This window comes from Streptomyces sp. NPDC005784, from assembly GCF_042871525.1.
In the GTDB taxonomy this organism is placed as follows: domain Bacteria; phylum Actinomycetota; class Actinomycetes; order Streptomycetales; family Streptomycetaceae; genus Streptomyces.
In genome coordinates this window covers 1-56,651 of the sequence record NZ_JBIAIQ010000034.1, presented here as the reverse complement: position 1 = coordinate 56,651, position 56,651 = coordinate 1, and the positions used below count along the sequence as shown (strand labels likewise).

Below are 56,651 nucleotides of genomic sequence, written 5' to 3'. Positions count from 1 at the left end.
CTGTGGTGTCACTCGGTACCGGCGGCGAAGTGGTCGGTGCCCAGCACGGTGAGCAGGGCGAGTTTCTCGTGGCTTTCCGTACCCGGGGTGGCCGTGAATATGAGAAGCGACTGGCCCTGGTCCGGCTCGAGCAGGAGCTGGCAGTAGAGGTCCAGCCGTCCGACCTGGGGATGGACGAATCGTTTCGTCTCGCTCCACCGCAGGCCCACCTCGTGGCGCTCCCACAATCGGGCGAACTCGTCGCTGGTGCGCAGCAGGACGTCCGCCAGGTCCGCCGCGAAGGAGCCGGGCCCGTCGCGGGTGACAGCCGCGCGCAGCTGCGCGACGTTGATCCGGCCGTTGTCGTCGTGCTCCTCGGGGTGGTAACGCTCACGGGCGGCCGGATCGGTGAACCATCGGTACGTCGCGCTGCGGGCGTTGCCGGTGTACTGGGTCTGGTCGCCGAGCAGTGCCACCGCGGACGGCGTCTGCAGCAGCGTCTCGCCCAGCGGGCCCATGACCTGCGCGGTGGCGTCGGCCAAGCCGTCCATGACCCGCATCAGCCCGGGGCTTACATGCTGAAGCCGCAGGTCGCGGCGGGCGGTGCGGTAGCCGGCGAGCAGGAACAGGTGATCGCGTTCGTCCGGGGTCAGCCGCAGGCCGCGGGCGATGGCCGCGATCATCTGCTCCGACGGTTGCGGCCCGTCGCCGCGTTCGAGCCGGGCGAAGTAGTCGGCGGACATGGTGCAAAGCTCCGCCACCTCCTCGCGGCGCAGGCCCGGAGCGCGCCGCCGCTGCCCGCGGCGCAACCCGACGTCCTCCGGTTGCAGTGCCGCACGCCGGGTGCGCAGGAAGGCGCCCAGGGACGAGCGGTCGAACGTACGGTCCATGGTCCCCATCGTTGGCCATCCGGCGCGGCTTAGCCACGACCTGCCAGTCAGTGGTTCCGTGTGTCCTTCCAGCACCCGTGGTGCTGCGAGTTCACTGGCGATGCGATGACCGATCGCCCCGAACCGCGAACCACGAACCACGGAGCCAAGGCCCATGACCAGTTGGACAGCGCGTGACCTCCCGAACCTGACCGGCCGTACGGTGGTGATAACCGGTGCCGGCCGTGGCCTCGGCCTGATCACGGCACGTGAGCTCGCTCGTGCCGGTGCCCGCGTCGTGCTGGGGGTACGCGACACCGGCAAGGCCCGCCTCGCCGTCGCCGGTCTGCCCGGCACCTTCGACGTCCGCCCCCTCGACGTGTCGGACCTGACCTCGGTGCGAGCCTTCGCCGACTCCTGGTCCGGGGACATCGACATCCTGATCAACAACGCCGGCGTGATGGACATCCCCGCCGCGCGTACCGCCGACGGCCTCGATCTGCAGACCGCCACCAACTACACCGGTCCCTTTCTGCTGACCACCTCGCTGCTTGAGCACATCACCGACCGCGTGGTGCACGTCACCAGCGAGCTGCACCGGCAGGGCCGGATCGAGCTGGACGACCTCGACTGGCGAACGCGCAGGCATCACGGGATGCGTGCCTACCAGGCGTCGAAGCTCGCCGTCGTCCTGTTCTCGCTGGAGCTCCAGCGCCGACTGACCGCCGACGGCAGCCCCGTACGCTCGGTACTCGCGAGCCCGGGCATCGCCCGCACCACGCTGGCGGCCCACTCCCGGTCGAACGTCGTCAACCGGCTCACGTTCCTCACGAACGACCCGGAGCGCGGAGCGCTGTCACTGCTCTACGCCGCGACCCAAGACCTCCCCGGCAACTCCTACATCGGGCCGGACGGCCCGGGCGGCCTCCGGGGCTCCCCCGCCGTCCGCCGACAGGGCAAGGCCGGCCTCGACTCCGTCATGGCCGGTCGGCTGTGGGACGCGACCAACGACGTCATCGGGTCGGTCGCCCGATGAGCTGCCTGGAGATCGCCCCATCCTCCCGCGTGGTGCTTCGCCGCCGTCGTCACCAGCGGCTTCAGGAAGCGTCGTTGCCCTGTTGCCCGATTCGACCCTGAAGGAGAAGCCGGCGACTCCGCCCGTTCCGGAGTACCGGCCAGGACATCGCCGGTCGGTACGGCGCCGGAGCCGGTCAGGCACCCGCGCCGCCGCGTTTGGCGACGCGGCCGACGACGGCCGTCTCGACACGGGTGATCCCCAGGCCGACCAAGTCGCGGGAGAGAAAGTCGTAGAGGGCTGTCAGGTCACAAAAGTACGCGGCCGCGTGAAGGTTCGAGGGTCCCGTGGTCGCGAACGCCCCGTGCACCGAAGGATGGTCGGCCAGCGCCTTCCCGGCGGCGGCCAGATGGTCGGGGGCCACGTGCAACAGGAGTTTGGCCTCGATGGGCAGCCCGAGAAGGCGCGTATCCACCTGAACCTGGGTGATCAGGCGGCCCTGTGCGGCCAGTTGGGCGATGCGTCGGCGGACGGTGGTCTCCGCGTGTCCGGTGCGCACGGCCAGCTCCGCAGCGGAGAGGCGCGCGTCGGGGGTGAGCGCGTCGATGAGGGACTGCTCCAGGGGATCGGTGTCGACGCCGTACGGGCCCGGGGATCCGGACGATGTCTGCACGGGGACCGGTTCGGCCGGGCTCAGGGCCGCGCGTTCAGGTGCCGTCAGGACGTTGTGACGCCATTCGGAGGTGAGCCGGAAGACGTGCAGCACCGTGGCGCTCTCCAAGGACGTGACCGCCTGGGTGGAGGGCAGTTGGCGGAAGACCAACGGATCGCGCGAACCCGGCTCGGTACGGGCGACCGCGAAGATCTCGTCACCCGAGGTACTGACGTCGATGAACGGGATGTCGTCGCGCGCGGCGAGCGCGGCCACGATCGTGTCCAGTCTTCCGCGCAGGACCCGGATGCGCAGGAACAGTGCCCCGGCTGAGCTTCCGTTGCGCGGCCGGGCGACAGGTGAGATCACCACACGCACGGTGCCGTCGGCCCTCAGCGCGTGCAGACGGCGGCGCACGGTGGCGGGGCTGAGACCCAGTACCTGGGCCGCCCGTTCCGCGGTGACACGGCCGTCGCACTGAAGAGCGGCCACCAGCCGCTGGTCCGTGAGGCTCAGTACGGAATCCGCCGATACGAGTGCCATGGAGACAAGTTTCGCTCATTCCGCCGCGCTGCGACGCCTGTCTCGGTAACCACGCCCGAGGATGGATGACATCCGCGCCACTCCTTTCCCGGACGCCGGCCGACGGACCCAAGCACAGGAACGCCGTCAAAGGAACGATCGAATCCACCACGGAGGCCGATATGCCCGCCCTCAAAGAACGGAAGAAACTGCGCTTCGCCAGCAGCGACACCACGTGCGCCGCCTGGCACTATCCAGGGACCAACGGCGGCTGCGTGATCATGGCCGGAGGAACCGCGGTGACGAAGGAGCCGGCCTCGGACCGCTTCGCACAGCGGTTCAACGACGCCGGCTTCGCCGTCCTGGCCTTCGACCACCGACGGTTCGGGGAGAGCGGGGGCATGCCGCGCCAGGTCGTCAGCTTCGAAGAACAACGCGCAGACTGGCAGGCCGCGATCGACTGCGCGGCGGAACTGCCCGACGTGGATCCGGACAAGATCTCGCTCTGGGGTTTCTCACTCGCCGGCGGCCACATCTTCCAAGTCGCGGCCGACAATCCGCGACTGGCCTCCGCCATCGCCCAGACACCGCTGGTCGACGGCCGCGCACTCGCCCCTCACGCGCTGCGCTCCATGACCCCGCTCGCCTTCCTACGGCTCTTTGGCCGAGGCATCGCGGACGCGCTCGGCAGCCTCCTCGGGCGGCCGCCGTTGCTCGTCCCCACCGCCGGAGTACGCGGCGCCGTCGCCTCGCTCACCACGCCCGACGCGATGGACGGGGACCGGGCCCTGGATCCCGACCACCGCTACGCGGACTGGGAGCAGACGGTCGCCGCGCGGATCGTGCTGCAGCTCGGCGGGTACCGGCCCGGCCGCCACGCCTCTCATATCCGGTGTCCCCTGCTGGTGGTCGTGTGCGACCAGGACCAGAGCACGCTTCCCGGCCCCGCCGTCCGTGCGGCCAACAACGCACCGGACGCCGAGGTACTCCACCTCACAGGCCGTCATTACGCCCCGTTCCTCGAGGCACACGAACAAGCCGTCGAGGCGGAGATCGCGTTCCTTGAGAAGCACCTGCGCTGACTGATCCCGGCGCGCGGCCGGCCCCGCCCGCACCACCGATCGTCAGGCTTGCTGACGGGCCCCTGGTGCGGGATTGCAGTTCCTCCCACGCCTCCTCACGCGCACGGGGAGGATCGCACGGCGAGCCTCGCCTCCCCTACCGATGCGCTACGACTCATCGTGCGAGGTCTCCGGTGGGCCAGACGATCTCAACCGAGATCCGCAGCCGTGCTCCTCAGCGGCATGACTGGCGACGTTCACCTGTACGAGGCTGGGGAGCTCGGGTCGTACGCCGGCACCCAGCGAACGCCGTCACACAATCCGGCACTTCGCTCGGTGACGGGACGTGAGCCGGCTGACCTGTCCGTAGTCCTGTGGATCACCTGCCTACGGTGTGGGCCGATCCTCGTTCGGGCCCACCCGCAAGCGTGAGTCCGTTGACCGCGGGTAGCGACCTGCGTCGGATGGATCGTCCGGGGTGCGTGGCGGTCCGGCTCGGGAGAGTCTGATGATCATGCGGCGCAAGGGTGATCGGGGCGAGGATCGGGACGACGTGGAGGCTGTTCTCGACGAGCTGTACACCACGGCGCCGCCCGACTTCGTGGGCCGTCGCGAGGAGTTGGCCGCGGCGGCCAGGACTGCCGGTCGCATGGAGGATGCCCGCCTCATCCGTGCCGCCCGTCGCCCCACGCTCGCGGCCTGGGCGTCGAATGTGCTGCTGCGCTCAGAGCCGGAGGAAGGCCGGCGCTTCCTGGAACTGGGGCAGGCACTGCGAGAGGCCTACAAAAGCCTCGACACCGACGCCGTCAAGACGTTGTCCGAGCAACGACGCCGGATCGTGGCCGCGATGTCCCGGCAGGCCGCACAGCTGGCTCGGACCGCCGGCCACCAGCTGTCGAACTCGGCGCAGAAGGAAGTCGAATCCACACTGCAGGCCGTACTCACCGACGAGACCGCAGCAGGCCAGTGGGGTGGCGGCCGTCTGAAGTCAGCCCTCAGCCCGCCGTCCGTCCTCCCGGGCGCCTCTCCCCCGGCGCCTGGCACAGGGCTCAAGCCTCCCCGGACGACACCTGAGTCAGCGTCATCGCAGACAGCGGTGAGGGAGGAACGTGCCGGTCGGCGTCGCCAGGAGCAGGAGCTCGCCCGGGCCCGGAAGGCGGCCGAGTCAGCCGGGCGGCGCCTGCGCGAGCAGCAGAGGGCGCAAACGGCCGCCGACACGGTGTTGCGGCGTGCCCGTGACCGGTATGGCAGAGCCCGGGATCAGTTGTATGCCGCCGAGCAGAAACTGAAGCAGGCACGGGAGCGACTGCACCGGGCCGACCTGGACCGGCAGGACGCCGAGGCGCGGCATGCGGCGGTCGCGGATGCCGTTGCCGCGGCCGAACGGTCTGCGCACGAGGCCGAACAGGAGGTGGAACTCCTCGGCGGATCCGCCGAATAGCAGGCCGTGACGGACGAGCGTCCGGGCGGATCTTCGCAACCGTCCCGGCATTTACAGAGCCCTCCTCCATGAGGCCGTGCCATCACCCCGGCGCAGACCGGGGTGACGACCGTCATACCCATGAGCTCTGCTGGGGCGATCCCGTCGGGGCCATGCGCAGAAGCCCTCCCCCGAGTCGGGCCGGACTCCCCGCCGATGCGACATGGTGCCGCCGCATCCGCGGGGACTCTGGTGATCTTCAGCCGCTCATGTGCGCCGCCGAGACGGCCTGCGCGGCGGACGCACGCCATCGGCACCGTCAGACGGTGGATTGAGCGCCGGGGAGTGCTTGGCCGAAGTCGATGTCGGAGTATCGGCGCTTGAGACCGGCGCCGGTTCCGCTGATCGTCGTCGATCCGCTGGTCACCGGTCCGGCCGCAGACCCTCGGGCCGTCCACAGCAGGCCATCGGAGTTCTCGCCGGGGGTGCCCACCATCACCTCCGCCTTGCCGTCCTTCGTGACGTCGACCAGATGCGTCGACGTGCCGAACAGGTCTCCGGTCTCGGCCGTTCCGGGCACGCCGCTGCTGTTCTGCGAATACGCGAGCGAGCCGACCGTGGTGAGGCCGGCGGCCGATCCTCGCAGCAGCGTCGCCTGTCCCGCGCCCTCGGTGGATCCCAGGGCCTCCCAGGGAGAGCCGACCAGGACGTCGGCGTACTTGTCGCCGTTGGTGTCACCGACGCTGAGTGACACCCCGAACTGGTCGCCGTCCTCACCGCTTCCGGGCACGCCCGCGGTGTCCTGGTGGATGATCTGCGGCTTCTGGTCGGCGGTGATGCCCTGGGGGCTTCCGTAGAGAACCTGGATCTCGCCGCCGCGGTGCGCGGGCGTGGCACCGGATGACAGTGACGCGTCGTACGGTGATCCGGTGACCAGGTCCCCGTAGCCGTCGCCATTGATGTCACCGATCTGGCCGGACAAGCCGTCAGCGAGCGGCAGTTCGGTGTAGGCGCCGCCGTGCCCCTCGGCGTAGACCGGTCCGCTCACGTCTCCGTCGGTCGGACCCGGCAACCAGAAACGTTCGGCCCTTCCATCTCCGTCGACATCCCCCATGACCACACCACGGTTGGTCCCGATCGCGTTCACGAAGGTCCTGCGGGCCGGGGCACCGGCGCGGGTGAACGGCCCTGTGTAGGAGGTGGCACCGCAGTCGCCGGTGACTCCGATGTCGGGAGCCCCGTCACCTGTGACGTCCCCGACGGCGAGGCCGGCCGCGAAGCCGCATCCTTCGTCGAGACCGGTCGGCGGTGAGATGGCCGCCCCGCTCTTGAGGCCGGTCGAGCTTCCCCACACCACGGTGAGTGAGCCGACGCCCCCCATGGTGCCCACGGACTCGTCCGGAGTCCCGATCAGCAGGTCGGCGTAGCCGTCGCGGTCGAGGTCCGCGGATGCGACGGCCGTGCCGAACCCGTCCCATTCCTCCGGTGCACCGGGTATGCCGGAGGTGGCTTGCGTGATGACCGTACGGCGGGAGGCCGACACCCCGTTGGCCGAGCCGTACAGCACGACGACCGCGCCCGCCGCGTCGACCGTGCCGTCGGCGGCTCCGGGAGCGCCGACGGCCACGTCCCGGTAGCCGTCACCGTTGAAGTCGTCCTGAACCGCGGCGGTGTTGGCGCCCCGGTAGGGCGCGGCCGCCGCTGCGGCCGTGGCCGGCAGCACGACGGCGGTCAGCGTGGCTGCCGTGCTGACGGCGATGGCGGAGGCCAGGAATCGAGAGGCGAAGCGGCCCGGGGTGCGGACGCAGGGGCGGGAGGACATGACGGCTCCGGGTTCAAGGAAGGGCGGGATGGAGTGGGGAAGCGTCACGGGCCGGTCACCACGTTTCCGAAGCCGGCGGCGCCGGCCGAGCCGAGACCCGCGCCGCCGGTGCCGACCGTGACGGAGCCGGCTGCGGTGATGGACGAGGCCGAGCCGCGCAGCGTCCACACGACGCCCACACCGCCGTTCTCACCGGGGGCGCCCACGACGAGGTCCGCGTAGCCGTCCTTGTTGAGGTCGAGGACACGCACGGCCGCGCCAAAGGCGTCGCCGGCCTCCGAACTGCCCGACACACCGGGGCTGTTCTGCGACCAGGTGCGGGCGTGGGCGGTGTCGAGCTGTCCGGTCGTACCGCGTACGACAGTGACGGCGCCGCTGCCGCCGTCCTCGCCCGGGGCGCCGATCACGAGGTCGGCGCGGCCGTCCTTGTCGGTGTCACCGATCGCGACCGAGGCACCGAAGCGGTCCTTCGCTTCGCCGGAACCGGGTACGCCCGCGGTGTCCTGCGTGATGGTCTGGACTCGGCTCGGGGAGCCCGAGTATCCGGCGTCGTAGTAGATGGTGATCTGACCGCCGAGGGAGGTCCCCGGGCTCTGCGACGGGTCTTCGGGGTTGCCGATGACGAGGTCGGGGGAACCGTTGCCGTTCAGGTCGCCCACTGCGGACGTGGTGCCGGCGGGCAGGTCGGCGCCCTCGAAGCCGGCCGGGTCGGCGAAGTACGTGTGCGGGTCGTCGCCGGTCCCGTCGTATCCCCAGCCTCCGTCCGACACGCCTCGGCCGTGGACTATCAGGCGGTCGTCGTCGGTGTTCGGCAGGTCGATCGGGGTCAGGGCGACGATGCCGTGAGCCGGGTTGAACCCGTAGCCATTGCCGGAGGTGCCGGACTGCGCTGACAGGTCGGCAGGCATCAAGGTGACCTCGGCGTCGTTGGCGCCGACCACGATCGACAGTTTGCCGTCGCTGACGGGGTTCAGACCGTTGTAGGTGCCCACGGCCAACGTCCGTCCGTACGCGTCGTGCGAGCCCGGCCACGGGTCGTCGACCGGTTTCGCCTTCGTCAGGCCGGAAGCGGTGCCGTAGACGACCGTGACCGAGCCACCCCCGACGTCCCCGTCGACCTCCTCGCCGGGAGAACCCACGACCAGATCGCTGTACCCGTCACGGTTGAGGTCGTGGACGACGACAGCCGCGCCGAAGCGGTCGCCCGCTTCGGCCGTTCCCGGGACGCCGGTGGAGTTCTGTGTCAGCACGGTGCGTCTGGTGGGATCGATACCGTGCGAGGTGCCGTACATGACGACCACTGCACCGGCCTTGGCATGGCCCGCCACTGTGGCGTCCGGGGCAGACAGGACGATGTCGCGGTAACCGTCCTTGTTCACATCGCCCGGCGTACCGACGGCGGCCTCGGCGCTCGCCGCGACGAGCGGGGTGAGCCCCGAGGCGAGCAGCGTTGCGGACATCAGCAGGGTGCGTTTGCGCACGAGCTTCTCCAGAGAGGGGATTTCGGGGTAAGAGGAGGCGTACCGAACCACTCGAGACCAATCCGGCATGGCCGCGTCAAGTTCGGCTCACACAAGACTCCTGAAGGGGCAGGAGGGTTGCACAGCGTCGGAGAGTTTCTGCGCAGAGGGGGGAGGCACCCTCATCGCGCTCGCCGGCAGACGACAACTGCGGGAGCCCGTCCTGCATGACGCGTCCGTCACGGCTGTACCCGGCACGAACGACGGGCGTGGGCGGTAACCGGTGGGTGTCGGCCGCCGCCCGGTCCGGTCAGTGCTTGTGGTGGGGCTGGTCGACTCGGCTCTTGGTGGAGATGACCGTCGGGTCGAGGTCCTTGAACTGCCTGGTGTAGGAGCTCACCGAGATTCCCCTCACGTTCTGGGATCTGGCCAACTGCTGGAACGAGGAGGTCCTGGACGCGGTGGTGAGGATCCGGATCGCGCTGCGCTGCAGGTCGCCCAGGCGCATCGTGTAGGCCTTGGCGGCGGGGTAGTTGCCGGTGAGGGTGACGGTGTAGGAGGTGACGGGGCTCGTGGTGTCTCCGGCGGTGGCGTGCTGCACGTTCGAGACCGTGATCGCAGCCTTCTGGGCGGCGGTCAGGGCGGTGGAGGCGAGGAGGTCCTGGACGGCCTGGTAGGCGTCGTCGACCGAGGCGTACTTCGGGTAGGTGGTGTAGGTCTGGTTGTTGATCGCGTCGATGGTGGTGGTGCCGGACAGCGGAGCCTTCGAGAGGTCGGTCGAGGAGTCCACGGTGGAGGTGATGCCGGCCTGGCCGCCGGCGGCCGGGGTGAGTCCGCCGAACTGGAAGGAGTAGCTGGTGACGCCGGTGCTTCTGACGGTCTTGGTGTAAGCGGGCAGGCCGTTGATGTCGACGGTCGGCGTGGCCTTGATGATCGCGTTGACGATGTCGGAGGGCCTGCCGCCGGGCTCGATGAGGTCATTGCCGGAGTACATGGTGTTGGTGGCGCCGTGAGCCCCGCCCCAGTCGGTCATCACGGTGCCCTTGAACCCCCACTCGCCGCGCAGCACATCGGTGAGCAGGTCGTAGTTGCCGGAGGCGTAGGTCCCGTTGACCTTGTTGTACGAGCTCATGACGGACATCGGCTGGGCGGCCTTGACGGCGATCTCGAAGCCCTTGAGCTCGATCTCGCGCAGGGCCCGCTCGCCTGCGACGTCGTTGCCGGAGTTGCGTGCGGTTTCCTGGTTGTTGCCGGCGAGGTGCTTGATGGTCACGCCGACGCCGGGGTTGCTCTGGACGCCCAGGGTGGTGGCGGCCGCGGTGAGTCCGGAGACGAGCGGGTCCTCCGAGTAGTACTCGAAGTTGCGGCCGTTGAGCGGGTCGCGGTGGATGTTCATGCCGGGTGCCAGCCACAGGGAGACACCGTAGACGTTCATCTCCTTGCCGACGGCGGTGCCGACCTGATCGACCAGGTCACGGTCCCAGGTCTGGGCCAGGAGGGTGCCGATGGGCCAGGCGGTGGCGTACTGGTATGTGGTGGGGGTGGTGGCAAGCTGCTGGGTCAGGCGTAGTCCCGCGGGCCCGTCGGACAGGGTCATGCTCGGGATGCCGAGGTCTTCGTGGGCGCCGGTCGTGTACCCGGCGGCACCGACAGCTGACGGGGTGGTGCCTGGCACGCTGGAGCCTTCCACGAGGTCGGCCAGCTGCCTCACCGAGAGTCCGGCGACGAACTGCTCGATCGAGGTCTTCTCTCTGGCGACGTCGTACAGCGTGCTGCCGGAGCTGGTGTGGACGTACGCGACCCTCTCGCCCGTCTTCGGCGTGTAGGGGGCGCCGGTGCCTTCCCAGTCGTTCTCATCGCGGTCGAGGTAGACGGCGGTGGAGGAGACCGTGTCCCCGTCGAGGGCGTGGTAGGGCGAGGAGGAGTCGGCGGTGACGTCCTGCTCGTAGGCGGAGGCCTTGTTCTGGGTGTGGAACGAGCTGGGGTCGAGGGTGATGCGCCGGGCGGCGGCGATCTCCCTCGTCTCGTCGGCGTAGGTGTAGAAGTCGGCCGGTGCGCTGGAGAGTTCGGTCGCGGGCTTCTGGTCGGCCAGTTCGTTGTGGTCCTGCTCGGTCACCACGTCCGTCGCCAGGTTCAGCTTGGCGGCGACATGGGTGTTGCGGGAGGAGTCGCCGACGCGGACCACGTAGTCGCCGGCGTCGAGGACCCACGCGGCCCGGGATTCACTGTAGGAGGCCAGGGAGGAGGTGTCGAAGCTGATCGTGACGGTCTGCGAGGCGCCGGGGGCAAGGTTGTCGGTCTTCGCGTAGCCGGCCAGCTGCTGGTAGGCCTTGTCGGCGCCGGTCTGCGGGGCGGAGACGTAGACCTGCACGGTCTCCTTGCCGCTGTAGCGGTGTCCGGTGTTGGTGACCTCGGCGGTGACCGTCACGTGCTGGGCGCTCGCGGTGACCTTCTGGGCCTGAATGCTGAAAGCGGTGTAGGAACCGCCGTAGCCGAAGGGGTAGTTGACGACGGATGCGGGGTCGTTCCTGTTGATCGAGCGGTAGAAGGAATCGAAGTAGCGGTAGCCGACGTAGATGCCCTCGCTGTATTCCTCGGTCGCCGAGTTGCCGTCGTTGTTCGCGAAGGTCGCGGAGGCCGGGTAGGCCGAATAGCTGGATGCCCAGGTGTCGGTGAGCTTCCCGGAGGGGGTGGCGGTGCCGTTGAGGACGTGGGCCAGGGCGTTGCCGCTCTCCTGACCGGCCTGGCTCATCAGCAGCATCGAGTCGAGAGCCCGGCCGCCGGAGGAGTCCCGCTCGGCGGCGTTGATCTGCTGGTAGAAGCCGGTGTCGATGATGCCGCCGGAGTTGATGACCACGACCACGCGCTGGTAGGTGCGGCCCAGCAGTTCGAGGTTGGCCCGCTCGGTGTCACCGAGGAGGTAGTCGCCCTTGCCGGAGGAACGGTCCGCGCCCTCACCGGAGTTGCGGGCAATGACGTAGATTGCGATGCCGGTCTTGGCGGTCGGCTTCACCGTGTCCGCGGTCAGCGGCTGTTCCACGGAGGCGTAGTCGATCGCCGGGCCGAAGAGGCTGCCCGAGGGGGTGCCGTACTTGGTGTCGTAGGCCCTCGTCATGGCGGACCAGTAGGCGTTGCCGGTGGTCACGCTGTAGCCGGCGTTCTCCAGGCCCTGGCGGGCGGTGATGGTGTACCGGTTGTTCACGTTGCCCGAGCCGGTGCCGCCCTTGACGGTCCGGTAGGCGCCGACGCCGTAGAGGGCGATGTTGCCGGAAGGCGCGATGGGGAGTGCCTGCTCGTGGTTCTCCAGCAGGACCATGCCCTGCTCGGCCGCCTTGCGGGACAGCGCGGCGTCGGCCTGCTCCAGCTCCACGGGCTGGGGGTCGGTGGCCTCCGCCTCAGCGGGAATCCACCCACCGAACATCAGCGTGGACGCCACGACCGAGGCTGCGGCGGCCACGATCACCGGTCTGGTCCGGGGGTGTCGCGGAAGGAAGGTCATCGACAGCGTCCTCTCTGGCCCAGTCCGGCTGAGAGCCGGACGCAAGAGGAGGTTATGGAGCACTTTTCAGTCCGTCAATGACTGAAAACCACTGCGATTCCTGGGTTTTGTTTCAAACCATCAAAACAATCCGCCAATGATTGGCGTAATGGAGGACGGTCACTATCATCGGCGCATGGATGTGACCTCCGATCGCTCCTCGCCACGCAACAGGACCCGAGAGGAGATCTTCCGCATCATGCAGGGCGGCGGGGCCCTCACCCGCGCGCACCTCGTCGAGGCCACCGGTCTGTCCCGCAGCACGGTCAACCACGCCGTCTCGCGGCTGATAGCCGAAGGGCGTGTGACGGAGGGCGATCCCGCGGCCAAGGGACCGGGCAGCGGCAGCGGGCGCCCCGCAGGCGTACTGCGATGCGTCCCCCGCCGAAGCAGTTCCGCCGCGCTCGACTTCGGACACAACCACATCAACGTCGCCGTCGTCGACGGCTCCGGCCACATGATCGCCCAGCGACGCGCCGACCTGGACGTCGACCTGTGTGCGGCCGAAGCCATGGACGCCGCCGCGGAGATGCTGGGGGCCCTTCGCAAGGACCATGACGTCGACGACCTCTCCACCGTCGTAGTCGGCATCCCCGGCCCGCTGGACTCCGCCTCCGGCCTGGTCCGTTCACCCACCATCCTCTCCGGCTGGGTCGGCCTCGATCCCCGACAAGAACTGGAACACCGGCTGGGCCTGCGGGTCCACGTCGAGAACGACGCCGTACTGGGCGCCTACGGCGAACTGCGGCGGGGCGCCGGCCGGGGCTACACGGACTTCCTGTATGTGAAGGTGTCCCACGGCATCGGCGCGGGCATCGTGCTCAACGGCGAGCCCTACCGGGGATCGCTCGGCTTCGCCGGGGAGATCGGCCACACACCACTGCCCGGATACACGGAACTGTGCCGGTGCGGCAGACGCGGCTGTCTGGAGGCGGTTGTCTCCGTGTCTTCGGTCATGGCGCAGGTCGCCCACACCCATCCCAACGTGGATCCCGACGCCTCGCTCCCGGACCAGCCGGACGACCCCACAACCCGGCGCATCCTGAACGACGCGGGCCGCATGCTCGGAGGGGTCCTGTCCGTCCTGAGCAACCTCCTCAACCCGGCCGCACTCATCATCGGAGGCGAACTCGGCGCCATGGGCAGCCCACTGCTGGAAGGCGTCGCCTCGGCAATACAGCGCAACGCCCAGCCCGCGATCGCCGCGTCCCTCGACATCCTGCCCGCCCAACTCGGCGAGAACGCGGAACTCGTCGGCGCGGCCGCGCTCGCCGGCGCGCTGGCCCGTAGCTGACCCGGAACCGGGGACCGGGCCGTTCCCCCGCGGAGGGACGGCGACGGCTCTGGCCGAGCCGTCGAGACCGCCGATTTCGTCATTCGGGACCGCAGCCGAGAAGTGGACCGCACCTTCGCGGTCGGCCCACCCGGCCGGACCGACGGGCGCCCAAGGGCTTCTGCGCGCAAGGTCCCATCAGCGGCTGACGTCCGAACAGGGGCGCGAGCGCTGTGCGCAGATCGTCGATCCGGCGGTAGTGGAGACCGGCCATCCCGGCCTCACGGGCCGCCGTGACGTTCACTGCGATCTCGTCGACGAACAAGCAGCGTTCAGCGGTGACCCGACGCGTTCGGCAGCGATGGGGCCGGACGGCTCCCCGACCGGCGGGTTGAACGCATCATGCCCTCGGTTCAGAGGGCCCCTGCCGAGGCTTTGCGGGCGAGCAGTTGAATCTCCTGGAACTGCCGCCGGTCGGCGGGCTGAGGCTCGCGAACCATCCGGGCCACCTCGGCCAACCCGGACTTGAGCAACATCGCGGAGAGGTGATCAGGCGACCACCGATACGCCGGGGCGACCGTGTGATCGAAGACCTGCGTCGGGTGCGACGGGTCGTCGCTGGCCCAGAAGCCGAGCAGAAGGTGGCCGCCAGGTGCCAGCACACGGTGGAACTCGGCCAGGATGACGGGGAGTTCTTGCGGCGGAGTGTGGATGACGGACCAACGTGAGAGTACGCCGCCCAGCACGCCGTCAGCGATGTCCAACGCGGCCATCGAGCCCATGTCGAACCGCAGGCCCGGATAGGCCTGTCGAGCCAACTCGATCATCGCGGATGAGGCGTCAACACCGAACGCCGCCAGCCCCAACTCGTCCAGATGAGCGGTGATATGGCCAGGGCCACACCCCAGATCCGCGACCTGACCGTCCCCACCGGCGCCTACGACCTCGGCGAAGACACTCAAGATCGCACGGTCCAAGGGCCTTTCACGCAGCTCGTCCCGGAACCGCTGCGCATACAGGGGGGCAACAGCGTCGTAGGCCTCGCGGGTGACACTGAGGACATCGTGTTCGACCATGCTCGCGACAGTAGTTCCTGACGCTGAGCCGAGCCCAGAGAATCACGATCTACCAAGCCCGCACCACCCCGCTGGCACCAGTGACATAACACAGTCCGCCACCGTTCGAGTCGATGACCAACCCGCCGGCCTCCTGGCCCGCTCCGATACCAACAGCGCCGTACTCCTTCAGCCGCAGGAGGACATCACGTACGGGGTCGACGAAGTAGCCGTTGCCGACGTCCGCCCAAGCGACGGCACCGATGCTGTCGTAGAAGGTGACCAAGTCAGCAGGAACGAGGTCCACTTGCGCCAACACGCACGTCGCCGCCCGATCTTCAGGGTCGGCCGGCCGGACCTGATTGGTGCCCGCAGGGAACCTCGTCAGTCATCGTCTTCAGGGGACCTGAGACCCTGCTTACCCAGGATGCCAGCCAGGCAGGCGACAGCGAACGTTCACTCATGAAACCGGATCATGGCACGCACCGCAGACATGAACGGGGAGACCATCAACCTTTGCTCCCCAGGGTCGGAGCAACGACCTGAGTCGTCGGTGGGTGATCACGACACAGGCGAGTTCGCGGGACGCTTCGTGGATGTCGGCTCGCCGTTCCCGGCGGACGCGCAGGCGACACACGACCCGCCAGCAGGAACCCGCGCCGCCGCCCCGTCCACGGATGGCATGGCCGTGCAGCCGCACGGCCGCAGCCATGAGACACGTAACGCACCGCGGGTCAGGGAGCGGGCGACGAGGACCTGCGGACGACAATCGGTTGTCCGGCCTCGGCGCGGGCGCGGGCGGCAGCGGCCTCGACCTCCTCGCGGGTGATTTCCTTGTAGATGCGTTTCCCGTGGGCGTCGGTGATGTCGATGACGATGCCGGTCCACTCCTCGGCGGGCTCCTCAGGCACCTGCCCGAGCTGGTACTCGGCATTCCGGAGCAGTTCCTCCGTGACCCGGACCCCGGTCAGCCGTTCGGCCAGGGCGAGGGAGGCCGCCTTGGTGTCGACACGCCCGCTCGCCTCGCCCTCGTCGTCCGACAGATCGAAACCGACCTCACGCATCACCGAGTTGAGGGCGTCGGGAGTGCTGCCGCTTCTGGCCGTGGGCCATTCGAAGGTGGTCCGAAGTTCCCCGTCCTCGTACCAGTGGAAGAAGTCCATGGGCTTGCCTCCGTTGCTGGAGTGCACCACAGCGCACCCGCCCGCCGACAATGCCTCCAGGAAGCGCACCTGCATCCCCGTGCCCCCGTCTCCGACGAACAGGACGAGCGTCCAGTCGACGCCTTCGCCTGGCACGGAGAACGCGCCCGCGACGAAGGACTCGGCCCAGTAGTCCGTCGGGTCGAGCAGTTCGTCCTGCCGCTCGATCAGCGCGCCCGCCCCCGTGCACGTGCCCTGCGGCTCCGCCTCCATCACCCGCAGCACCTCTCCTGGGACGACGCCCCGCACCAGGGCCAGGGTGTACCCGACATCCAGCGCGTGGCCGAACAACGGGGAGGAACGTATCCAGGCATAGTCATGTGCGGTCACCGAAGTCATGGAGCAGAGTCTGCCTGCTGCCACTGACAAGGCCCGTGAAACAGACTGGGCGCGCGTCCCAACCGGTGCACACACCGCGTCGACCCAGCCGGTCACCGATACGGCTGACACGCTGGCGCAGTTCGCCGACGCGGCCATTGCGGGCACACGCCACACAGGAGGGACGCCCATTCGCCTGGGACCTGCCCCAGCCGGGCGCGACAGGCTCGACGACTCCGGCTCAGCACCGAGAGCACCCTGCTCATGTGCTGTCGCACCGTTGTCCGGGGGACGTCCCCCGTAAAGGCCCTCGCCGGCCTGATCGCCTTGGCCGTGACGAGAACCACGAGTCTCCCGCCGACGTCGTAGTGCAGTGTGCCGACTGCTTGAACTGTGGGGGGACCACGTGAACGGCGAGATCTACTTCAGCAACAACTACCGTGACTTGTGTGAGCGCAACGGCACAGGAGCCGGCTTCCAGTTCGAGTTCTCGTGCTCGCGGTGCTACGACACCTGGCGTTCACCGTTCGAGGCGTACAGCGGTGAACGGGCCGCCACCTGGCTCAGGAAAGGGACAGACGTGGCCTGGAACCTGCTCGGCAATACGGGCCGCGGGGTCACGTCCGCGGCCGACGGGCTGGCCGGGGCCGGCTGGGGGCGAGCCCGTGACCAGGCCTTCGAGCGGGCGATCAGCAACGCGCAAGGGCATTTCAATCGCTGTGCACGTTGCACCGACTACGTCTGTGGACGCTGCTGGAACGCGGCGCAGGGGCAGTGTCTGCGTTGCGCCCCCGACACCGCCGCAGAGGCCACGGCAGCCCAGCAGCGTGGCCTGAACGACATGGCGGCGCAACAGGCGTACGCGGCAGGCCGACAAGCCGGACAGAGCTACGACCCCGCCACGCCCCGACAACTGGTCTGCCCCCGGTGCCGTACCGAGACCCACGGAGCCGCCTACTGTTCCGGCTGCGGCCATCACCTTGCCCAAACCACGCAATGCGCCTCCTGCTCCACCGTCGTGCCGGACAGCGCGGCCTTCTGTCCGGGGTGCGGAGCGCGGAGGTAGACCCACCTGGCACGACACCGCCGTGGCCGGCCGGCCTGCCGAGGTACGCCTTACGAGCCCTGGGCTACGAGCCCTGGCCGACGACGGTCAGCCGCTTCACTCGTCGGAGTCCGGCTTGTTCCGCGCCGCCGCGTACGCCTGGGCCGGTGTCATGGGGACGCCATTGAGACTGACCGTCTTGTAGGGGCTGACCTCGGCGCATTTCTTGGCCTCGTCTGCGGTGGAGGCGTGGGCGTTGGAAACCGCGGTCTTCGTGTCGGCCGGTGCGGACGACGATGAGCCACCGGGGTAGGTGGTGCCGCTGGGCCAGTCGCTGCCGACCACCAGGATCAGTCCCCTGCTTGGGCCCTGCTTCAGATGCGAGGCGGACAGACCCAGGACCTTGGCGGCCGTCTGGGCCTCGCCCTTCTGTCCGCTGGCGTAGGTGAGGGTCGTGGTGGCGGCGGGGCTCGGGGCGTTGGCCGTGGCCGTACCGGAGTTGAAGCCCTTGTCGATGAGCGCGGTCGCGACGGCGGAGGCGCGGCCGGTGATCTCCGTGCCGTTCTCCACCGTCACAGCGACCTCGGAAGCAGGTACGGCCGAGGCGGTGGCCGTGGGTTTCGTGGTCGCGGATGCCGCCGAGGACTTCTTGCCCGACCCGGTGGTCAGTGACTGGTCGTCGGAGATCGTCGCAAACAGGCTCTTGGCGCCCGCTCCCACCACGACACGGTTGCTGTCGGCCGAGTCAGGGGCCGTCTGCATCGTCGTGAACGTCATCCGCTTCGTCGGCACCTTGTTCAGGTCGGACGCGAGCCCGATCAGCTTCTTCACGGTGCCCAGGCCGTCGTCCACGGTCAGCGCCTTGGTGGCGGCGTCCGCGAGGTCGTAGACCGCCGTGGGGTCGGTGAGCGTGCCCGCGCTCTTGAACTTACGGATCATCGCGCTCAGGAAGATGTGCTGGGAGACGGTACGGCCCAGGTCGCTGCCGTCGCCGAAGCCGTGCCGCGAACGAACGAACTCCAGCGCGGCAACGCCCTTGAGGGTGTGACTGCCGTTGGACAGCTTCAGGTGCGAGTAGGTGTCGTACACGTTGTCGTTGACACACACGGAGACACCGCCGACCGCGTCGGACATCTTGACCACGCCGGAGAAGTCGAGTTTGACGAAGTGGTCGATGGGGATGCCGGTGAGCTGGTGAACGGTCGCCACCTGGCAGGCCGGGCCGTACTGCAGCGCGCCGTTGATCTGGCCGTAGTAGCCGGCCGTGGACCGGCCGGTCTCCTTGTCCTTGCAGGCCGGGACCTGGGTCATGGTGTCACGGGGGATGCTCATCACGGTGGCGTTGGAGCGGTCGGCGGATATGTGCACCACCATTTGCACGTCGGCGTTGCTGCCGGTCTGCACGCCGGTCCGAGAGCAGCCGCCACCGAGCTTGCAATCCGTCTTGCTCGTACGGCCGTCCGAACCCATCACCAGGAGGTTGATCGGGGTGCGGCCGAAGGCGTCCGCCTTCTCCGTGCCGCCCTTGCCGTCCAGGGGGACGCTCTGGATGTTGCCGTTCAGGTGCTCGTAGAACCACCAGCCGACACCTGCCGTGCCCAGCACCAGGAGTGCCAGACAGATACCGGCGATCCTCAGCACCCGCCTGCCCCGCCGTGTCGGACGGGCCCGACGCGCTCGCCCGCTGCCGCGCGAACGGGAAGCCGCTCTGGACGCGGCCCGGCCGCCCGGGGGTCGATCTCCGTCCGACTCCACCGTGCGCTGTCCGGGCACCTGGGACGATCGGCTGCGCGTGGCCCGGCCACCCGAACCGTCCCTCGGGTCGCTCATCTCCCACTCCCATGAACAGTCGGGCCCGTCAGGCCCGGGCCTCAGGGGTGCGGCCGGGCGTGCGCAGGGGCGTACGGGCGGACGACGCGCGCGTCTACCTCGGTTGCGTAGTTGCGCAATCTAACAAATCGATGGCCCGGACAGTAGGGATCCCCGCGCAATTCACAGGTGAGGCATCTCATGGAACCTTTCCGAACAAAGATGCGTCCGCGTGAACCTTTGGCCTTTGGATGCCTCGTCTCCAACGCCTCCCCCGGCCTGCGCCTCGGTCAGGCCCCGGTGCACCGCCCAGCCCGCGCAGCACCTCCAGTACAGCCTCAGCCACCGGTCTCGTGCAGCTCGCGCAGCGGGGCGAGGTCAGGCTGGGAACGCGCGGTCAGCTGTCCGACCATCACCCGCACCACGGTGACGATGTCCGGGTCATCGACGTAGTAGACCTGCCGTCGGCCCTCACGGCGGGAACTCACGAGTCCGGCGAGCTTCAGCTTGGCCAGGTGCTGGCTGACCGCCGGCAGCGCGCCGCCGACCCGGTCGGCGAGATGCGTGACGTCACTTTCGCCCTGCGACAGCGCCCACATCAGGTGCAGCCGGGCCGCAGAGGCGAGCAGCCCGAACGTGGCGGCCGCCTCGGCAAGAACTTCGGCGGGCGGATCCTCGAAACCACCGACGCAACGCGTCACAGCCATCTCCCGCCCACTTCACAGCACTCACTCATGCGCGCGCCCAGTGTAGGTGCCCGAGTGTTCGGTGTCCGCGTGCCAAGGGGGCACACCCCGGGCGCCACGCCCCTGCGCCGCGCCCGCGGCCGGGCGGTACTGCGGCGCTCAGCGGCATGATCGCCGGAGAGGCCTTTGCGCCCTTGGCCGACCGTTCGGCGAGCGCATCTGGGCCCCCCTACGCCCCCGCGTCGCCCTCCCGGCGGGCCTCTTCCTCCAGGTAGCCCCACCAGCCGCTCATCGGGGCTCCGGTCGGGGGTTCGACGGCGTACGTCATGGGCGAACGTACGGCAGTGCGCCGCGGACGACCCGGCCGCCCCCTCAGGATCGCGGGGGTGCTGTCGGAACTCGGATGACGACTTAAGTCCTTTGGCCATGCACACGGAGTGGTGGACGTCAGCATCGGCATCGCACTGGACGACGAACAACTGCTCCCGTTCCCCAGCGCGCGCCGCCCTACCGAGCGCGCCCCGACCACGACGATCCCGTCCCACCACGTCCTGCGCTCCACTCTCCAACTGGTGCGCGCCCACCCGGTCCTGCTGCGTTGGGCCTCTACCAGGCCGCCATGTTCGGGGCGTTCAGCGCCTTCTGGACGACGGTCTCCTTCAACCTGAACGGACCCCGCTTCCGCTGACTCCCCCATCGGCATGGGCGTGTTCGCTCTCGTCGGCGCGGCAGGCGCCGCGATCGCCCCGTTCGCGGGGCGGTGGGCCGACCGGGGACCGGAGCGCCCGATGGGGCGGAAGGCGCCGGGCCTGATCACGCCGTAGCGTCGGGCGGCCGGGAGCGTTCCATGCCCGGCCGCAGCATCAAGCTCGGGGCCCGATGAAGAGTCTGAGCGTGTCCAGGGCCAACTTGTCCGTCACGGCACTTCGACCGGACAGCCGGTGAACAAGAATCCAGCCCTGCGGTGATGCTCCCGCGAAGACGGACGCGCCGCCTGTCGCGCCGTTGTGCCACAGAAGGCTCCCCGCCTTCTGCCAGGCCGGTGCCGGTTCACCCAGCCTGCGGTCGACAAGCAGGTCGGTGAGGAGGCGGGCGGCGGCCCGGGGAGTGGCCCACAGCCCGCCGGCCGGAAGAATCGCGCCGTCCATGGTCCAGTCCGGCCGAGGCCGGCCGAACAGCCCCCTGCGGCACAGTCGTCTGCCGGACGGCGGATCGGCGGTGACGTCGGCGACGCCGAGGGGGTCGAGGAGGTGGCGGTGCAGCAACTCCTCGTACGGGGTACGGGTGGCCGCGACCAGAGCGGCACCCAGGAGCGCGTATCCGAGGTTGGAATACTCCTCGGCCGTCCCCGCGGGAGCCGTGACCAGGGTGTCGAGGCGCCGTACGAGCGAGTCCAGGGTGTCGGCGTCGAAAGCCACGTAGGGATCGCGCCCGCTGATGCCGGGAGGTATCCGAGGAAGGCCCGAGGTGTGCTCGGCAAGTTGGCGCAGGGTGATTCCCGTGCCACTGGGCACCGGCAGGAACAGCTCCAGCGGGTCGTCGAGGCTCAGGACTCCGTCGTCGGCCAAGGCGGTCAGGACGGTCGCGGTGAGCGACTTGGTCAACGAACCGATCTGCACGAACAGGTCGGGGTCGTGGCCGTGAGAGATCTGGGGTGCCTGAAAGCTGCTGAGTATGCAGGTGGGAACTCGGATCATGATGATCTTCTGTCGTGTGTTCGGGGCAGCGCGCGTACCGCCGTGCCGGCGGGCGCGCGATGCCGGTGGGTGACGGATGCGGGCAGCGGGCGGCGTGGAGTCACCCTTGCCGCCGCTCGGCGAGTGGACGCGCGGGGCGCCCGCTCAAGCCGACGCGAGCCAGAGTTCGAGGAGAGCCTCCCGCGCGCGACCGGAGAATTCTGGTCGGCCGGGTCTGTTCCCACCACTCGGTCAATAGGACGCCACGCCCGACGTTCGGCCGTCAGTGGGCGATGCTGTCGATCAGTTCGCGGGCGCCCTGCCGCAGCAGAGCCAGCGCGACGGAAGCACCGAGGTCTGAGGGACTGAGTCGCCCAGCCCATTCGTGGGCGTTCAGGACCGTCTTTCCATCCGGGCTGAACACGCAGGCGCGCAACGACAGATCACTCCGAGATGCCTTCGCGTATCCGGCGATCGGGCTGTTGCAGTGGCCTTGGAGGACGTGCAGGAACATCCGCTCCGCGGTGGTCTCTCGGTAGGTGTCGGAATCGTTCAGAGTACTGATGATGTCGATCGTGGGGGTGTCGGCTTCACGGCACTGAAGCGCCAGAACGCCGGCCCCGATCGGTGGGATCATCGCTTCGGTCGACAGGACCTCGGTGATCACGTCGGTCCGGCCGATGCGCTCCAGGCCGGAGACGGCCAACAGCAATGCGTCGACCTCGCCCGCGGCGAGCTTGTCCAGGCGACGGTTGGCGTTGCCGCGGAACGGCACGCATTCCAGGTGCGGGTGGGAGGCTGCGAGTTGCGCGACCCTGCGCACCGAGGAGGTTCCGATCCGGGTTCCCGCGGGGAGCTCATCGAGAAGCAGACCGTCGGGGTGGACCAGGGCGTCGCGGATGTCGTCACGCTTGAGGAACGCCGCGAAGGTCGTGCCGGCCGGCAGCGGCCTGTCCGCGGGCACATCCTTGACGCAGTGCACCGCGAGGTCCGCCTCCCCGGCGACGAGAGCGGCGTCGACCTCCTTGGTGAACGCCCCCTTGCCCTCGACCTTGGAGAGATCTCCCATCCACTTGTCACCAGTTGTCTTGACCGGGATCACCACGGTCCGGATTTCAGGGTGGAGCGCGCCGAGTTCGGCGCGGACGCGCTCCACCTGGGCCAGGGCCATGGGCGAGTCACGGGAGACGATGCGGATCAGCTCAGGGGCGGACATGTCGTACACGATAGTCCGTCAGAGCCGGGCTCCCACTATCAACACCGAGGCCCATCTGAGCGGCGTGGCAAGGAGGTTGGAGGTATCGGGCAGGCGTGCGAGGAAGTCATTGGCGCGTTCTGGGGTGACTGCGGGCCAGGTGTCGTGTGGCAGCAGGTCGTCCACGATGTACAGGCCGCCCGGTTTGAGGAGGGCGAGCACATCGGTGATGCGCGCAGGGTCGCCGGTCACCTGTGCGAAGCCCTGCCGCGACTCGTCGCATGCCTTCAAGTAGTCCTCGTGGACGTCCCTGGCCGACGTGGGGCCTGACTCGTCGTACCACTCGTCACCGGCAGCGGTGACGCAGGTCCGGTAGGGGACGAGCGGAGGCGTTGGGCCGGCCGGCGTCCGCTGGAACCAGGCACGCCGAGCGGCCCGGACCCGATGCAGCCTTCGGGATCTGGTCACCTGATGTCACGAAGGCCGGTTGGCCGCCCATGGACTGTCCGCCCGGAAGCATCGACTCGTCGCGCTTTGCATCCCACCGCTGGGGCGGACGACCGATGTCCGGGTGAGTCAGCTTTCACGGCTCGACAGGACCTCCTTGACCTTGGCGAGGGCGAAGCCCCAGCCCTGTGCCACGGTCGGCTTGCCCGGCACGGCCACCTCCTCCGGGTTGGTCAGTACGTCCAGCACGACCGGTCCCGGTGTGTCGAACGCCCGACGCACGCTGTCGTGGAGTTCGGCCGGGTCGGTGACTCGGATTCCGGTGAGGCCGAGGGCTGTGGCGACCGCGGCGAAGTCGGGGTTGTCGAGTTCCGTGCCGAACTCGGGCAGGCCCGCCTGCTCCTGTTCCAGCTTGACCATGCCGAGGCGGCGGTTGTCGAAGACGACGAGTTTGACCGGCAGCCTGTACGTCTTGATCGTCATGAGGTCTCCCAGCAGCATGCTCAACCCGCCGTCGCCGCAGAAGGCGACGATCTGGCGGTCCGGCGCCCAGAATTGGGCTCCGAGGGCCTGCGGCATGGCGTTGGCCATGGAGCCGAGATTGTAGGAGCCGATCAGGCGCCGGGTGCCTGTCATGGTGACGAAGCGGGAGAGCCAGACGGTGGCCATGCCGGTGTCGGAGGTGAAGACGGCGTCCTGGTCCGCGAACGTGTCCACCGCGGCCGCCAGTGCTTCGGGACGGATCTCGTGATCGCGGTTGTCCAGGGCAGCGCGCAGTTTCCCGGTCCAGCGGCGTTCGTGGTCGGGGCGAGCCAGCCGCTGCTGTCCTTCCTGCCAGTGGGCGAACCGTTCGCGGGCGTCGTCCAGGTGAGCACGGTCGGATACCGCTTGCAGCAGCGGAAGCAGGCCGCGCAGCGTCGCTCCGACATCGCCGGCCAGGCCTACGGTCACCGGGACCCGGCGGCCCAGGTGCTCCTCTCGGGCGTCGATCTGTACGACTTTGCAGTCCTTCGGATACCACTCGCGGTAGGGGAAGTCGGTGCCCAGCATGAGAAGCACGTCGCCGTTGTCGAGCGCGTGGGAGGCGGCGGGATTGCCGATGAGGCCGGTCTGGCCGACCTGGAAGGCGTTGTCCTCCTCGAAGCCTTCCTTCGCTTTGAGGGTGAGCACCATGGGGGCGGCGAGCAGCTCGGCGGTGCGGAGCACTTCGGCGCGGGCGTCACGGGCCCCGCGGCCGACGAGCAGGGTGACGCGGGAGGCATTGTTCAGGAGGTCGGCAGCCTCGGCGAGAGCGGGGTCGTCGGGCCGCGTGACGGCGCGGTGCAGCGCGAAGCGCGTCGGCCGGTCCTCACTGAGTTCCTGGTCCCCCAGGTCGCCGGGGACCGTCAGCACGGCCACTCCAGCCTGGCTGACGGCCGCGCGTACGGCCGATTCGAGCATGCGCGGCATCTGGTCCGGAGAGGTGACGGTGGCACGGTAGACGGCCACGTCTCGGAAGAGCAGGTCGTTGTCCACTTCCTGGAAGTACTCGCTGCCGATCTCGGCGAGGGGCACCTGACCGCAGATCGCGAGGACCGGCGTCCGGCTCTTGGCCGCGTCGTAAAGACCGTTGAGGAGGTGGACCGAGCCCGGTCCCACGGTGCCCATGCACACTCCGAGGGTGCCCGAGAGTTGCGACTGGGCCCCCGCCGCGAAGGCCGCGGCCTCTTCGTGCCGGCAGCCAACCCAACTCAGTTCGTCCGTGGTGCGGATGGCGTCGGTCAGCGGGTTCAGGGCGTCTCCGACGACTCCGAAGACGTGCCTGACGCCCAGTTCCTTGAGTGCGTCGACGATCACATGGGCGACGGTGCGTGCCACAGGAATGTCCTTCGGTCCGGTGAGGCCCCTTGGTGCGAGGGGACGGGTCAGTGGGTGAAGCGGTCCGGGTCGGCCGTCTGCCAGTCGGTTGCCCAACTGTCGGGGACTGATACGAGCAGTTGTCCGGGCGTGAGCCATTCATGGAGTTCGGCGTAGGAACGGACGGTGTGCGCGTCCACCCGCTGAAGCAGCATGTGGGGGCGCAGGCCCTGCGGATCGTCGACACCCATCGACGCCATGATCTGGAGGGCACTCTTCACCGTCGCCCGCTGATAGCGGTGAACGCGCCGGGACTTGTCTTCGACGTCTACGGCCCGACCGCGTCGTGCGTCCTGGGTGGCGACCCCGACCGGGCAGGTGTTGGTGTGACAGCGCTGCGCCTGGATGCATCCGATCGCGAACATCATGGCGCGGGCGGCGTTGGTGTAGTCAGCGCCCTGGAGCAGACGCTTCACCAGGTCACTGCCGGTGGCGACCTTGCCGCTGGCGCCGATGCGGATCTGGTTCCGCAGACCGACGCCGACGAGGGCGTTGTGCACGGTCATCAGTCCTTCGCCGAGCGGTAGTCCGACGTTGTCGGCGAACTCGAGCGGAGCCGCGCCCGTTCCGCCCTCGGCGCCGTCGACGATGATGAAGTCCGGCGCGGCGCCTTCGGCCAGCATGGCCTTGCACACGGCGAGGAACTCACGGCGCGAGCCGACGCAGAGCTTGAACCCGACGGGTTTGCCATCGGCCAGTTCGCGCATCCGGCCCAGGAAACGGACCAGTTCACGCGGAGTGGAGTACACACGGTGGAAGGGGGGAGAGGCGACCGTCTCCCCTTGCGGAACGCCGCGGACCCGCGCGATCTCCGCGTTCACTTTGGCACCCGGCAGAACTCCGCCGATGCCCGGCTTGGCGCCTTGGCTGATCTTCAATGACACACACTTGACCTGCTCGTGCGCCGCCTTGTCGGCGAACTGCCCCTCGTCGAAGCCCCCGTCGTCCGTCCGGCAGCCGAAGTAGCCGGTACCGATCTCCCAGACAAGATCGCCGCCGGGCTGCAGGTGGTACTCGGACAGGCCACCCTCGCCGGTGTCGTGGGCGAAGCCGCCGAGCTGAGCTCCCGTGTTGAGAGCCAGCACCGCGTTGGCCGACAGGGAGCCGAAGCTCATCGCCGAGACATTGAGCAGGGCCATGTCGTACGGCTGCGTGCAGGCGGGTCCGCCGATCCGGACTCGGGGCGGGCCGTCGGGCACTGCTCGCGGGGCCATGGACGGGGTGAGGTACTCACTGCCGGCCCTGTAGAGGTCGAGTTCCGTTCCGAAGGGTTCCTCGGCGGCGGTTCCCTTGGCTCGCTCGTAGACGATGCTGCGAGTATCGCGGTCAAAAGGGCGCCCGTCGAAGTTGCGCTCGATGAAGTACTGCTGGAGTTCCGGCCGAAGCGCCTCCAGCGCGAAGCGCAGATGCCCGAGCAACGGGTAGTTGCGCAGCACTGAATGCCGCCGTTGAACGAGGTCGTGTACGGCCACCAGCAGTGCCAGGAGCAAGGGGACGGCCGCGCCCCAGTACCAGGGAGAGACCAGGGCGGCGGCCACCAGACCACCCACAGCCAGCAAACCGAGCAGAACGACCAGACGTATCTTCAGCACCACGTCCGTGTGTCCCCAAACCCGGTCGTCAATCACGAACGGGCGCGTGGCCATTTGCTCCGGCCAGGCGGTGGGGAGGCTTCATCGCGCGCCGGTCCCGGGCTGCGGCTCAGCGGCCGGGCAGGAAGCGATCGGTCCCCGCGCGCCGATCCGACCCGCTTCGCCAGGGCTTCGCTCCCGGTGATCGTCAGGCAACGGCCGGGGCGCCTTGCATTCCGCCTGGGCCCGGATCTCCAGGTGGGAGGCATGAGCGGTGATACGGAACGCCGGTTCACCGTCGCGCATCCACGGCGCGGGCTCGGCTGCGCAGTTCCATGCGGGACGCCGGCATCCGGCCGGGGCCCGACCAGAACGGATGCCACCACAGCCGGGCCGACAGCACCAGTAGACGACGGCGCAGCGCCGTGTTCGCCGCCGGGCGGGACGCGGCGAGGGCGTCGTAGGTGCGGTACCAGGCCACCTGCAGTTGGACCAGATCGTGAGGGAAGGGCTCGGACTCCATGCCACTATTAGTTCACATGTTCGAATTATGGCTCAAGTCGACGCCCTCCCGCTTCCCACGGCGGTGATGGAACACCGCAAGCACCGGGTGGCGGCCGAGCGCCCGCCCGGTGTCGTGCCCGCCTCCGGAGACGCGGGCATGGCTCCGGAATCCGACACATCGGCCTCGGATGCCGTCCGGTCCGGGACCCGCGCATATTGCCGAGGACGCCCTCCTGCAAGGGACCGTTCCTGGAAGGATCCGGTGTCATGATCGTGAAACCCTCCGACGACCTCGCCGCCGCCATCGCACGCCTGGGCGGTGAGGAGGACGGGCAGGTCTGGAGCGATTCGTGGAACGACTTGTGCCACCAGGGGTGCGTCCACGACGACAGCTTCCTCGTCCTCCCCCACGTGGCGGCCGTCGCAGACGGCCATGCCCCCGGCGCACCGCAGGAAGCGGTCCTGGCGGCGGGCCTCATCGGCGACTGCGCGACCGCTGAACCGGTCAAGGCGACACTGCCGCCAGCGGGTCCGGCCGCCCTCGCCCCGTTGCCCGCGCGCCTGCACCAAACAGCGACCCAGGCGGGTCACGAGGGAGTCGCACGCGGGGTCACGCATCTCTTCGGCCACGCCACACGCCCGGCCTGCGACGACGTCTTCGCGGTCTCTGAGCAGGTCGAGGCGAGCCACCGGTGAGCGACACTCCCCCGCGGCTCGAAGCCGTGGACTGGACGGCCCTCAGTCACGCCTACGGGACGGCCGAGGACGTGCCCGCCATGCTGCGGGACCTCCACCGGCCCACGAAGGCCGCCGCCGCTGCCGACGATCTGCTCACCCACGTCCACCATCAGGGCGGCGGGGTCTACTCCTGCGCTCCGGCCGCTCTCCCCCACATCATCGCGGCCGCCGCGGACCCGGCCGTCGATGCGGACGTCCGCGGCGAGCTCCTCTACCTCGTCGGGTCTCTGGCCGACTCGGGAAACACGGCACAACCCCGCTTCGTCACCCCCGGTTGGCCCGCCGCGTGGGACCGGGCGATCACCGACCTGCTGCCGCTGCTCGACGATCCGGTGGCGGCGAACCGCATGGCCGTCGCGGACGCCCTGGCCGAGGCTCACCACCGGGCCGACGAGGTGATCGCCGCGCTGCGGGCACGGTGGGAGGAGGAGCGCGAACCACAGGCGCGGCTCCAGCTCATCGACTCGGCCGGCTCACTGACCGCCCACGCCGGTGAACAGCGGAGCGCATCGCTTCACTGGCTGCGGGAACTCATGGACGGCGCCGAGCCCTCCGTACGCCTCGTCGCCGTGCAGGCCCTGCGCCGCGCGCTGCCGGGGCAGGACGACAGCGCGTACATGCGGACCGTGGCCGACGTGCTGTCCGGCAGCGAACCGCACGCATGGCGGCGGCCGGGAGGCGGCGCGGCCGCGCCGACAGTCATCTGGGCTGTCGGCCTGCTGGGAGAGGACCGGGCCGGCCTGGCCGAGGCGACCCGCCGACTGCTCGGACACCCGGACCCCGCTGTGCGCGCGGGAGCACTTCAGGTGGCCGCCGAGGCGCTCAGCCGCCGACGCTCAGCCGTCGCCGAGTTGCTGCCGGCCGTGGCCCGTTCGCTGTCCGACCCCGAGCCCGACAACAGGCTGTTCGCCGCCCGGGTCCTTGGCATGTGCGGGCAGGCCGCCCGCCCCTGGGCCGACGCGCTGTCGGCCATGGTCACGGAAGAGGTCGAACCGCACCCGCCCGCGCGGTCCCACGCGCTCTGGGCACTGTCGCGAATCGGAGACGTGCGATGCGTCCCGCCCCTGGCCCGACGCCTGGCCACAGCGCGGCCCGGGTTCGCGTACCACTCGGTCCACGCCGACGGCTGGTGGACGTACGAGCTGAGCCTGACCGAGGTCGCCGCGGGGCTCGGCACCCACGCCGACGTGTTGCTGCCGCCGCTGCGGGCCCGGCTCACCGCCGCCTCCAGCCTCGACGAACGCCGCGCGCTCTGCCAGCTGCTGCAGGCGTGGGGCGGAGCGGCCGCCCCCGCGATCCCGGACCTCATCGCCCTCCTGGACACCGACGCCGCGGTATGGGCACTGGACGCCCTCGTCGCGATCGGGCCGGCCGCGGCCGAGGCCGTACCCCGCGAACGACTGCGCGCCCTCCTCGACGCCCCACCCGCGGACCAGCCGTTCGCACCGCGCAGCCTGGCACTCGCCTACGGGCGGCTGACCGGCGACCGGGAGCCCGCGCTGAAACTGCTCCTTCCCCAGCTGGGCGAGCCGTACGGCCAGGACAACGCCGCCACGCTGCTGGCGGAGCTGGGGCCGTCAGCCGCGCCGCACGCCGGGCGGCTCCGCGAGCTCCTCCCCCTGCACGCGGAGGGCTGGCTGCCGTTGCGCGTCGGCGAAGCACTGTGGCGGATCACCGGACGGACCGACGAGGTCGTCCCGGCCCTCGTCCGGGCGATCGCCCCGTTCGTGGAACGGGGTGGTGCCTACCCGGCGGTCGTCGAGACGGTGAAGCTGCTGGCCGCGATCGGCGCGGACTCCGCCCCCGCAGAGCCCGTCCTGAGAGGGTTCCTCGACGCCGACGAACGGCCCGTCAGGCACGGAACCTGGCGCTCCGTCCCGGAGGACGACGCACTGTGCGCCGCCGTACGCGCCGCACTGCTCGCCATCTCCGCGCCCGGCGGTGCCACCTGACATCGCGCAGACACCACGCCAAGCACCCTCGAAGGCCGTCGAAGCCCCAACGCCGGCGTGCCGGGCGGCGAGTCGCTGGCGGCGGCGAGGTGCCGGCTCGGCAGCTACGCGACCGGCGAAGCGTGTTCACGTACCGCCGTGGCACACAGGCGTGCCGTGTCACGGCCGTCGGGAGTGGGGGCCCCGTGGCGCGATGGCTCGCGTAAATTCCGCAACTCGCCCTGCTGTCCGGCCGCAGGTTCCCGGCGGGACAGGATCGCCCGGCAGCCTGGTCCTTGGCGAAGGCCGAACTTGCCGAGGACCACGCAACGGAGCCGGCCGCCCAAGGCGGCCGCCAACGGGATGCCGAACCGCGTTCCATGGACATCCCCAGGTAGGCGAGGTTGCCGGTGTCCGCGACACCCAAGGAATCGATGGCGTCCACAGCCGCCCGCCAGTCGTCCGTCATCCGATCGAGGACGACATCGATCCCCTCCGCGGCGATACGGGCCTGGTATTCCGCTGCCGCCAACGGGCTGGGGACTCGTTCACCGTGGTAGGGCCCGTCGATCGCGAGCACGGCGACACCGGCACGCGACGCGAACCATCGGGCCAGACCACAGATCCGTTCGCTTCTCTTGTGCCCGCTGCCCCCATACCCCAACAGCACCAGAGGAGGGGCCATCGAGATGGGCGAAGGCGACAGCCAGAGCACCCCCGGAACCACGTCGGCTTCCCGGGTCGAATGAAACCCCCGCACAACCACATCACCATCCACAACACGGCGGTCAGCCCACACCACTGTCTCGGCCACACAATCACTCAACCAAAAACCCACCCCAGCCAACCAGGGCTACCCTGTCGCGGTGACGACCTCGCGAGTACTGTCGATCGCCCTCCAGGACACCGACCAGCCCCCGCTCCGTCCACTGCCGATCGAAGCTGCCGAACTGCTTCACGACGTTGACGCTCCGCCGCGCCTGGTCGCACATCTGCGGGCAGTCCACGACGTCGCAGGGCAGCTCCTCGAATGGATCGCCGCCCGCAACCTCGACCTGGGAATCAACGCGGGGGCCGTTCTCTTCGGAGCCGCCACCCACGACATCGGCAAGACCCTGCACCCCGCCGAATTGTCCACTCCCGGCGCGCAGCACGAGGAAGCCGGACGTGAGCTGCTCTTGAACCGAGGCGTCGATTCCGGCATGGCACGCTTCGCCGCTACACACGCCGGCTGGAGCACCAAGGAGGCCGGGATGGAAGACCTCCTGGTCAGCCTGGCCGACAAGATCTGGAAGAACAAGCGGGTCCCCGAACTCGAGGACCTTGTCGTCGCCGGACTGGCGGTGGCGAGCGGAAGGCCGGTCTGGGAGGAGTTCCTCGACCTGGACAGTGTCCTCACGCGCATCGGCGACCAGGCCGATGCACGTCTCGCCTTTCAGATGTCCTACCCCGCAGACGGGGGCGGCCGACGACCGCCGAACCTCCCAACCGCGCTCACCGCATGGTTCGCCAAGAACGAGGCCGTCTTCCGCTCGCGTGGGATCACTGCCGAACTGGGGCACTCCCCAGCGGACGGCCGTCTGAAGACCAGCACTTGGCTGACCGTCGAGGCCGGGAGCCGGGTCATGCTGATCACTGTCTGGAGTAGCGGTGAAGTCGAACTCGATCATGCGGACCTCGGCACTGGTGACACCCGCCCGGAGCACCGAGATCTCCAAACCGACCAAGAGCTCCATGACCTCCTTGGATCTGCTCTGAACTGGGTCGCCCCCGACCATCCCGTTCAATGAGGCCTTTCCCATTTCTCCAGAGCACGCGAGGCCGAAGTCGCCCTGCACTGCCTCATCAGGCGCCTCCGGCGGTCCGGTTCCGTGAGTACGACGATCTCGAGTAGAGGCCGCGGGGTGCTGATATCGACGGGTGTGGCCACACACCGTCACACGTGCTCGTCCGCGGAGGCGGTGATGACGGGCTCGGGGCCGGTGGGCAGGAGTCCAAGCACTAGGGCCACAGCCTCTTCGGCGGTCTCGACTTCGCCGATCACGGCGGAAGGATTGCGTCGGCGCACCTTGAACCGTCCGTTGTCCAGGGGCTCGATCGATCCGGCCTGCACAGTCCAGGGGTAGCTGGTGGAGCTGCTGAAGAGCAGGGCGAAGTGGCTGGTGAACGGATACAGCCGCCGGAGTCGTGGCTGAGCGGCGGCAGCCTCCAGCAACGGAACGATGCCCGGATACGGGCGCCCGGGCGAGCGGATCTGGTTCACTGCATGCTTCCACTGCCAGGTGAGTCGCAGGGACTGCCAATGGGCCTCGACAACGTCAGCCAGCCCGCGACTGCGCGCTGCAACTATGTCTGGCAGAACTGGTCTTGGGGGGAGGGGCAACTGTCGATCGCAGGTCTCGTCATTCGCGTCCACTGTCATAGTGTGGCGGCCGTTGCCTGAAACCGGCGCCCTGACAACGAAGATCATGGCCGGGTGAGACTGCGTATCCGGAGGAGTCGGAACGAGGATCGGCCGTACATGGCCCGCCTGAGCGTCGTCACCCGGTTTACGTGTCCTTCGACGACCCCGGAGCTCCAGGACAGGGTCAGGCCGGCAGTGACTGCGGCGAGGTCCTGACGGAGGAAGCCGGCGAAGCCCTTCATGGGCTTCGGCGCGTCCTGTTCGGCCAGTCGGATCCACTCCAGCAACAGGTATCCGCGCCGGTGACGGACCAGAGCGGCGAAGGCCCGAGCGAGATCGGGGGCCCCGGGTGATGTCCGGGCAGGCGAGCCGGACTTGAAGGAGTCGCTCGTCCTGGCTTTCGGTGAGCGTTTCCCGGGGCCGCATGATCCACGAGGTGACCTTGCGGGAGCTCGGGGTGTCGGCCCGGACCGGTTCGGCGGTGCCCGACCGGAGGGCGGCGAGGTGTTCGCGGACGACCTGGCGGCTGCCTCGGTGGCCGCGGGCTTGGATCTCCAGGAACCCCGGGCGCTACCTACGGCACAGAGGTGGGCGCGTCCATCCGCTCGACCTTCCCCGGCGCGGGCACCGTCGTCGGCGGTGTGATCGGGGGTGTTGTGGGAGGCATCATCGGCAGTGGTGTGGCGTCCGACGTGCCCGCCGAGTTCATGAATCGGTTCCGACCCCGGATGGAGGCATCCTCAGCATGAGTAGTACCGAGCCTGTGGGACTGCTGCACGTGGTGATCATGTACGAGCGGCCCTCGGCGCACAGGGTGATCTGTCACGCCCGCTGCATCAGTCTGGAGCGGGGGGTCTTCGTCGGCGAGTCGGTGCTCCCGGTGGACAGCCCACCGGGCGACCGGACTTCCCCGGCCCGGGTGGTCCGGATGCACCGGCCGCCGTACGGAGAGTTCCCCGAACTGCCCTCCGGCTGGAGTGCGCTCGTCGAACTCGACGGCACGGACCTGTCCTGGGTGCAGCCCATGGCGAGGCTCCGAGTACTCCCGCCGACGACCGGCACGGATCAGGAACAGGTGGGCTGAGCACCGTCTTCGGCGGTCGCCGACCGGAACCTGGTCCACGCGTCGCGGTTCTGGCTCAAGTCCTCAGCAGATGGCGCGGAGCCCTGATGTCGGCCCCGACCGTCCCGTGGGCCGGCGTATCACCCGCCAGGCTCCGCGCGGTCGACGGCGAGGCGGGCCTCGAAGCCGTCGAGGAGGGACTGGAGGCCGAACTCGAAGGAATTGTCGGGCGCTCCGGCGTACTCCGCGGCGGCCGTGGTGTCGAGGCGTTTCCGCAGGTGCGGGAATTGCATGGCGGTCTCGGTGGCGCGTTTCATGGCCTCGGCCATCAGTTGCTCGGCGTCCGCGCCGTTCTTGTTCAGCCGACGGTTCAGGGAGACCTGTGCGGCAGGACCGAGCGTGCTGCCGAGCACGAAGGCGAGTGCGGCAGCGGCCGCCCGGTCCGCGTCGGCGGCGGCGAAGCCCGCCTTTTCGTAGATGGCCAGAGTGAGGTCGTTGTGCCGGGCCTGGGCGGGTCCGTGCAGGAGGTGGCTGCCGAATGCCTGGACGAGCCAGGGGTGCCGGGTGAGCATCGCGTGCACGCCGACGGCATGGGCGACGGCGGCCGTACGCCAGTCGGTGGCGTCGAGATCGGGCGCCTCGACCTCGTGCCAGACCGCGTCGCTGGCGAGCCGGACCAGGTCGTCCTTGTTCTTGATGTGCCAGTAGACGGCCGTGGCGGCCGAGCCGAGGCGTTGCGCCAGGCTCCGCATGTTGAGGCCGTCCAGCCCCTCGTCGTCGAGCAGCTCGATGGCCGCACGAATGATCCGGTCTGCGGTCAGCGTGTCTCGCGGCATGACCATCATGCTACTTGAACTTAGTTCATGACGGGTCTTGCACTTTGTTCAAGTGAGTCCTACGCTCGCACTCGTACTTAGTTCAAGCGCCGAAAACGTCGAAAGGGGAGAGCCATGTCGCAGGACAAGCTTTCGGAGTTCGTCGCGTCGCAGGCCACGGAGCTCGGCGTTCCCGGTGTCGCCGTCGGGGTGCTGCTGGACGGTCGGGAGACCTACGCGTCGCACGGTGTGACCAGCCTCGCCAACCCGCTCCCGGTCGACGAGAAGACCCTCTTCCCCTTGGCGTCGGTGTCCAAGACCTTCACAGCGACCGCGCTGATGTGTCTGGTCGCTCAGGGAAAGGTGGACCTGGACGCGCCGGTGCGGCACTACGTGCCCGAACTGAAGCTGGCCGACGAGCGGGCCGCGGCGCAGATCACCGTCCTGAACCTGTTGAACCACACCGCGGGCCTGGACTGGAACCTGATCGACGACGGCGAGGGCGACCGCTCCCTGGCCGGACTGGTGGAGAAGCTGCCTGGGCTTCCGCTGATCGCACCGCCCGGGGCCCGCGCCTCGTACAGCCAAGCCGGTTACAACCTGGCTGGCCGGATCGTCGAGAAGGTCACCGGCCTTCCCTTCGAACAGGCCATGTCCTCACTCGTCCTGGAGCCGGTGGGCCTGGAGGACACCGTGTATGGACTGGCAGAGGTGATGATCCGCAAGTTCGCCGTGGGCTACAACCGCGGCGAGGACGGGGCGCTGCGAGCCGCCCGGCCCTGGAACGCGTTCAAGGAGGGCGCGCGCGGCGACAACCCCGGCGGCGGACTCGCCTCCTCGATGAGCGATCTGCTGCGCTGGGCACAGTTCCAACTCGGCGACGGCGATGACGTGTTGCCCGCCGCGGAGCTGCACCGGATGCGCGAGCAGACGGTCGCAATGCGCGGCAGCACGCTCGGCGAAGGCTTCGGCATCTGCTGGTTCCTGCACGACTTCGACGGCCTCCACGGCATCGGCAGCGGCGGATCGGGCAACGGCCAGTTCGCCGAGCTGCTCATCGTGCCCGAACGCAATTTCGCAGTGGCCTCCCTGGCCAACGTCGGTCCGGACGGCTACCCCTTCAACCAGTCCGTCGTGCGGTGGGCGCTCGAGCACTACCTCGGCTTCGTCGAAAAGACGGTGGAGCCGCTCCCGTACGACAAAGCACTGGCCCAACAGGTCGTCGGCCACTACGAGATCGACGCCTTGAATCTCGACATCGCCACCGACGGCACCCGTCTCACCTTGGAGGTCGGGATCAAGCCGCAGATCCGCGAGGCATCGGACGAGGACATGCCTCCGGACTACCCGGCCGCGGGCCTCGGTTTCCTTCCCGGCGACGGTGACGACTATGTGATCACCGAAGGCGGCCTCAAGGGGCAGCGGGGCTACTTCTCCCGTGACGCCAACGGCACGGTCACAGGCGTCGACCTCGCCGGCCGGCTCTTCGGCCGCGCCACGCACGCGTCCTGATCCACAGCAGGCAGGGGCGGACCGAGCGGTCGCCCCCGCCTTGCGCCCCGAACCGGTCGCCGACCGACGTGCAGTCATGACCCGTCTCCGCCAAGGACCGGCTGCCAGGCGGGCACCTGTTGAACGCGGGCTGTCTCGGCCCAAGCGTGGTCTCGGCCTCACAGGAGCGCGGCATCACCCTGGCCGGCCCCGTTGCCGGTGACGCCACCGGCCACTGGCGCGACGCGCTCTCTCTCCCCAAGGCGTCCCGGTCTTCTGGTCCAGATCTCACGCGTCGGCTGCCGACCCCGGCCGCCAAGGGAAGAGGGCGAGGTCCGGCTCGACCCAACTGGTCCTGGCCGCCGCGCCCGCCAGCGTTGCGGGCCGGTAGAAACGGGTCAGCAGCTTCTTGTCGAGCAGCGCGGGATGGTGGTTCGCGAAAGTGTCGAAGTCCGCCGTGTCCGACTCATCCGCGTGGTGACCCACCAGCTCTACCCAGGCCCGACTGACGGTGGAGTTGTACTTCTGCGGAACGCCTGCGTAGCGGGCGGTGCGCTGGATGCCGCTGCTGACCAGGTCCACGGCCTCGGCGGTTCCGTAGCGCCGGACAGCCAACCACGTGAGGTGAATGTGCTGGCGGTGCCCAAAGCGTTCGGCACCGGCCATCACCTCCCCCATCAACTCCGTGAACGGTGAGGGCTTTTCGCTCGCGCCGTCGTCGAGCGCCATCATCTCCCCTCCCCTGTCAGCGCATCCAGGACGGCATAGAAACCGGCGACGGCCTCGCCGGGCAGGCCGTCCAGCGCACGCCTCTCGAGCTCGTTCAGCGTCTGCTTGATCAGCACTGCCGTCGCGTGCCCCGATTCGGTGAGTTCGATGAGCACCGAGCGGCGGTCACCGGCGCGCGTGCCACGGGTGATGTGCCCGCGGCGCTCCAAGCGATCGAGCACGCTCGTCAGAGTTGTGGGACGGGCGCCGACGGCTGCGCCCAGCTGGGACACGGTGCGGCCCGTACCGTCCGCGAGGTTGGCCAGTGCGTTGATCTCGGAGGCGGTCAGGTCGAGGTCGACGAGTTCTGTGGTGATCAGGTGCAAGGTGGCGTGGGTTGCGCGCTGCAGGGTCAGCAGCGCGGACCGTTCAGGGGATACGGATTTCGACTTCACGATTTCGTATATTACGAAATCGTACTAACGGTCGCAAGCCCTTCTCAGGACGATCTCGACGCCACCGAGCACCCCGAAGACCAATCCGCCGGAGTTCCTGGCGCTCGCGTCAGTGAAGGACGGCTTCGATCCGCTCCGGCACAGAGAAGTCTTCAGCGCAGTTCCACAACGATGAAGTCAGGCGCGCGCAGAAGGGGGCGTGGGCCTGCGCAGCAGCCACTGCCCGAACGTCCGACGCCGGGGCCTCACCACCACGCGGCCGTGGACCTTCTGACCGACCAGCTCCACTCGCAGCGTGACCGGCGTATCAGGATTCGTCGAAGCCTGACGGTACTTGACCCCGCTGTGCACCAGCTGCAGACCATCCGTATCGACCACGATGTCCGGCCTCGTGACCAGCGTCAGAGTCTTCCCTGTCATGCCCACGTCGATCCGCAAGGTGTCGTGCGTGATCACCGCGTCGGTGAAATCAAGCCTCACATCGCAGAACGTCACCGAGAGCTCCAGCCTCCGCGGTACCACCCAGCGCCCCACGCGCTCGACCGGGCCGCTGTGGACCTGTTCGATGCGAACTACGTCCTTGACCTCTACTCCGCTCCCGCCGACCGCAGCCGGTACCGGCGGAAGGTCAGCGGTGAGTGTGGTCAGTTCGCTCAAAGTCCGCGCCGACAGGGCGGCTTCCAGGCGCTCGTCCAACTCGTCCGCGGTCAGCAGGCCGTCCCCCGCCGCGATGCGCAGCACATCCACCACCCGGTCCCGGTCCGCGTGCGAGGCTCGCAGCTCGGGCGACGAGTCGGGGCCGGAGTGCCTCCCGGTAGGCGAAATCTCTCCCGACATGCTTCCGTCCTGGTCCTGTCGAAACGTCTCCGCGCGACGCAGGCAGCGGCGCGACGAGAAGACTAACGCTATATCGCGACATGAATCCCGGCCGGCCCCTTCACGGAGAGGCGATGGGTCAGTCGGGGGCCGCACGGTCACAGGTGCCGTCGTGTCAGCCGAACTCGATCCCGAAGAGCAGTGCACCGATGGACGCCAGCGTGAGGCCCAGCGGGATCAGGCTCACCCCGATTCCCACGCCGAGGCTCTTCCTCTTCGCCAGGTACCACGGAACACCCAGAGAGAGCAGCGCCAGCAGGAGCAGCAACAGGGCCGCGCCGATGGCGGCCTCCGTGCGCCCGCAGGGGTTGGCGGCGGTGCACGAGTCCAACGCCATGGGAGACACCAACAGCAGGAAGGCGGCGACGAGTTGGACCGGCAAAGCCACCAGCACACCGGCCAGCGGGGCGACCCACCACTTCCGCCGGGGCTGCGCCCGGTCGGCGGGGAGGGATTCGGCCGCGGACAGCGACGGTGAGGGAGAGGGAGAGGGCTGAGTGGAGACCTGCGGTCTGGCGGGTGTGCTCATGGGCACAGTATGGCGTCCTGGTGAACATCCAGTGAAGGTCGGTCTGTTCCGGCAACGCGCGGGTGTGGCGCTGTTCAACCCCAGCAGCTGCATCAAAGCGCACGAGAGCCGCTACTTCATCGACGGCACCCTCCCCCTCCCCGGAACGAAATGCGATCAGGACGCTCCGCCCTTCTCCACTCCCTGACGTACAGGGGGCGTCCCTGGACAACGAGCCGGTCCGAGCCAGTGTGGGTGGCGCGGACCGGTTGCGTCGGGGCGGGCGGCGCGTCGGTGAGCCGCTCCCTGTGATTCCTCATCCGCGGTCCGCCGACACGGGTGTCCTGACGCCCGGCACAGCTCAATGCCCGACCGCCGACTCGTGCGTGCGATGCTCAGGAGCGTTGTGCCCTGCGCTGTCATGGCGCAGGAGTACTACCACGAGCAGTCCGGCGAGGACGTAACCGCCGCCCTGCGCGGCGAGTACGGGGACGATGCCGAGAGACTGGCCCAGGAAGCCTGCCGCGCACGTGCCTGCCACGATGGCGATGCCTTCGGCGGCGCCCAGTGCGCCGAAGACGCGGCCTCGGTGGCTGTCGGTGGTGTGGCGCTGCAACAGCGTCATCATGGATGTGACCAGCAATGCGCCGGGAAAGCCGACCAGGATCATCAGCACGAGGGCGGGCCAGGCGGCGCCGACTTGCAGCGGGTAGAGGAAAAGCGCGAGGTCGATCAGCCCGAACGCGATCGCGGCCCAGCCCATCGCCCGGGTTGCGGGCAGACGGTTGCCGATCGATGCGGCGAGCAGTCCGCCGCCGATGCCGCCGATCGCCTGGGCGGCGACGATCAGACCGTACGTTTCGGCGCTCGCGTGCAGCACTGATCGGACGAAGGGAGCGAACAGCGTGCTCATGATGCCCTCGCCGACGCTCGTGACGAGCAGGAAGACGACCATGACGCGCAGCACGTGCTGGTGCAGTGACAGCCGCATTCCGTCGGCCCAGTCGGTGCGCAACTGCCCGATGCGGGCCTTGAGTTCCGGGTGGGCGGAGGGTGTTCGCTCCGCCCGCGCTGCGGTGGGGATTGCCGCGATCAACGCAGCGGAGGCGAGGAAGCTCGCGGCGTCGAGGAGCGCGAGCAGGTCGATTCCACCGGCCGCCGCGGCGCCACCGCCGAGGGCGGAGCCGATCAGCCGGGACAGGTCGCTGTTCTGGCTGTTGAGCGCGTTGGCGGTCACGAGGTGCTCGTCATCGACCAAGCGGGGCAGCAGACTTTGCTGGGCGGGGGTGAAGAACTGCTGGACGCATCCCTCCCATGCGGTGACGACGTAGACGATCCACATCTGGCCGGGCCGGTGTACCGCGAGCAGGGGCAGCAGGCCAAGGGCGAGCAGTACGTTTGCCGTGACCATGGTGCGCCGCAGGTCCCACTGGTCGACGAACACGCCGGCGAGCGAACCGAGCACGATCTGCGGTACGAACGATGCGAGCAGCATGAGGGCCGACGCGAGTGTGTTACCGGTGAGTGCGTAGACGTAGTAGGCGAGGCCGACGCGGAGTATCCAGTCGCCGGTGAGCGACACGAGTCCGGCCGACAGAATGAGTCGCAGGTGGCGTTGGCGCATTGCCGGCGCGATGGCCCGCATGTCAGCCCTCCGCCGCTGTTGGTTCCTGCGGTGTGACGACGAGTGTCATATTGACGGCCTTCGATCCGGGTGGGCGCGATGCGAGGTAGTCGAGCGGTCGTTGCTCGACGTAGTGGGCGAGGATCCCACCGAATCCCTCCATCAGCTCGGTGAACTCGTCTTCGGTCAGGTAGACGGTGCTGCGGTCAGGTAGAGGGTGCTGCGGCCGATGCCGGAGTGCTTGCGCCAGCCCGGCGACCAGAAGGCCCGCCGTTCCTGCCGGCGGCCGAGTTCCTCCAGTGCCTGCTCGGCTGCGACCTGTTCTTCGACGCCGAAGTCGCGGGCGCGCTCAGCCAGTCAAATGGTCGTATCCCTGGCCGACCTCGCGGACACGCCATACCCGACCGCGCCGGTAGAGCTCGGCGAGCAGCGGCGTGCGCTCGGTGGTCGCGGCGTCGAGGCCGGCCTGGGCCACGGCTCGCTCGGCGGCTCCCTGGGAGACCATGCGTGAAACAAGTCACGGTTGCCCGCTGTGCCAAACAGCCTGCTCCACCATGTAAGTTCCTGCGTCCAAGGGGTGGGACTCCCCCTGATCACACATTCGTGCCGCCGCATCTGCGCGCCCCTGAGGGAGACATTGCCATGCCCGCACAAGAACCGGCCCACCACCCGCCCCAGTGCATCGGAGTGGTGGCCGAGTCCACTCCCGGGGAGACCCGTGTCGCGGCGACGCCTGCCACAGTGCGCCAATTGGTGGGGCTGGGCTACGACGTAGTCGTCGAGTCGGAGGCCGGCACGGCGTCAGGCTTCGCGGACGGCACCTACTGTGACGCAGGGGCACAAATAGGCGACGCCTGGCAGGCCGACATCGTACTCAAGGTCAACTCCCCTTCGCCGGGCGAGATCGCGCGCGTGCCCGACGGCGCGACGCTGATCGGACTGATCAGCCCGGCCCAGCGGTCGGACCTCCTTGCGGAGCTCGCGAGCCGGCCAATTACCGTACTGGCCCTGGACGCGGTACCACGTATCTCGCGGGCGCAGTCGATGGACGTGCTCAGTTCCATGGCCAACATCGCCGGCTACCGAGCCGTGATCGAGGCGGCGCACGTATTCGGACGTTTCTTCACCGGCCAGGTGACGGCCGCGGGCAAGGTCCCGCCGGCGAAGGTACTGGTGGCCGGCGTCGGTGTGGCCGGGTTGGCTGCCATCGGCGCCGCCTCCAGCCTCGGCGCGATCGTTCGGGCGACCGATCCGCGACCGGAAGTGGCCGACCAGGTACGGTCGTTGGGCGGCGAATACCTCGCGGTGGACGTCGCGCAGGAGGCGAGCACCGACGGCTACGCCAAGGCGACCTCCGCCGACTACGACCGCGCCGCTGCCGAGCTGTACCACGGGCAGGCGAAGGACGTGGACATCGTCATCACGACCGCGCTGATCCCGGGCCGCCCCGCCCCGCGTCTGCTCACCGCGGACGATGTGGCGGCGATGAAGCCCGGCAGCGTCATCGTCGACATGGCCGCGGCCCAGGGCGGCAACGTCGCGGGAACCGTTGCGGGCCGCATCGTGGTCACCGACAACGACGTGACCATCATCGGTTACACCGATCTCGCGTCCCGGCTGCCCACCCAAGCCTCACAGCTGTTCGGCACCAACCTGGTGAACCTGCTCAAGCTGCTGACGCCCGGCAAGGACGGTCGGCTGGTCATCGACTTCGACGACGTGGTCCAGCGGGCGGTGACCGTGGTACGCGAGGGTGAGATCACCTGGCCTCCGCCGCCCGTGGCCGTCTCGGCCCAGGCCGCCGCGCAGCCTGCACCCGTGGCAGCGGCCGCACAGCCGAAGGAGCCGCGACTCACCCCGGCGGCCCGGTTCGGGCTGATCGGCGCCGGCATGCTGGCGATGTTCGCCCTGGTCGCCTTCGCGCCGGCACAACTCGCGGCGAACTTCACGGTCTTCACGCTGGCGGTCGTGATCGGTTACTACGTGATCGGCAAGGTGCATCACGCGTTGCACACGCCGCTGATGTCGGTCACCAACGCGATCTCCGGGATCGTGGTGATCGGGGCGCTGCTGCAGATCGGGCATGAGAGCGCGATCGTCACCACGCTCTCGTTCGTGGCGATCCTGCTGACGAGCGTGAACATCTTCGGCGGCTTCGCCGTCACCCGCCGCATGCTGTCCATGTTCTCGAAGGGCTGAGCCGCAATGACTTCAACTACAGCCTCTCACGCTGCGGACCTGGTCGCCGCCCTGCTGTTCATCCTCAGTCTGGCGGGATTGTCCCAGCACCGCACCTCCCGTGCCGGTGTCGTGTATGGCATCGCCGGCATGGCCCTCGCCCTGGTCGCCACCGTCGTACTCGCGGCACAGAGCATCACCGCGGGCGCGGTCGCGCTGATCGTTGTCGCGATGGTGCTGGGCGCCGCGATCGGCATCTGGCGAGCGCGGCAGGTCGAGATGACGCAGATGCCCGAACTCATTGCCGTACTGCACAGCTTCGTCGGTCTCGCCGCGGTACTGGTCGGCTGGAACAGCTACCTGGAGGTCGAGGCGCACGGGGCCGCGCAGACACACGTCACGGCCGACCTGCTGGGGATCCATCACGCAGAGGTGTTCATCGGGATCTTCATCGGCGCGGTCACCTTCACCGGCTCGATCGTCGCGTTCCTCAAGCTGTCGGCGCGCATCAACTCCCGTCCGCTGGTTCTGCCGGGCAAGAACGCGCTCAACGTTGCGGCGCTGGTGGCGTTCGCAGCGCTGACGGTCTGGTTCACGATCAGCCCGAGCCTCGGCCTGATGATCGCCGTGACATTGCTCGCGCTCGTCCTGGGCTGGCATCTCGTCGCCTCGATCGGCGGCGGCGACATGCCCGTCGTCGTCTCCATGCTCAACAGCTACTCAGGCTGGGCCGCGGCGGCAGCAGGATTCTTGCTCGACAACAACCTGCTGATCGTCACGGGCGCGCTGGTCGGATCCTCGGGCGCCTACCTGTCCTTCATCATGTGCAAGGCGATGAACCGGTCCTTCCTCTCGGTCATCGCGGGCGGATTCGGCATCGAGGCTCCCGCGCACGGGGACGAGGAACAGGGCGAGCACCGCGAGATCCGTGCCCAAGAAGTGGCTGAGCTTCTGACACAGGCTCGGTCCGTCGTCATCACCCCCGGCTACGGCATGGCCGTGGCACAGGCGCAGCACCCGGTCGCCGAGCTCACACGTCAACTGCGAGAGCGCGGCGTGGAGGTCCGCTTCGGCGTCCATCCCGTGGCGGGCCGTCTGCCCGGGCACATGAACGTGCTGCTGGCCGAGGCCAAGGTGCCGTACGACATCGTTCTGGAGATGGACGAGATCAACGACGACCTCGCCGACACGTCCGTCGTCCTGGTCATCGGCGCCAACGACACCGTCAACCCAGCCGCGACGGATGATCCCACCAGCCCGATCGCGGGCATGCCGGTGCTGCGGGTGTGGGAGGCGGAGCAGGTCGTCGTCTTCAAGCGCTCGATGGCTTCTGGCTACGCGGGCGTGCAGAACCCGCTGTTCTTCCGCGAGAACAGCAGCATGCTCTTCGGCGATGCCAAGGAGAGCGTCGAGGAGATCCTTCGCGCCCTCGCCTCCGACCCCCGCACCCAGGCGCCGAGCGAAGCCGCCCTCGCCCGCTAGGGCCCGCGCCCCGGGCGGCCGGTTCCGCTTCACGCACGGCCGCATCGCCAACTCTGTCCCCGTTTCTCATGGTTTGAAGCGGTGTCACGGAGGAGACCGCATCCGGCACCGCGCGTACTGGGCAACCTGGTGATCGACATGACCAGGTCTGGTGGGTGATCTACGTGACCAGCCAGTTCCACGGTGCGTGGCGGTGGCCGGCCGCCCCTGTGGGTCTGGTGGCGTTGGTGTTCGCCGACCGGGGCGCGGCCGTGGCGGTGGCGGTGGCGGTGGCGGTGGCGGTGCAGGATCTCCCGCGGTGGGATCCTGGATGCCCGCGCCATCGAGGAACACCACCAGACCGTGATCGCTGTAGGCGGTGCCGAGAATCTCGTCCCGGCCCCGGGGGTGCACGGTGCCCCTCGGGCCGCCTGCGCGGGAGGGCGGTGTACGACGATCGGCGCGCGGCCCACGCTTCCCAGCGTGCCCCTGGCCGACCCGCCCGGCGAACCCGCTGCGGCGGTCAGGGGCTGTCGCCGGAGTAGTAGAAGCGGCACATCACGCCGGGACCGGGCATGCGCGGTTCACCGGGACGCGGGTCGTACAGCGACCGCCCGCCGGGGAACTGTCCGAGCTCGGTGGACAGGGCGGCTCCGTCGTCGACTTCGTCCGGGCGCCAGCCGGTGATGTCCAACAGCAGTCCGTCCAGCGGGCCGCCCATGAGCGCGGCATAGGTCTGGTGCGGGAGGGGGCCCGGGTTGGGGTCGTCATGGTCGTGGCCGTACACCCGGCCGCGCAGCAGTTGCTCATCGCCGTTCATCACTCCAGCCTTTCAGCCGCCACTGACAACGCGGCTCTGCCCAGGGCAGCCATGGGCTTCCCCGCGTCGCCGGCGGAAGGCCTGCCCTGGTCAGGTGCGGAAGCGGGAGAGCCGGGCGCCGGCCTTCGCGCGGCTGCTCGGCTTCCTGCTCCTGGCAAAGGCGCTCCTGCTGCTGGCGCGCGCAAAGGCCACGGACCTCGCCCTGGCCGTAGTCCTTGAAACAGGCCGGGCAGATGCCCGAGAACGCGGCGCGGATGGAGCCATGTGGCAGCGGATCCGCCTTCTTCGCCGCGCTGCGCGTCGTGTTGGTCGCAGTGCGCCCCACTCCCCCACCGGCGGTACCCACCAGATGCTGTGCACTCTCCAACCGGTGCGCACGATGTCGTACCGCACTGCGCAGTGCGGTACGAGTCGCGCGCTCAGGCATCCGCTCTCTCAGCTCGACAGATCAATGACCGCTGCGGCTGTCGTAGACCGTGAGCGACAGTTCTTTCACCGCGGTCCGAGCGCGCTGTTTGTCCAGGCCCTCGTCTATGACCTCCAGCGCACCGGCTGCCGAGATCCGAACGGCGCGGGGAAGACCGTCGTAGGCGGCGAGCCGGTACGCCACGGTCCGGCGGGCCTTCTGCTCCCTGTCGCTCACCCCGCCAGGGACGACCGGAAAGACCGCGGCCTCGTACAGCGCGACACCCATGACAACCACGTCCGCGATGCCCTCCAAAGCCGAACCGGTCCGGACACCCGGAGGGGGATCCACCGCGATCTGACTGTGGAAGAACCCCCCGAGCCCGACACCCACGGACGACGTACCCGCTCCCACCGCGGCTCCCGCCCAGCCACCGAAAACGAAGCCGAAACAGGCCCCGCCGGCCACCACACACACCACCATCACCATGGTGAGCAACACATGCATGCGAGTACCGGGCGAAACCTTCATGCCCAGCAGTATGCAGACACTCCCCAACCACACGGCACCGGCCCCGGGACCAGCTGATACCCGCCGGCCGTGGCACCGGATCACCACCACCGCAGGATGCCCCGACCCGCTCCAACAGGGCCGACGAAGTACGCCCGAACGGCATCCACCGAAAACCACGCATAGCCCCACCACAGCAAGTCACCGGCCTGCCGTACCGCCCGATGCCCATGTCCAAGGGACTTCCCTCTTCCGGGTACGGCCGAAGTGAGTGGAAAGGGCCATGGGATCATTCTGCGGCGCAGGGCCCGGGGGCAACGGCAGACTGAGCACAATCTTGATCATGGAAAAGCCGAGCCGTAGGAGATGTCCATGTGGGAGACCCTCTCCGACACCGTGGTCCTCGCGATCGTGGCCGAGCCACTCCTTCGCCGGATACGGAAGCGATGGCGCAGGAGGCGCGTCTCCCGCACGGTCGCCGCACTGAACCGTGGGGAAAACGCCCACATCCGCTGTGCCGCACGATTCCGCAACTCTGGCGGAGGTCGACACCGCGCTCGCCTGACGGTGAAAGCCGAAGGTGTCTTCCTTTCCACCTTTGACGACACGGTCTCGAAACTGCGGCTCGGGACTCCACGCACCAGTGTCGAAGTCGTCGCCGAGCTCTCGATGATGGTGTGCAACGTAGCCGGGCGACAGCTTGAGATTTTGCTTCCGGCCGAGGAAGACCGTCTGTTCAAGGCCGTGGTGGCCAGGCTCCCGGACCGCAGCGACGAACCCCCCGCCACCGCCGATGTCGTCCCAAGATCTGTTTCGGGCTGAGCACCCGCGTACCGGAAAAGTTGAACCAGAACCTGAGAAGGTGCAGCACCCGCTGTCAGCTGTCGCCGTGACGCTCGGGTGGAAACCGCACGGCGTCACCCAGGTTCTCTACTGCACGTGGTGGTACCAGCGCCGGTGCACCACGGGTTCGACACACAGCACGGCGGCGCCTGCGATCGTGCCGACCAGCAGCGCGGACTCACCGCCGCCGTTGAGGACCGCGCCGAGGCAGGCGGCAGCAACGACGAGCGGGCGCAGCAGGGTCAGCGGGCCGAGGCCGATGACCACCGCGAGGGTGCTGGCGCGGAACGTCAGGGTGAAATAGGCGGCAAGCAACAGCAGTACACCGGTGGCGTAGACCGTGAGCGGGAGCAGGTAGCCGAGGCCGCCGGCAGCCAGAGCGTTGTAGGTCCGTGCCTGGTCGCGTGTGGTCAGCAGCAGGAGTCCAGCGGTCAGCGTGGGGGCGAGCAGCAGGACGGCCCCAACCGCCAGCCCACGCAGGGTGGCTCGGGCGGTGGCCCGTTGTTTACGGATGCGGGCGTCGCTGCCGGCATAGGCGCGGAAGCCGCTGAACGCCGCGTCGACCAGACCGAGGAGTACAAGCGGTATGGCGGGCGTCATCGGGTGGTCTCGGCGAGGTGCTCCGGGCCGACCATGCGGCGTGCGTCCCGCCCGAGGGCTCGGCGAAGCGGCGCCTCCAGTTGCGGGCGCACTCCGATGATCGGGCGCAGCGTGGTGCAGAACGGGTTCACCGCTCCGCGCGGCTCGTACAGCAGTGCGCGGATGCCGGGTACCGCAGCGGCGCGCAGCAGTGTCTCGTCGCTGTGCGCGCGCAGCGCGGAGACGACGCCGTCGTGGCGGCCGAGCGGGTTGCGCATCCGGGCGCGATGGAAGATCCAGGCTCCAATGGGCGCGAGACGGGTTGCGGCGATGTCGAAGTGGCAGAAGGCGTACGCCGGTGAGGCGGCCTGGGCCTGGAAGAACTCGGCCAGGGCAGGGCCACGAAAATGGTGCAGCACGCCGGTGGAGACGTAGATGGTCGCGGCCTCCGGCAGGTCGAAGGCATTCCCGTTGACAAAACGGCAGTTGAGCCCCTCTGCGTGGGCGAGGCGGTCCGCTTCGCCGACCAGCGCGGCGTCGAGGTCGACCCCGACCAGCTCGACGTCCGTACCGAGGGCCTGGGTAGTCGCCAGCCACCGGACCAGGTAGCCCAGGCCGCAACCGACGTCGACCAGGCGGTAGGGCCCGGGCTGCCCGGTAGTGGACCGAATCGCGGTGAAGAGCGGACCGAGCAGGTGGACCAGGCGTTCGCCGATCCGTAGTTCCTCGCTCAGGCGCTGGAGCTCGGTGTGCACGCTGATGAGCAAGCGGTCCACTGCGTGGGGGTCGAGTACGCCCACCTGGTCCACGGGCAGTCCGGAGACGATCCGGACCGCGCGCTCGTCTCCGCTCTCGCGGAGCTGCTGGATCACCTCGGCGCGCCGGACCGGGAGCCGCTGGCCGCTGCGTGGATCCACCGCCGTGATCAGGTCGGAAATCTCAACAAGCTGGTGCACGAGGCAGAACCCTACGGCCTCCCCTGCCCCACCCGGCGGGCCGGCTGCCCCCACCGTGAAGTGTCCACAAGCTCCCGCATCTTCGGTACTGGTGCTGCCGAGACCCGTGCACTGGCTTCGAACGAGCGATTGGCCCAGGTGAACGAGTCCTCTGGCCCCGGTTAGCGATCTTCGGGGCTCGGCGCGAGGAGTCGGTTGGTCCCACTATGGGATCGCCGTGGTCGTGTTGTGGAGTTGGGATGCCGGGCAGGGACAGTCCATACATGGGGACGGGGGCGGCGATCGGGCGCGGAGCGTCGTCCACCGTGCCGCTCCCCGGGGACTGTTGGTTCCCGGGCCAGGTGCGTGCCAGGTGGAGCCAACGGGTGCGGCCGGTGCGTGGCATGTCGCCACCGGTCGTCGACGTGGTGCTTCACAGCCGTCGGACGCGCAGCACGCCGGTCAGCATCGGGAGCGCGAACTCGCCTCGGGCGGTCTCAGGACGGCTCGCGAGGAAAGCGCGGATCCGGCCCAGCGTGGCCTCCTGCTCCTGTTCCGACATGACCAACACCCCAGCGCGCGTCGCGATGGTCGCGACGAGAGAGTCGGCGGTGCGGCGCTGCCCGTGCGGGAACTCGGCCTGCTCCGGCGAGCCGAACCGGGTGGCCACGCCAGTCTTTGGAAGGTGTGCGTCGGCCGTCTCGGCGCGCCAACTGGTGGGCGTATCTCGTGGGCCGATGGCCGCGCTCCCGCTGACCCGTGCGAGGCCGGCAACCCACTCGACCCGGTCGTCCATGACGTTCCACAAGCCGGCCAGAATGCCGCTGGGTGCGAGTACGCGGGCGATCTCGGGTCCCGCGACGGCCATGTCGAACCAATGCATGGCATTGCCTGCCAGCACGGCAACGACGGACGCGTCCGGCAGCGGTATCGCCTCGGCGCTGCCCGGCAGGGCACGGACAGCCGGCAGCGAACGGCGCAACTCGGTCAGCATCGCCGGATCGGGCTCGACCGCGATGACTTCGGCGCCCAGCGCGACGAGCGTGGCGGTCAGCTTCCCGGTTCCGGCGCCGAGGTCGAGCACGCGCCGGCCGGGCGCGCACTTGAGCGCCCAGCGCACCGCGGCCTGGGCGTAGTCCGGACGGTGCTCGGCGTATGCGACTGCCGCCGCGCCGAACGACGAGGCGTGAACCAGCCGTTCGTCCTGATCCACGCGGTAACCGTATCGGCGCCACAGGCCATCGGCCACCCCGCCTCACCACTTCGGCAACAGCCGCCCGAGAGCGCTACCAGGCTGCGGCTCGCCTGCGAAGTGCCTCCGACCGTTGCCGGAGCGACGGCCTCGACAATCCTCCTCCCCGGTCCGAGGCACTCTTCGCGGAGCTGACGACCTGCCGGACGGCCCGCATCATGAACAGTGCACATTTCAGGAAGAGACCGACATACCTGACTGGCCTACGAGTTGGGGAGCGACATCAGTGACGGCTGGTTGATCAGGGCGCCGAAAAGTTGAGTGGCAGATCTCGGTGGAAGACGGCCATGGTCCGGCCGGGGCCGTTGTAGTCGTCGACGATCTTCACGTCAAAGCCGAGGCTGCGATGGAAGGCGATCGAGCCGGCGTTCTCGACGGACGTGATCGCCTTCAACTGCCGTGCACCGTAACGCTCCGCTGTTTCGGCGAACGCCGCATACATACGGCGCCCGAGACCGGTTCCACGGGCATCGTCCCGCGTAGCGATGAGATGCACGTAGCCAGTGTCGTCCGGCGTGACAAATCCGAAGATGTACCCACGAATTCCGTCCTCGGCACGGGCAACCAGGCACATGGAACCGAATTCCTGCACCAAGGCCAGAAGGTGCAGCGAGCGCAGGTCGCGTTCGCCCCAGTAACGGGGGTGATCTGTCAGAACTTGGTGGAAGTCGGCCACGTCGGCCGGAGTTATGGCTGTCCCCATGACGGGGATCATGACAGACACCTGGCAGTTCAGTGAGACTCCGCGCTCTCCGCTCGCCAGAAGCGCAACCTTCAGCGAATCGGACTGACGAGCCGTCAGGACGGAGTGCAGACGAGGCTGCTTCCTGCGGCGAGGCGGGCGTCACCTCCGCACGGGGCGAGCGGGTAACTCAGGTCGACGGCGGTCGCTGCCATACTCGATTATGCACGTATGCCGCTGATAGAGACCCTTGCCCGAGTCGACGCAGATCTGGCCGCCGGCCGGGTTCCCGTCGCACGCCAGCGACTGCGTGGGCTGGTGTCGTCCTTTCCGAACGACCTGCCGCTTCGCCGCCGCCTGGCCGAGACGTACCGCCTGTACGGAGAGCCTGCGGAAGCGGGCCGCTGGATGTACCTCGAACAGGACCAGGACGCAGCCGAGACCTCGGCCTTCGAGGTGAGATACGGCACCGCTCCGAAGCGCATGCGGGCACTGGCCTGGCGTGGGCCTGAGTCGCTTGCCCCATCGGTGTTTGCCAGACAACAACTGGAAGCAGTGCGAGCAGCCTGCTCCGACGCCGTGGGACACCCCGTCGATTGGGACACGGGGCCAGCCGACCGGAAGACGGAGAGCAAGAGCAACGCCGTCACGGACTTCCTGGCAGGAGCTGGATGCCTGATGGTGGTCCTCGCATTCCTCGCGATCTGGGTGAACGGGCTCGTTGCCCTCTTCAATTGACTCCAGTCGCCTCCGACTGCGGGGCGCCACCCAGGGTTCAGTGCGTCCTGGCCGCCCATCACCACATAGTCGTGGACGAACTACGTGACTGTCGGCCCCGTCCAGGCACACGGCACGTCCGGCCTGGACACTGCGACTGCCCGCCGTACCCACGGTTGGACGCTCGTCTGGTCCGGCCGCCGCCGCGCTGCGCGGCGGCGGCCGGAGCGCGAGGGACCGAGGCTCCCCCCGGTCGCTCCTCGCGCGAGGTGCCCTCCGACGGCAGAGCGGGGCTGCGGGGGTTGCCTCGCCTGCACGTCCTGGAGGGCGCGAGGCTGGAGCCGCGCAGTCGGCGATGCGGCTCCAGCGGGCCTCACGAATGGGTCATGGCTCGGGGTCCGGGAGCCTGCGGCATGGGCTAGAGCCCAAAATCACCTTCCCTGAGAGTAGAAGGTTCGCCGGGATGATCGGAAGCTGTTCTCGGAACGCCGCCGAGAGGATCACTGCCGGACGGAGGGTGGCCGCGGCGAATCCCACGCACGACGCAGTCACCCCGCCTACTGCTTACGGGAGTTCTCGTGTCCGGTGAGGACGTCAACGCCGATGCCTGGACCGTCTACGGCCGGCGCCAGTTGAATCGAAAGTACGCGCCGCCCGTCCCGGATCAGCTGACCTGGACCCCTTGGGAAGGCATCGGTCCCGGGGCCGAGATTCTCGGTGAGATCACCGGCAAGCACGTCCTGGACGTCGGCTCCGGTGCCGGCCACCACGCGGTGCACCTGGCCCGTGCTCACGGCGCTCGTGTGACCGCGATCGAGTTGTCGCCCACCCAGCACCAGCGCGCCACCGAAGCCCACGCGGGCGTTCCCGGCGTGCAGTTCGTCCTGGGCGACGTGGTCGACTACCTCCCCACCGCAGAACCCTTCGACGCTGCGTACGCCATCGGCAGCCTCGCCTTCACCGACCCGCACCGCGCCCTGCCCGCTCTGCGCCACGGCTTGCGCCCCGGAGCACCGCTGGTCGTCTCGATCCTCCACACCGACCTGGACGACCGCGGCCCGTCCACGACCGTCGCACCGCGTGAGCAGTTGATCAGGCTCCGGGACGAACCGCCGCTGCCCGTCCAAATGTGGGTTCTGGCACCCCAGTTGTGGGAGGAACTGCTCAAGAAGTACGGCTTCGGAGTCGAGGCCATCGACCTGCTGCGGCACCCCGACGAGAACGTCCCGGTCGTGCAGCAGCTCATCCGCGCCCGGCGCCTCCCGGCCCGGTCCGCACGCGTATCCAGCCGCCCCCGCACCCCGGAGCCACCCTCGCCGCACGCGGCCATCGGTGTCGGTGCCATCCTCCTCGGCGACCAGGGAGTGCTCCTCGGCCGCCACCGCCACGGCACCCTCGAACTGCCCGGCGGAACCGTCGAAGCCGGGGAATCCCTCGAAACGACCGTGACCCGGGAACTCGCCGAGGAGACCGGGCTGATCGCCCGGCCCGACGACGTCACACTGCTGGGGACGCTCGTGGACCACGTCGATGACGTCGTACGGGTCACGGTCGGCGCCGTCGTCGGCGCCTGGCAGGGCCGGCCGGCCACGCAACCGGACGAGAGCGTCGGCAACTGGGCCTGGTACCCGCTGGACCAGCTGCCCGACGGTCTGTTCGTGTGCAGCGCCCAGATCCTCACGGCCTGGCGGCCCGACCTGCCCATCGACCACGCACCCGCGCGTTTCACCCCGTACGCCTCCCACCAGGCGCCCACGGCGACCGCCACGGACGGCCTCGCATGACGGCGCGACGTGCTGAGGCCGTCGCACTTTGCGTCGCGCGTGACGGCTTTCGAGAACGGTCGAGCGGATCGTCAAGAGTGGTCCGGTCGAGCGGTGAACCGGATCGGCGGCCGGATGGACACGACCGCCGATCCAACGCTGCGCCTGGCTCAGCCGTTCACAGGAACCGCCACAAGTGGTCGGCCGTTCCGTTGTCGTCGAACTGGACCACCTGCGCGCTGTTGTCGGTGGACATCCGGTCCACGCCGAGGACTTTTCCGCTGTTCTTGTTGCGGATGCGATACCAGCCGTCGCCGTTGCCGACCAGTGTCCACAAGTGATCGTCTGTTCCGTTGTCCTCGAATTGCACAACGCTCGCGCTGTTGTCCATGGACATGCGGTCGACGCCGAGCACCTTGCCGCTATTGCCGTTGCGGATCAGATACCAGCCGTCACCCTTGTCGACGAGCTGCCATGCGTGGTCGCCCGTCCCCGTATTGTCGAACTGCACTACGCGTGCGCTGTTCTCGGTGGACATCCCGTCGACGGCGAGGACCTTGCCGCTGTTCTTGTTGGCGAGCCTGCGGAAGGGCGGTTCTGGCGTCCAGGGCCGGCCGTCGGGTGCCGCCGTGGGGAAGGACGTGATACGGAGCCGGGCGGCGCCCATGGGGATGAGGGTGACCGTCTCCACTGGAGCCTCGCTGCGGGCGGGACCGTCCTGGAGCGGTGCGACGACATGTTCGTCGTCTGCGATCCACTCCTGGATCTTCCGGGCTTGCGCAGAGATGTACAAAGGCGTGGTGCCGGGAGTGAAAGGCTGGTCCGGCACGACAGCACTGGTCTGTGCGGGCGTCAGCGGGGTCTCAGGGAGGAGACCGTAGTTCCATGCGGTGGTTGCGTGGACCTCGTATGCGGGGAACGTGTCATCCCCCGCGTAGCGGTCGTAGCGTTCGCCGATCTTCAACGAGTAGGCGAGCGGGCCTTTTTCGACGCTGACTGCGCCGTGCTGGCCGGGCCAGGGGCGCAGTTGGGCCTGCTGAGGCAGCTGCAGACGGACGACGTCGCCGTCGCGCCAGGTACGCTCCACTCGCGCCCAGGACGGGCCGTCCGAGGCCGCCACTGAAGTGCCGTTCACCTGTAGTCGCGGCCCCTTGCACCAGCCGGGCACGCGCAACTGCAGCGGGAAGCGCACGGGATGGGGCGTGGAGATGTTCAGGGTGACCGTGTCCTCGAAGGGATAGCCCGTATCTTCGGTGACGGTGACCGTCGTTCCGCCTGCGACCGTGGCCCGGACCCTGCTCGGAGCGTAGAGGGCGGCGGCCAGACCACCGTCGGTGCTGGCGAGCCAGAGTTCCTCGGTGAAGTACGGCCAGCCCATACCGTAGTTGTGGGGGCAGCACCGGTACTGGTCGACGCCGGCCTGGAAGGCCTGCATGGCGAAGCCGTTCTGGAACTGCCCTTGTGTCTTGGGGCGGTTGTCGAGCTCGATGCTGTTGGCGCTGGTGATGTAGTGAACGGACCTGCCGTCGGGATCGAGGGAGGCCGGGAGCATGTTGAAGGCCAGGTCCTCGCAGCGGTCCGCCCAGACCGGGTCCCCGGTGATTCGGGTCAACAGCTCGTGGCTGGCCATGAATTCGACAATGCCGCAGGTCTCGAAGCCCTGCCGGGGGTCTGTGAAACCGGGCCGGAAGTTCTCGTCGCCGGCCAACCCGCCGCCGGGGAACCGGCCGTAGGTGTCCATCACGGCGTCATAGGCACGATAGGTGGCCCGGGTGAGATCGGCGGAGCCGGTCAACTGGGCATACTGGGCGGGTTCCCGGAAGCCCTGGGCGATGTTCACGTTGTGCCGACTCGGGGTGGCGCCGGTCCAGTCGACGCCGTAGGTGTGCATCTTGGCGGCGAGATCGAGCAGGAACGCCTCGCCGGTTCGGCGGTAGAGCCACACGACGACGTCGAGACCGTCACCCCAACGGTAGGACACCCAGCTGGTGTTGAAGGCGCCCGGCCCCTGTGCGTTCATGTAGCGAAGGAAACGGACCAGGAACGGCACGACGCGCTGGTCGTTGGTGTACTCCTCGTGCGTTCGCAGAGCCTGCAGGAGCGGCAGGAAGGGCCAGAAGTCCGGACCACCGTTGAGTGCGGTGCGTAAGGCACGCGGTCCGAAGAAGCCGTCGCTCGCCTGGGTTGCGAGGATCCCGTCCACCCACTCGCGCGAGCGGTTCAGCGCGTGCGCGTCCCCCGTGGCGATCGCCAGCGGTATGTAGCCGCGCAGCCAGTACGGCACCTCCTCCCAGGCGTTGTGCTCGGGATGAACCCAGCCCGTGGTGGAGAAATCGAGGAAGTGCGAGACGTTTTCGTACGTGCCGCACAATCCGTCGAGCTGTAACCGGAGTTGGCCGGCGAGCCAGCCGCGGGCGACCACGCTGCCGGGCGGCAGCTTCTGGAATCTGTCGGGCATCTGCGTTTCAGCTCGCGGTCGGGGCGCCGCGGCCGCGACTCCCGCGAACGTGACTCCGAGCGCCGCGGCACCCAGGGCGCTGGAGCCCATACCGAGGATTTTCCGCCTGCTCATTGACATGCAGGTGACCTGCCTTCCCAAAAGGGGTCGACTTGCAGTGCGACAACGTTGTCTCTCATTCTCGGACAACGCCAGATCATCCAGATGTGGCTCCACAGCGTCCACGTGGAAGACGGGAGCGCTGCGGTCTTCTACAACGTTGGAAATGGTGCCGCGGACATGACAGCACGGCCAGGTCAGCCTGTCCAGAGTTCACGCACACCACGAAGAGCACCTGCACAATCACCCGGGCAGCGTCAGCATTCACCGCGAGACCCGTGCACGGTTACCGCGTCGGGGTGATCGGCGACGTAGTCCTGGACCACTGAGAGGAAACTCGGGTCGGGCTCCAGGCCGAGCGCGGCAGCGCGCCGGTTGTCGATGACGGCCGGCCACGAACCGACGACGGCCGCGATGGCAGGGTCGGTTGTGAAGGTCACCAGGTCGGTGGCGGCTGAGCCGGCCACCTGCCGCAGCGTGGCGAGCATCTCGGCGACGCCGACCGTGAGTGCGGGAAGGTTGACCGGCAGCCGACCCTCCAGGCGTCCTGGTCCGGTGCCGCGCTCGGCCTCCGCGACACGGAGGATTCCCTCGATGGTGCGTCGCGGCGAGGCCAGGGCCACCTGCGTGCCGGGCTCCACGGGACACGTTGCGGGGAGTTGGGCGAGCGGTTCACGGATGATGGCGGACAGGAAACCGGAGGCGGCCGCGTTCGGCCGGCCGGGCCGCACGACCACGGTCATCAGGCGGGCGACACGTCCGTCGACGAAGCCGCGGCGGGTGAAGTCCGCGAGCAGGTGTTCGCAGACGAGTTTCTGCGTTCCGTAACTCGACTGAGGCAGGGGCACAGTCGCCTCGCTGACCACGGGCGGCAGGGGAAGCTCCAGGGTGGAGCCGTAGACGGCGAGGCTGCTGGCAAACAGCATCCGCGGTACGGGCCCGCCGGCCAGCGACTGCGCCCGAGCCGCCTCCAGCAGGGCACGAGTGGTGTCGAGGTTCGCGCCCATACCTAGATCGAAGTCAGCCTCGCACTCGGCCGAAACGGCGGCGGCAAGATGGAACACCACGTCAACCGGCTCGGCGAACACGTCATCGAGACGGTCGGTCAGATCACCGTGCACCACGTCCACGAGCGGGTCGCCCGCCGACGGCAAGCCAGGCCCCGCGACCCGGTCGACGAGCACCAGTCGGGTGATCGGTACGCCGGCGAACGCCCGCATCTGCAGCAGGCGCCCGACAAGCAGACGCCCGAGGAATCCTGACGCACCCGTGACGATGATCCTCATGTGACGTCTCCTCACAAGTTGCCGGCCGCAGCATCGTGGACGCCGTCACGGTATGCGCCGCCCTTTCCTGCAGCCGCCCATCCTGCGTGTCCACGCCCACGCCCACGTCCTCGGACGCCCAGCAGCATCCTCGTTCGGCGGCGAGTCCACCACACCCCTGTCGCGGGTGATGGCGGATGGGCGAGAGCGGGTGCCCGCGACAGCGTAGGCCGCAGCAGCGAGGGTGCCTACGGACGGCTCACGGGCGTGCCTGCTCTCGTGGCCGGCCAACTGGTGCCGTAGTACGCCGTCGACATCGCTGGGCGGCGGCCCTCCACGCGGTCCAGTGAATGCTCGCCGCCGGCGATGGCCGGCCCGTTCCGCGGCAACCTGAACATCACCACACCGAACTGGCAGTTGATCTCACACTCTCGGCCCAGCCCGGAAGCGCACCGGGCAAGGTGATCCAAAGGGAGGTCCTCGATCACTCCATCGACGAGGCGGTGAGAGTTGGAGCCCACGCAGAGCCCTCCGCCGCGGACGGCGGACGATGTCACGCTCGGACGAGGTCGGGCCCCGAGTCCACAGAGGTCGACGGGCGTGGGGCGGAGCGTCAGGCAGGACACCGGAAGTCGACCAGGGCATGTACTGGTTCTGCGACTTCAACCAGTTCAGCCTCAACGGCGCCCACGTGTACGAGCCGTACATGAATGCCACGAAGCCCTCGCGGGTCAGGTAGCAGAGATCCCTGTAGGGGCGCGCGGCCAGCGCGGCAAGGTGGTCGGCAAGATGGTGTGGGACCTGGACGAGGTGGCCGCGGCCCGCTGTGACCACGGCCCCCGGGCCACCCTCGACCTGCTCGGCCGCCCCTCCGCCGCCCAGTCGACCGCACCCGTCCCGCAGCGGCCGCTCACTGATGGGACCACTGGAGTCCGGCTCCACTGGGCCCTGCCGAAGTCGTGAGGGGCCCTGCGCTTCTCGGACAGCGGCGTTGAGGGTTCTACCTATGCCGCTGCCTGCAACTCCTCGTACTCGGCGTGGACTTCTGCGGGAGT

At 68.9% G+C, this 56,651-nt stretch carries 51 protein-coding genes; 17 read left to right on the top strand and 34 right to left on the bottom strand.

The window, feature by feature from the left end; genetic code table 11:
* Positions 1-8 precede the first annotated feature (8 nt).
* Positions 9-878: a helix-turn-helix transcriptional regulator gene (locus ACFYR3_RS35595; protein ID WP_389286079.1), complete on the bottom strand. Its 870-nt coding sequence runs from the start codon at positions 876-878 to the stop codon at positions 9-11.
* Between the two features lie 145 nt (positions 879-1,023).
* Here ACFYR3_RS35595 and ACFYR3_RS35590 point away from each other — a divergent pair, with 145 nt between their 5' ends.
* Entirely contained in the window at positions 1,024-1,884 is an 861-nt protein-coding gene (locus ACFYR3_RS35590) for an SDR family NAD(P)-dependent oxidoreductase (RefSeq protein ID WP_389286077.1), read from the top strand.
* 175 nt (positions 1,885-2,059) lie between these two features.
* Here ACFYR3_RS35590 and ACFYR3_RS35585 read toward each other — a convergent pair whose 3' ends face one another.
* Positions 2,060-3,058 carry an Lrp/AsnC family transcriptional regulator gene (locus ACFYR3_RS35585; protein ID WP_355853979.1) on the bottom strand — a complete coding sequence of 333 codons (999 nt, stop codon included), beginning with the start codon at positions 3,056-3,058 and terminating at the stop codon, positions 2,060-2,062.
* 161 nt (positions 3,059-3,219) lie between these two features.
* Between ACFYR3_RS35585 and ACFYR3_RS35580 the strand changes: the two genes are divergently transcribed.
* Both ACFYR3_RS35580 and ACFYR3_RS35575 read left to right on the top strand, forming a co-directional pair.
* Entirely contained in the window at positions 3,220-4,119 is a 900-nt protein-coding gene (locus ACFYR3_RS35580) for an alpha/beta hydrolase (protein ID WP_355853982.1), read from the top strand.
* Positions 4,120-4,612: 493 nt separating this feature from the next.
* On the top strand, positions 4,613-5,539 hold the full coding sequence (locus ACFYR3_RS35575) for a hypothetical protein (protein ID WP_389286125.1): 927 nt from the start codon (positions 4,613-4,615) through the stop codon (positions 5,537-5,539).
* Between the two features lie 298 nt (positions 5,540-5,837).
* Here the strand turns inward: ACFYR3_RS35575 and ACFYR3_RS35570 are convergent, their stop codons facing one another.
* The 3 genes from ACFYR3_RS35570 to ACFYR3_RS35560 all read right to left on the bottom strand — a co-directional run bounded on the left by ACFYR3_RS35570 (position 5,838) and on the right by ACFYR3_RS35560 (position 12,299).
* Positions 5,838-7,340: an FG-GAP-like repeat-containing protein gene (locus tag ACFYR3_RS35570; protein WP_355856428.1), complete on the bottom strand. Its 1,503-nt coding sequence runs from the start codon at positions 7,338-7,340 to the stop codon at positions 5,838-5,840.
* Between the two features lie 44 nt (positions 7,341-7,384).
* The gene (locus tag ACFYR3_RS35565) at positions 7,385-8,821 is read right to left on the bottom strand and encodes a hypothetical protein (RefSeq protein WP_389286074.1); all 1,437 of its coding nucleotides are present in this window, start codon (positions 8,819-8,821) and stop codon (positions 7,385-7,387) included.
* Between the two features lie 289 nt (positions 8,822-9,110).
* A complete protein-coding gene (locus ACFYR3_RS35560) occupies positions 9,111-12,299 on the bottom strand; it encodes a glycoside hydrolase family 3 N-terminal domain-containing protein (RefSeq protein ID WP_389286072.1) in 3,189 nt (1,062 codons plus the stop codon).
* Between the two features lie 175 nt (positions 12,300-12,474).
* Here ACFYR3_RS35560 and ACFYR3_RS35555 point away from each other — a divergent pair, with 175 nt between their 5' ends.
* Positions 12,475-13,632, top strand: coding sequence for an ROK family transcriptional regulator (locus ACFYR3_RS35555; protein ID WP_355856437.1), 1,158 nt, complete (start codon positions 12,475-12,477; stop codon positions 13,630-13,632).
* A gap of 392 nt (positions 13,633-14,024) precedes the next feature.
* Here the strand turns inward: ACFYR3_RS35555 and ACFYR3_RS35550 are convergent, their stop codons facing one another.
* From ACFYR3_RS35550 to ACFYR3_RS35540, 3 genes are all read right to left on the bottom strand, one after another.
* Positions 14,025-14,687, bottom strand: a complete 663-nt coding sequence (locus tag ACFYR3_RS35550; protein ID WP_389286069.1) for a class I SAM-dependent methyltransferase — start codon at positions 14,685-14,687, stop codon at positions 14,025-14,027.
* 49 nt (positions 14,688-14,736) lie between these two features.
* The gene (locus tag ACFYR3_RS35545; protein ID WP_389286067.1) at positions 14,737-14,952 is read right to left on the bottom strand and encodes a hypothetical protein; all 216 of its coding nucleotides are present in this window, start codon (positions 14,950-14,952) and stop codon (positions 14,737-14,739) included.
* Between the two features lie 448 nt (positions 14,953-15,400).
* Positions 15,401-16,207, bottom strand: a complete 807-nt coding sequence (locus ACFYR3_RS35540; RefSeq protein WP_389286065.1) for a DUF6461 domain-containing protein — start codon at positions 16,205-16,207, stop codon at positions 15,401-15,403.
* 385 nt (positions 16,208-16,592) lie between these two features.
* Here ACFYR3_RS35540 and ACFYR3_RS35535 point away from each other — a divergent pair, with 385 nt between their 5' ends.
* Positions 16,593-17,252 (top strand): zinc ribbon domain-containing protein, encoded by a 660-nt coding sequence (locus ACFYR3_RS35535; RefSeq protein ID WP_389286063.1) that lies wholly within the window; start codon positions 16,593-16,595, stop codon positions 17,250-17,252.
* Between the two features lie 96 nt (positions 17,253-17,348).
* Here ACFYR3_RS35535 and ACFYR3_RS35530 read toward each other — a convergent pair whose 3' ends face one another.
* Together ACFYR3_RS35530 and ACFYR3_RS35525 are read right to left on the bottom strand one after the other, a co-directional pair.
* Positions 17,349-18,872 carry an LCP family protein gene (locus ACFYR3_RS35530; RefSeq protein ID WP_356781670.1) on the bottom strand — a complete coding sequence of 508 codons (1,524 nt, stop codon included), beginning with the start codon at positions 18,870-18,872 and terminating at the stop codon, positions 17,349-17,351.
* A 506-nt stretch (positions 18,873-19,378) separates the two neighbouring features.
* Entirely contained in the window at positions 19,379-19,747 is a 369-nt protein-coding gene (locus ACFYR3_RS35525; RefSeq protein WP_355856453.1) for a metalloregulator ArsR/SmtB family transcription factor, read from the bottom strand.
* Between the two features lie 680 nt (positions 19,748-20,427).
* On the opposite strand from ACFYR3_RS35525, the gene ACFYR3_RS35520 reads away from it, so the two are divergent.
* On the top strand, positions 20,428-20,550 hold the full coding sequence (locus ACFYR3_RS35520) for a hypothetical protein (RefSeq protein WP_389286061.1): 123 nt from the start codon (positions 20,428-20,430) through the stop codon (positions 20,548-20,550).
* A 39-nt stretch (positions 20,551-20,589) separates the two neighbouring features.
* Here ACFYR3_RS35520 and ACFYR3_RS35515 read toward each other — a convergent pair whose 3' ends face one another.
* The 6 genes from ACFYR3_RS35515 to ACFYR3_RS35490 all read right to left on the bottom strand — a co-directional run bounded on the left by ACFYR3_RS35515 (position 20,590) and on the right by ACFYR3_RS35490 (position 27,034).
* Positions 20,590-21,423 carry a serine hydrolase domain-containing protein gene (locus ACFYR3_RS35515; protein ID WP_389286059.1) on the bottom strand — a complete coding sequence of 278 codons (834 nt, stop codon included), beginning with the start codon at positions 21,421-21,423 and terminating at the stop codon, positions 20,590-20,592.
* A gap of 262 nt (positions 21,424-21,685) precedes the next feature.
* The gene (gene hemC / locus ACFYR3_RS35510) at positions 21,686-22,618 is read right to left on the bottom strand and encodes a hydroxymethylbilane synthase (RefSeq protein ID WP_355856462.1); all 933 of its coding nucleotides are present in this window, start codon (positions 22,616-22,618) and stop codon (positions 21,686-21,688) included.
* Positions 22,619-22,636: 18 nt separating this feature from the next.
* On the bottom strand, positions 22,637-23,065 hold the full coding sequence (locus ACFYR3_RS35505; protein ID WP_355856465.1) for a hypothetical protein: 429 nt from the start codon (positions 23,063-23,065) through the stop codon (positions 22,637-22,639).
* 108 nt (positions 23,066-23,173) lie between these two features.
* Positions 23,174-24,901: a thiamine pyrophosphate-dependent enzyme gene (locus ACFYR3_RS35500; protein ID WP_389286057.1), complete on the bottom strand. Its 1,728-nt coding sequence runs from the start codon at positions 24,899-24,901 to the stop codon at positions 23,174-23,176.
* A gap of 47 nt (positions 24,902-24,948) precedes the next feature.
* The gene (locus ACFYR3_RS35495) at positions 24,949-26,532 is read right to left on the bottom strand and encodes an FMN-binding glutamate synthase family protein (RefSeq protein WP_389286055.1); all 1,584 of its coding nucleotides are present in this window, start codon (positions 26,530-26,532) and stop codon (positions 24,949-24,951) included.
* Positions 26,533-26,803: 271 nt separating this feature from the next.
* Positions 26,804-27,034, bottom strand: a complete 231-nt coding sequence (locus ACFYR3_RS35490; protein ID WP_355856474.1) for a hypothetical protein — start codon at positions 27,032-27,034, stop codon at positions 26,804-26,806.
* Positions 27,035-27,282: 248 nt separating this feature from the next.
* On the opposite strand from ACFYR3_RS35490, the gene ACFYR3_RS35485 reads away from it, so the two are divergent.
* The 3 genes from ACFYR3_RS35485 to ACFYR3_RS35475 all read left to right on the top strand — a co-directional run bounded on the left by ACFYR3_RS35485 (position 27,283) and on the right by ACFYR3_RS35475 (position 31,474).
* Positions 27,283-27,711, top strand: coding sequence for a hypothetical protein (locus tag ACFYR3_RS35485; RefSeq protein WP_355856477.1), 429 nt, complete (start codon positions 27,283-27,285; stop codon positions 27,709-27,711).
* Positions 27,708-29,705, top strand: a complete 1,998-nt coding sequence (locus ACFYR3_RS35480; protein WP_389286053.1) for a HEAT repeat domain-containing protein — start codon at positions 27,708-27,710, stop codon at positions 29,703-29,705. The genes ACFYR3_RS35485 and ACFYR3_RS35480 overlap by 4 nt, the downstream gene beginning before the upstream one ends.
* Before the next feature lie 845 nt (positions 29,706-30,550).
* Complete coding sequence (locus tag ACFYR3_RS35475; protein ID WP_389286051.1) at positions 30,551-31,474, top strand: HD domain-containing protein; 924 nt, start codon at positions 30,551-30,553, stop codon at positions 31,472-31,474.
* A 146-nt stretch (positions 31,475-31,620) separates the two neighbouring features.
* On the opposite strand, the gene ACFYR3_RS35470 is transcribed toward ACFYR3_RS35475, so the two are convergent.
* Both ACFYR3_RS35470 and ACFYR3_RS35465 read right to left on the bottom strand, forming a co-directional pair.
* On the bottom strand, positions 31,621-32,106 hold the full coding sequence (locus tag ACFYR3_RS35470; protein WP_389286123.1) for a DUF6193 family natural product biosynthesis protein: 486 nt from the start codon (positions 32,104-32,106) through the stop codon (positions 31,621-31,623).
* Between the two features lie 44 nt (positions 32,107-32,150).
* A complete protein-coding gene (locus ACFYR3_RS35465; protein ID WP_389286121.1) occupies positions 32,151-32,402 on the bottom strand; it encodes a transposase in 252 nt (83 codons plus the stop codon).
* Positions 32,403-32,833: 431 nt separating this feature from the next.
* Here ACFYR3_RS35465 and ACFYR3_RS35460 point away from each other — a divergent pair, with 431 nt between their 5' ends.
* Positions 32,834-33,172, top strand: a complete 339-nt coding sequence (locus ACFYR3_RS35460; protein WP_355856489.1) for a hypothetical protein — start codon at positions 32,834-32,836, stop codon at positions 33,170-33,172.
* Positions 33,173-33,291: 119 nt separating this feature from the next.
* Here the strand turns inward: ACFYR3_RS35460 and ACFYR3_RS35455 are convergent, their stop codons facing one another.
* The gene (locus tag ACFYR3_RS35455) at positions 33,292-33,987 is read right to left on the bottom strand and encodes a TetR/AcrR family transcriptional regulator (protein WP_389286049.1); all 696 of its coding nucleotides are present in this window, start codon (positions 33,985-33,987) and stop codon (positions 33,292-33,294) included.
* A 114-nt stretch (positions 33,988-34,101) separates the two neighbouring features.
* Between ACFYR3_RS35455 and ACFYR3_RS35450 the strand changes: the two genes are divergently transcribed.
* On the top strand, positions 34,102-35,478 hold the full coding sequence (locus ACFYR3_RS35450; RefSeq protein ID WP_355856495.1) for a serine hydrolase domain-containing protein: 1,377 nt from the start codon (positions 34,102-34,104) through the stop codon (positions 35,476-35,478).
* A 267-nt stretch (positions 35,479-35,745) separates the two neighbouring features.
* Here ACFYR3_RS35450 and ACFYR3_RS35445 read toward each other — a convergent pair whose 3' ends face one another.
* The 7 genes from ACFYR3_RS35445 to ACFYR3_RS35415 form a co-directional block, all read right to left on the bottom strand.
* On the bottom strand, positions 35,746-36,189 hold the full coding sequence (locus tag ACFYR3_RS35445) for a hypothetical protein (protein WP_389286047.1): 444 nt from the start codon (positions 36,187-36,189) through the stop codon (positions 35,746-35,748).
* On the bottom strand, positions 36,186-36,620 hold the full coding sequence (locus ACFYR3_RS35440; protein ID WP_355856501.1) for a MarR family transcriptional regulator: 435 nt from the start codon (positions 36,618-36,620) through the stop codon (positions 36,186-36,188). The genes ACFYR3_RS35445 and ACFYR3_RS35440 overlap by 4 nt, the downstream gene beginning before the upstream one ends.
* A gap of 177 nt (positions 36,621-36,797) precedes the next feature.
* Positions 36,798-37,457: a DUF1707 domain-containing protein gene (locus ACFYR3_RS35435; protein WP_389286045.1), complete on the bottom strand. Its 660-nt coding sequence runs from the start codon at positions 37,455-37,457 to the stop codon at positions 36,798-36,800.
* A gap of 154 nt (positions 37,458-37,611) precedes the next feature.
* Positions 37,612-38,025: a hypothetical protein gene (locus ACFYR3_RS35430; protein WP_389286043.1), complete on the bottom strand. Its 414-nt coding sequence runs from the start codon at positions 38,023-38,025 to the stop codon at positions 37,612-37,614.
* A 340-nt stretch (positions 38,026-38,365) separates the two neighbouring features.
* The gene (locus tag ACFYR3_RS35425; protein WP_389286041.1) at positions 38,366-39,649 is read right to left on the bottom strand and encodes an MFS transporter; all 1,284 of its coding nucleotides are present in this window, start codon (positions 39,647-39,649) and stop codon (positions 38,366-38,368) included.
* 1 nt (position 39,650) lies between these two features.
* The gene (locus ACFYR3_RS35420; protein ID WP_389286039.1) at positions 39,651-39,791 is read right to left on the bottom strand and encodes a hypothetical protein; all 141 of its coding nucleotides are present in this window, start codon (positions 39,789-39,791) and stop codon (positions 39,651-39,653) included.
* Between the two features lie 186 nt (positions 39,792-39,977).
* Positions 39,978-40,133 (bottom strand): hypothetical protein, encoded by a 156-nt coding sequence (locus tag ACFYR3_RS35415; protein ID WP_355856530.1) that lies wholly within the window; start codon positions 40,131-40,133, stop codon positions 39,978-39,980.
* Between the two features lie 137 nt (positions 40,134-40,270).
* Between ACFYR3_RS35415 and ACFYR3_RS35410 the strand changes: the two genes are divergently transcribed.
* Entirely contained in the window at positions 40,271-41,827 is a 1,557-nt protein-coding gene (locus tag ACFYR3_RS35410; protein ID WP_389286119.1) for a Re/Si-specific NAD(P)(+) transhydrogenase subunit alpha, read from the top strand.
* A gap of 6 nt (positions 41,828-41,833) precedes the next feature.
* On the top strand, positions 41,834-43,288 hold the full coding sequence (pntB, locus tag ACFYR3_RS35405) for a Re/Si-specific NAD(P)(+) transhydrogenase subunit beta (protein WP_355856521.1): 1,455 nt from the start codon (positions 41,834-41,836) through the stop codon (positions 43,286-43,288).
* 502 nt (positions 43,289-43,790) lie between these two features.
* Here the strand turns inward: pntB and ACFYR3_RS35400 are convergent.
* Positions 43,791-44,087, bottom strand: coding sequence for a hypothetical protein (locus tag ACFYR3_RS35400; RefSeq protein WP_355856524.1), 297 nt, complete (start codon positions 44,085-44,087; stop codon positions 43,791-43,793).
* A 448-nt stretch (positions 44,088-44,535) separates the two neighbouring features.
* Positions 44,536-45,024 (bottom strand): hypothetical protein, encoded by a 489-nt coding sequence (locus ACFYR3_RS35395; RefSeq protein ID WP_389286037.1) that lies wholly within the window; start codon positions 45,022-45,024, stop codon positions 44,536-44,538.
* 351 nt (positions 45,025-45,375) lie between these two features.
* Between ACFYR3_RS35395 and ACFYR3_RS35390 the strand changes: the two genes are divergently transcribed.
* A complete protein-coding gene (locus tag ACFYR3_RS35390; RefSeq protein WP_355858288.1) occupies positions 45,376-45,825 on the top strand; it encodes a hypothetical protein in 450 nt (149 codons plus the stop codon).
* Positions 45,826-45,933: 108 nt separating this feature from the next.
* On the opposite strand, the gene ACFYR3_RS35385 is transcribed toward ACFYR3_RS35390, so the two are convergent.
* The 4 genes from ACFYR3_RS35385 to ACFYR3_RS35370 all read right to left on the bottom strand — a co-directional run bounded on the left by ACFYR3_RS35385 (position 45,934) and on the right by ACFYR3_RS35370 (position 49,327).
* The gene (locus ACFYR3_RS35385; RefSeq protein ID WP_355858285.1) at positions 45,934-46,446 is read right to left on the bottom strand and encodes a hypothetical protein; all 513 of its coding nucleotides are present in this window, start codon (positions 46,444-46,446) and stop codon (positions 45,934-45,936) included.
* A complete protein-coding gene (locus ACFYR3_RS35380) occupies positions 46,443-47,381 on the bottom strand; it encodes a class I SAM-dependent methyltransferase (RefSeq protein WP_389286034.1) in 939 nt (312 codons plus the stop codon). Before ACFYR3_RS35380 ends, ACFYR3_RS35385 begins: the two co-directional genes overlap by 4 nt.
* Positions 47,382-47,793: 412 nt before the next feature.
* Positions 47,794-48,573: a class I SAM-dependent methyltransferase gene (locus ACFYR3_RS35375; RefSeq protein WP_356781695.1), complete on the bottom strand. Its 780-nt coding sequence runs from the start codon at positions 48,571-48,573 to the stop codon at positions 47,794-47,796.
* A 280-nt stretch (positions 48,574-48,853) separates the two neighbouring features.
* Entirely contained in the window at positions 48,854-49,327 is a 474-nt protein-coding gene (locus ACFYR3_RS35370) for a GNAT family N-acetyltransferase (RefSeq protein WP_389286032.1), read from the bottom strand.
* A 198-nt stretch (positions 49,328-49,525) separates the two neighbouring features.
* On the opposite strand from ACFYR3_RS35370, the gene ACFYR3_RS35365 reads away from it, so the two are divergent.
* Complete coding sequence (locus ACFYR3_RS35365; protein WP_389286030.1) at positions 49,526-50,032, top strand: DUF6584 family protein; 507 nt, start codon at positions 49,526-49,528, stop codon at positions 50,030-50,032.
* 557 nt (positions 50,033-50,589) lie between these two features.
* On the top strand, positions 50,590-51,795 hold the full coding sequence (locus ACFYR3_RS35360; protein WP_389286028.1) for an NUDIX domain-containing protein: 1,206 nt from the start codon (positions 50,590-50,592) through the stop codon (positions 51,793-51,795).
* A 157-nt stretch (positions 51,796-51,952) separates the two neighbouring features.
* On the opposite strand, the gene ACFYR3_RS35355 is transcribed toward ACFYR3_RS35360, so the two are convergent.
* The gene (locus ACFYR3_RS35355) at positions 51,953-54,352 is read right to left on the bottom strand and encodes an RICIN domain-containing protein (protein WP_389286026.1); all 2,400 of its coding nucleotides are present in this window, start codon (positions 54,350-54,352) and stop codon (positions 51,953-51,955) included.
* A gap of 236 nt (positions 54,353-54,588) precedes the next feature.
* Complete coding sequence (denD, locus tag ACFYR3_RS35350; protein WP_355858264.1) at positions 54,589-55,617, bottom strand: D-erythronate dehydrogenase; 1,029 nt, start codon at positions 55,615-55,617, stop codon at positions 54,589-54,591.
* Positions 55,618-56,385: 768 nt separating this feature from the next.
* On the opposite strand from denD, the gene ACFYR3_RS35345 reads away from it, so the two are divergent.
* Positions 56,386-56,559, top strand: coding sequence for a hypothetical protein (locus ACFYR3_RS35345; RefSeq protein WP_389286024.1), 174 nt, complete (start codon positions 56,386-56,388; stop codon positions 56,557-56,559).
* The last annotated feature ends 92 nt before the right edge of the window (positions 56,560-56,651 follow it).

Coding starts and splice junctions, on each gene's coding strand:
- ACFYR3_RS35595 (WP_389286079.1), bottom strand. CDS start 878: ATGGGGACCATGGACCGTACGTTCGACCGCTCGTCCCTGGGCGCCTTC.
- ACFYR3_RS35590 (WP_389286077.1), top strand. CDS start 1,024: ATGACCAGTTGGACAGCGCGTGACCTCCCGAACCTGACCGGCCGTACG.
- ACFYR3_RS35585 (WP_355853979.1), bottom strand. CDS start 3,058: ATGGCACTCGTATCGGCGGATTCCGTACTGAGCCTCACGGACCAGCGG.
- ACFYR3_RS35580 (WP_355853982.1), top strand. CDS start 3,220: ATGCCCGCCCTCAAAGAACGGAAGAAACTGCGCTTCGCCAGCAGCGAC.
- ACFYR3_RS35575 (WP_389286125.1), top strand. CDS start 4,613: ATGCGGCGCAAGGGTGATCGGGGCGAGGATCGGGACGACGTGGAGGCT.
- ACFYR3_RS35570 (WP_355856428.1), bottom strand. CDS start 7,340: ATGTCCTCCCGCCCCTGCGTCCGCACCCCGGGCCGCTTCGCCTCTCGA.
- ACFYR3_RS35560 (WP_389286072.1), bottom strand. CDS start 12,299: ATGACCTTCCTTCCGCGACACCCCCGGACCAGACCGGTGATCGTGGCC.
- ACFYR3_RS35555 (WP_355856437.1), top strand. CDS start 12,475: ATGGATGTGACCTCCGATCGCTCCTCGCCACGCAACAGGACCCGAGAG.
- ACFYR3_RS35550 (WP_389286069.1), bottom strand. CDS start 14,687: ATGGTCGAACACGATGTCCTCAGTGTCACCCGCGAGGCCTACGACGCT.
- ACFYR3_RS35540 (WP_389286065.1), bottom strand. CDS start 16,207: ATGACTTCGGTGACCGCACATGACTATGCCTGGATACGTTCCTCCCCG.
- ACFYR3_RS35525 (WP_355856453.1), bottom strand. CDS start 19,747: ATGGCTGTGACGCGTTGCGTCGGTGGTTTCGAGGATCCGCCCGCCGAA.
- ACFYR3_RS35520 (WP_389286061.1), top strand. CDS start 20,428: ATGGGCGTGTTCGCTCTCGTCGGCGCGGCAGGCGCCGCGATCGCCCCG.
- ACFYR3_RS35515 (WP_389286059.1), bottom strand. CDS start 21,423: ATGATCCGAGTTCCCACCTGCATACTCAGCAGCTTTCAGGCACCCCAG.
- hemC (WP_355856462.1), bottom strand. CDS start 22,618: ATGTCCGCCCCTGAGCTGATCCGCATCGTCTCCCGTGACTCGCCCATG.
- ACFYR3_RS35490 (WP_355856474.1), bottom strand. CDS start 27,034: ATGGAGTCCGAGCCCTTCCCTCACGATCTGGTCCAACTGCAGGTGGCC.
- ACFYR3_RS35485 (WP_355856477.1), top strand. CDS start 27,283: ATGATCGTGAAACCCTCCGACGACCTCGCCGCCGCCATCGCACGCCTG.
- ACFYR3_RS35470 (WP_389286123.1), bottom strand. CDS start 32,106: ATGACAGTGGACGCGAATGACGAGACCTGCGATCGACAGTTGCCCCTC.
- ACFYR3_RS35460 (WP_355856489.1), top strand. CDS start 32,834: ATGAGTAGTACCGAGCCTGTGGGACTGCTGCACGTGGTGATCATGTAC.
- ACFYR3_RS35455 (WP_389286049.1), bottom strand. CDS start 33,987: ATGCCGCGAGACACGCTGACCGCAGACCGGATCATTCGTGCGGCCATC.
- ACFYR3_RS35450 (WP_355856495.1), top strand. CDS start 34,102: ATGTCGCAGGACAAGCTTTCGGAGTTCGTCGCGTCGCAGGCCACGGAG.
- ACFYR3_RS35445 (WP_389286047.1), bottom strand. CDS start 36,189: ATGATGGCGCTCGACGACGGCGCGAGCGAAAAGCCCTCACCGTTCACG.
- ACFYR3_RS35435 (WP_389286045.1), bottom strand. CDS start 37,457: ATGTCGGGAGAGATTTCGCCTACCGGGAGGCACTCCGGCCCCGACTCG.
- ACFYR3_RS35430 (WP_389286043.1), bottom strand. CDS start 38,025: ATGAGCACACCCGCCAGACCGCAGGTCTCCACTCAGCCCTCTCCCTCT.
- ACFYR3_RS35425 (WP_389286041.1), bottom strand. CDS start 39,649: ATGCGGGCCATCGCGCCGGCAATGCGCCAACGCCACCTGCGACTCATT.
- ACFYR3_RS35420 (WP_389286039.1), bottom strand. CDS start 39,791: ATGGAGGGATTCGGTGGGATCCTCGCCCACTACGTCGAGCAACGACCG.
- ACFYR3_RS35415 (WP_355856530.1), bottom strand. CDS start 40,133: ATGGTCTCCCAGGGAGCCGCCGAGCGAGCCGTGGCCCAGGCCGGCCTC.
- ACFYR3_RS35410 (WP_389286119.1), top strand. CDS start 40,271: ATGCCCGCACAAGAACCGGCCCACCACCCGCCCCAGTGCATCGGAGTG.
- pntB (WP_355856521.1), top strand. CDS start 41,834: ATGACTTCAACTACAGCCTCTCACGCTGCGGACCTGGTCGCCGCCCTG.
- ACFYR3_RS35400 (WP_355856524.1), bottom strand. CDS start 44,087: ATGAACGGCGATGAGCAACTGCTGCGCGGCCGGGTGTACGGCCACGAC.
- ACFYR3_RS35395 (WP_389286037.1), bottom strand. CDS start 45,024: ATGAAGGTTTCGCCCGGTACTCGCATGCATGTGTTGCTCACCATGGTG.
- ACFYR3_RS35390 (WP_355858288.1), top strand. CDS start 45,376: ATGTGGGAGACCCTCTCCGACACCGTGGTCCTCGCGATCGTGGCCGAG.
- ACFYR3_RS35385 (WP_355858285.1), bottom strand. CDS start 46,446: ATGACGCCCGCCATACCGCTTGTACTCCTCGGTCTGGTCGACGCGGCG.
- ACFYR3_RS35370 (WP_389286032.1), bottom strand. CDS start 49,327: ATGATCCCCGTCATGGGGACAGCCATAACTCCGGCCGACGTGGCCGAC.
- ACFYR3_RS35365 (WP_389286030.1), top strand. CDS start 49,526: ATGCCGCTGATAGAGACCCTTGCCCGAGTCGACGCAGATCTGGCCGCC.
- ACFYR3_RS35355 (WP_389286026.1), bottom strand. CDS start 54,352: ATGTCAATGAGCAGGCGGAAAATCCTCGGTATGGGCTCCAGCGCCCTG.
- denD (WP_355858264.1), bottom strand. CDS start 55,617: ATGAGGATCATCGTCACGGGTGCGTCAGGATTCCTCGGGCGTCTGCTT.
- ACFYR3_RS35345 (WP_389286024.1), top strand. CDS start 56,386: ATGGTGTGGGACCTGGACGAGGTGGCCGCGGCCCGCTGTGACCACGGC.